Raw genomic sequence first — 52684 nt, 5'->3', positions numbered from 1 at the left:
ACGCGCCGGCGATTGACAACATCAAAAATACAAGTAAGACTTTACGGCGCATTGTCATTTCTCCAGTCGCCAAGCAGTGGCGCATATAGTTGGTGCGTGCAGGCCGGACACAAACCATGCACCTGAATCGGCTTGTCCAAACCGAACCAGTACAAGCGCGGCACGTTTTCGTGCTGCCAGGTTTGCAGATACTCGTACATCTCGACGCCAAAGCCGGCCTCACTGATGATCGTCTTCAGATTGCCGTGCTCGGCGTTCCACGCCTGCCAGAGTGCCCACCGGCGATCAAACACTTCCGGGTTTTCGGCGTAGATGTGAATATGCCATAGATCGGGTACCGGCCCGCCGGCGTCAAGATAAGCATTCAGCCACGTGTCCCAGGGCAACCGCTCATCGATTGACACCCCGCAACAAGCGGTTTCGCCATTCTCGCCAATCGCTTCCATCCAGTATCTGGCGTGAATAGCAGCATCGTTCGGCGTCGTGTCGGCTTGCCCAGGCAGTTCTGGCTCGTTGTAGAGCAGCCAGTAACGCCCTGGATAGGTTTCAGCCAAACGCACCAAATCGGGAATCGAAGGACGGTAGACGTGATTCCAGATCGACGGCGTATGCCGTTCATCTTCCAGGAAAACGTCGGCGGTGTACCAGTTGTGGGTACACGTGTCAAGTTGCTCTGTCACTTCCAAATACAACGGCCAATGCTTGTATGGTTCTGCCAGCGCGTAACAGAAGTCGGTCTGTTGCGCCGGCTGAAACCACCCAAGCAGCATGACAAACAGTATCCACATGGTTACGCCTTCGCAATCCGAAACTCGCCGTACACGACGAAGACGTTTTCTGTGGAATTGCTGACCTTCAACGCTTTGTTTTCACCCACCGAGATATACTGCGGATGTTGCCCGAACCGCTCGAAGATCGGCACCTCACCGAGCGGGACAAACTTCACGGCGTCGTTACCGTAGAAGATGAGTAAATTGTTGATGGATTGTGATGTCCGACAGATCGTCAACTCGCGCAACTGAATCTGACGCGAGGGGCCAGGCGATGGAACAAGCTCCTTGACGCCCACGCCAGCATCGTTGCCAAAGTAGTAGAAGAAGGTTGACCACTCGTCGCCTGATGCCGGGAAGATGTCTGCTGCCGGCTGGATAGTCTCTTGTTCGTCGGCCATTGCGTCACCCCGCTAATCCGCTAATCACAAAAAGCACGTCATCTGCCGTCACCGTGCCAAGATCATATTCTTCGCTGTACGATGGCGCCGGCACCGTGTCAGGCGCTACGTCCGTCACCGTCTCCGTGGCACTCAGCAGCGCCGCCAGTTCATCGAGCGTTTCCTGCGTGATGACCTGTGCAGCAATCCCGATCTGAAGAAGTTTCATCAGGTAGACGCGATCCTGTTTGTCGATGGCGACTGACACCAACTCCTCGAAGGTATTGGCGACGTTCAACGCGTCGTAGAACTTAGTCGCAGTCGCTACCGATACGCCTTTCATCTGCACGACCAGCGACATCAAGGCCGTCATAAAGTCACGGTCTTGCGTCTCGATAACCGTCTTCAAATCCGGCAAGAAGTTACCCAACTGCTGATAGATGCTGACGATTACCTCAGCCGGCAGCAAGGCGACGACATCCTCGAACTGCACTTGCTTTGGCACCGTGCGCTCGCCTGTCGGCTGTCCTGCTTCCGGGTTGGCGACGACGCGCGGCGCGTTCAGCAACGCCGCAATCGCCGGCGCGTTCAGGTTCTTCCAAATCAGGTCAGGACGCTGCGCCTTGACCGCTTCGATTGCCTGCTTGAGCTTTGCGAGATCGGCCATGACTATTCGCCCTCCTCATTCGCCCAATCCGCAACCTGCTGTGCGGTCTGCTGCCCAATCCCCTTGATGGCAACCAGCCCTTCCAGACCCGCCGCCGCCACACTCTGCTGAATCGCCAGTTTGCTCGTGAAGCCGGCCTCGAAAATCAGCTTAGCCTGGCGTTCGGTCAAGCCGGCGGCAAGCAGGAAAGCGTGCCCGCTTGCCGGCGCTTCCGCCTCGAATAGCGGTGAAAGATCACCGGTATTGCTGGTCGCCGTGCCAAAGGTGAGCACCGGCGCAACGGGTTCTTCGTCGGCTTGCCCAGGCAGCCGCAATCGCCCGCTGGCGACCAGCCCTTCCAGGTACGGGCCGCCAGCCACGCGGATCAGATCACCCACCTCGGCGCGTGGCAGCGCCTTGTGGCTCGGCCCGTTGTAGATGCCAGCCGTGAGCACTTCGACCTCGATGCCGGCTGCCGCTGCGTCTGTCGCTTTTTGGAGTTCCACCCGATCCTGAAGCGGCACGCGCGCCCGGTTGCGGTTGTAGTACGATTGCACCAACATAGCTTTCTCCTGTCGATCCCGAAACGGGCAGGCCGCAACTCGCAACCTGCCCGTTCCTTGTTGCTATATCGACGCTTAGCCCGCGACGACGACCTGCTCTGCGTAGGCAGCCGGCTGCGTGGGCGGCGCGTGGCGCGTGCTGCGCAGCACGAAGGCCGCCACATACGCCCCGCTGGTTCCATCGCCCGCCGTCACCAACAGGCGCACGTGGGTGTTGCTGGTGGCCGCCAACTTGCTCGTGTCGAGATCGATGGTTGCGAAGCGATTGTCGCCGGTCGCACCCACCTGCGTGATCGCAGCGTCCGTAATGTCGGCGGCGCCCGTGCCGCTCGAATCGGTGGCAGCCTGCAACTTGGCATCGACGGTCGTGTCGGTGGCGCCAACGGCGATCAACGCCACCACGCGCTGTGCGTCGCCAATCGCCAGCCAGCCACTGTTGACGCTGCCGGCGTCAACCAACTGGGGGGCGATGTAGCCCACCAGGTTGCGCTCGTGAAACGTAGGATTTCCTGCACTCATGGTCTTATTCCTCCAGGAATACTATCCGGTAAAAAAATCCGGTCAGCTAGAAGCGTCAGCTAGAAGCAATCTTCAGGACAGCGAAGCGCCACGGCTCCGTCACTTGCCCACCCAGGCGCCGGCGCATCACGAACATGACCATGTTCTGGCGCGCTGTGGTGCTGTCCAGATAGCGCTCGACCGTCATGCCGATGCGGTCGAAAATCTGGTAGCCGGCCAGGTCGCCAAAGATCATCGGGTAGGCGTTTGCCGCCACGCTCGGCATGATCTCCTGTTCCAGCGGCTCGTACCCCAACAGTTTCGCCGGCGCGCCGTTGGCGCCGCCGCCCGTCTGGTACGGATTCCACAGGTAGTTGCCGCTCGTGCCATCCTGGAACTTGGCGATCTCCTCGTAGGTGAAGCGTTCTGCGATCCACTTGGCGTTGCGCCGGTACTGGCGCGCCACCGCATAGGAGAGGCTGATCAGGCTGTTCCAGGTGATGTCGTCGGTGTCGCCAGAGACGCGCTCGGTCAACCCCAACAGATTCGCACCACCCGGCAGAATCCCCTGCGGGCACCCGACGCCGCTGCCCAGGATGAACTTGTTGTCTTCATCGATGGCGGCCGCTTCCGCAAACTTGCGGGTCAGGAACTCCTCGATGTCGAACGCTGCGTCCTCGATCATGTTGCGGCTCAAGCCGGTCTCGGCCATCACCGTATGCACGGGCACCTGTTCCATGCCAAAGGTCAGGTTCGTAGCCGCCGTGCCCGCCGTGGGCTTCTCATCGACCCAGGTCACGCGCACCGCGCTCGAATACTGATCCGTGCCGCCGGTGCTCACCGGAATTTCGACCGTATCACGGCTGGTGTTGTCCACGCTGGCGCCGCCGCGCACGACCGTCTCGCCCTTCAAGCGTTCGATCACGCGCGACTGAAAATCGACCGGAACGGCGAAACCGCCGAGGGTGTCGATTGCCTCGACCATCGTGGACTTGATGGACGCCACGCTGTCCATGCCCTGCTGGATGGCGCTCTTGACAAAGTTCGGCGTCAGCACGATCTGCTTGAGCAGGGTGAACTGCGACCGATCCAGACCGCTGTCGCCGCGGCGCAGGTAGGTCTTGAAGGCCGCCCGCTGCTGCCAGTACAGCCCTTCGTACTCGGCGCCGTGCAGGTCGGTCAGGATGCCCTTGATCGACCCCTCCAGCGAGCCGAACCGCGCCACGTAGGCCGCTTTGGCCGCGTTGGTGGCGATGTCCTCCTCGACGCCGGTCGTGCCAGGCAGAGGCGGGCGCCGCATAGCGATGCCGCCGCCCAGTTCGCTCAGCGACTTCAACTCGCGCATCGACTCGGTGAGCTTTTCAGCCTCGGCGCGGTAGGTGCGCCCAGACTCCAAGTCGCCGGCCATCAACGCCTTTTGCGCCTTAGAAACGGCTTCATCCCGCTGGCGCTCCAAAACTCCAAAATCTGCACTCATGGTGATTACTCCTCCTGTACTCAGGACAATTCCAATATCCGAAGAAGCTCCAGTTCGACCGCGATCTGATCGTCCAATGACGCCTGGGGCGGTTTGGGGCGTAGAGCTTTGGAAACAACACTGAAGGGCAAGCCGGCCTGCTGATAGAGCGCCTTGATGTTCTGCACGGGCCACTGCGCCGCCATGCGCCATTCCATCGGGCTAGGCGTCATGGAGGCTTCGACAATCGGCCAGCGTGTGATCTCGCCGGTCGCCTTGTTGACTTGCCGTCCGCCCGGCAGCGCGCCGGAAGACCAGCCCAACACATGGTCATCGACCAGCGGCTTGATGAGGTTCTTGTAGGCGGCGTGCTCACGCACCTGCGCTTCGATCCACAGCCCTACATCGTCTTTCTTCATCACATCCACCAGGCCAATCACGGCAGCTTTCACCGTGTTGTCGAGGGCGTGATGATAGATGGCGGGGATCGTGCCGATGGCGTCGAAGATTGCCGTCATCTCTTGCGTGTTGGGCGTGAAGAACTCGCCGGACAGGTCTTTGCGCGCCGGGTTGCCCCACACACACAGATAGCTGCCCACCCGATCCCGCCCCAGGGCTTTGATCGCCAGCGTATCGGCCAACGGCGTGCGCACGTTGGGAAATTTGGTCACGTAGGGCGCTTGTGGGCCGGCGACGGGCTTGGTGGGCGTTGATGGCAAAGAGGGCGCAGAAGGTGTGCCCTTGCGGGCGAACTCAGGCAGCGCCACGTCGTAGGTAAACTTGGTCTCTTTGGGTGGGGCGAATCGCTGCGCAAGGTCGCTCTCCAGGCCGGCGGCCATCTGCATGACGGCATCGACCATCGCACCCAGTTGCTCGTCGCTCACCAGCCCGTTATCGAGCAGATGCGCACCAAGCGTCTGCGCAAAGTTCATGATCTGCCCGGTGTACCAGCCCGTGATATTGCCGTCGCCGGGCGCTTCCGTTTCGTCGCTGTCTTCTGCTTCGGGTTTGTCCTCGTCGGTCTCCGGCACTTCGTCTTCATTGCCGGCTTCTACGTTTTCGTCGGTTGTTGCGTCAACGGTCAGCGTCGCGTCTTCCGTCCCAGGTCGATTCACAAGGTCGGCGCCGTTGAGCGATCCCCACGTCGCCTGATCCCAAGTCATCCCGCCTTCGGGCGCAGCTTCCGGTTCCGGCTGTTCGTCTTCGGGCTTTTCCTCTGGCGCGTCTTCCTTCGGCTCTTTCTTGGCAAAGGGAGCAGGTTCGCCTGGTTTGTCGGCTTTCGGCGCTGGCGCGTTGGGCTTCTCGGCCTTCGGATCGACTTCCCTCTCAGGTTCCTTTGCGGCGGGCTTGGGCGTTTCGGGCTTGTCTTCGGCTTCGTGTTTTGCCGGCTTGTCGGAGCGAGCGAATTTGTCTTGCCCGTTGACGCGATTCCAGGCTTCCGTCGCAAGCGCAATCGCCTGGTCTTCCGGCGTCCCCAAATCGACTAGCGCCGGCACTGCCCGCTTCAACCACACTTGCAGGTCTTCACCCTGGTTGACAACCGGCAGCCCCTGGTCGCTGTTTGTTCCGCTGGCGCTGTTGGCAATCGGCATGAGATGTACTCCGGGTATAAAAAAGCGTGCGCCCCTGGTTTCCCAGAGGCGCACGCGGCGCGAACGATAGAGTTGCGGAAATTGCTATTCCGTTAAGAATATATCACAGTCAGATTATGCCTGTCAAGCATATTTGCGCCGAAAGATCGGCGGATTGCGTCTTGATCGTTGACTTTCGTTCTGTTCCTGCTACAATCAGAGTGGTTGGGAGGGTTGCATCAGGCGATCCGTTGGGAGAAAGTCCCGCCCGGCTCAACAACAAGAAAGGGCTGCTTGTGCGCACAAGCAGCCCTTTCTCATATCCCAAATTATCCCAAGTTGTGAATTACCGCACTCTCGCGGTCGTCACACCACTGCGCACTATGCGGAGCCAAATACGCGCTGCTGGCAGGTGTCGCCATGTGCCCAAGCTCGTTGGGAACACGTGGGTCTCACGCACCCGGCGCCGCAGGTAGACAGACTACCGTACACCCAATGCGGTCATCACCCCCACGCACCCGCATTGTAGCATGTGCGTTCTACCTATGCCAGTTCTAGCTCTGGCTCCACGACTTGCAGCACGGGCGTAATCGCCGGCACAGCGCCCGGCGACGCCAGCGGCCACGAAGGATGCGTGAAGTACACCGCCACTGCCTTGCGCTTCTCGTTGTACGACGCCATCACCATCTGCGCGCCTTCCGGCAGCCCCTCGACGCACTGCACGGCAGGCATCGCCGCGCCCTCGGTCAACATGTTCGTCAGCACGTCTTCCGACATGAAGACGACCTTCACCCGCGCCGGCCACTGAATCATCTTGCGTCACCCTCCATTCAAGCCATACCGCACGCCGAAAAGCAGCTTGATCACGTCCACGTGTACGCTGTTGATGTGCTTCTCTCCATGCCATGATACCACGTGCAGCGACCCGTTCGCAACGACTCCCCAGGGTAGCGAGCAGCGTTTGTCGATGCAGACAAGCTCGAATCCCGGCGTTGTCGCCGGCGCCCCAGGAAGCATCACCTCAGCGCGGCGCACGGTCGATAGCGCAAAATCCGCTGTCGATAATGTCTCGGCGCCCTGCGAGGCGCGCAGCACGCGGTAGAGTTCCGCCAGCCCAATCGCGTTCGTGTGCATCTCGCCAGAGTGCCGGCTTTGCACCATCACTACGCCATTGTAGACAAACGCCCAGGGCATGTAGCAGCCCTCGTGCGCACACTTGAACTCGAACAAATCTAGTCGTCCCCCAGTTCCTCATCGAAGAACGCATCGTCGGTAAACGGACTATCGATCTCGCTTGGCGGCGTGAGCGCCTGTGCGCCACGCGGTGTCGCCAGGATCGCATCGTCGCCATCTTCGGCGTTGATCAGGTCTGCCCAAAACGCCGCGTCGCTTTGCCCTTCTCGCCGCGGCTGAAACCGGTTATTGATGATCAGCACGTTTCGTCACCTCTCTCTTGATTGCCAACACAACCAGCGCATCGTACAGCATTCCCGGCGCGCTGGCAGCCAGATATGCAGGCATCCCACGCATGTCGAGCATGAACGCCTTACCCACCGGCAGCGACGCTTCCCTGCGCACATACGGATTATCGATCAGCATCCCAGGAATGCGCACGCCAGGCGCGTCGAACCCGGCGAACGCACGCGGCGTATGCAGGAAAGCGCGCACCGGCATATCCACGCGTAGCTCCTTCAGCCACCGGTCGAACCGCGCGTTGTACTCGGTCACTTCGCTTTGCCGCTCAAAGTCCACGCCCCACTGCGCCCAGGCATAGCGCCCGATCTGCCCCTCCACGTCGAAGGTGATGCGCGGATAGCCGGCATCGCGCGCCATGCGCGCCAGGCGCAGCAGCCCGCTCAGGTCTTCGGTTTCCGCCCAATGCACGTGCAGGTAATCGAGCGCATGGAACGCAGCCGGATCGCCGGCATTGTGCGGCGCCTGATGCAACGCGCGGTTGCGCATCCAGTACAGCATAGCGTCCTTGCCGGTCTTGCAATCCACAACCAGCGACCCCATACCGTCGTATGCGACCGTCACCTTGCCGCTGTTGGCGCCCGTTACGATCCCAACTGCGTGCGTCAACCCCATCGCCGCCTGCTCGATGTCTTCTTCGCTGATCGCAAAGTGATCTTCCAGATCGACCAGGCCGGCGTCCTCCTGCACGCGCTGCTGCCAATCGAAGGCCGGCACGAGGCGCACCGCCGGCGCAGCCATCTCGATAATCGGCGTCGCCTTCCGTGCGTCCCTGCGCAGCAAGGCTTCCGCTTTTTTGTACTGGATCAACTGGTAGACCAGCGCCGGCGACGCCGTGGCGTCCCACTCGCCAAAGCCTTTCATGTCCAGCATGTACGCTTTGCCAGGATGCAGCAACGCAGAACGATCCACGTGCGGGTTGAAGATCATGCTGCCTGGAATACGCACCGATGGATCGGGGTCATAGGTGGCAATGTCGTAGGGCGTCTTGATGCGATCCAGCCCCACCCATCCCGCCGCCGGCTGATATTCTGGCCCTTTGTTGGCTGCCCACGCTCGAAACTCGTCCGGCACAAACCGCTTGGGCGCGTCAGTCGAAGGGGCGAAGTCGAAGCCATACTTCGCCCACGCGTAGCTGCCCACCGTGATGTCAGCCAGCATCTCCAGCCGGGCGAAATCGTTGTCGAGGGCGTGCTTGACGACGCCTTCCATCAGGCTCAGCGCGGCGTCGTGCCCCTGGAAGCGATCCTCCAGTTCCAAGAAATTCAGGTTGACAATCCTGTCGCCGTCGCCGTCCGAAAAGCTCAGGTCGAAGCGCCCGGCATAGGTGCGCTGATCGTCCGCATAGAGCACGCCGGCCACCTCGACCGTGTGGTACTCGGCGGTGTGGTCGTAGGCTTCATAGCGGATGGCAGCGCGCCAGCCATCCGGCAAGGAGTCGGCCAGCAGCGTGCGGAATCCTTCTGGATCGATATTGAAGTTCTGCTCACCTTCCCCGCGCTGATAGACCTCGGCGTCCACATCGGGCAAGATCGAACCGTTGCGGTCGGTGACGACAACCATCGCCACGCGCTCGCCGGCGTCCAGTTGCGCATTCAAGCGCGGATGGCTGTACGCCTGTCGCATTTGCTCGTCAGTGGGATGCACCGGCTCCCAGAAAGTGTCATTGCTTGCTTCTGTCTGTGCCCTCGACAATCTGGCCGGCATGATGCCCGCCAGATTGTCGAGGGCGTCTCGTGACGGCGGGCCGATCAATTCCTCGATAGCCGTGTATAGATCGTCGCCATCCACGATCTGCGCCTGCACAGCCCGCCACCCTTCAGCGTCGAGCATGGTAAAAAAGTCGTCGCCTTCGATGCCCAGGTCTTCGGCAATCCACAACAGCAGATCATCCGACGTGGGGCGATAGTGCGTGCGGCGCTCGATCTCTTGCAGCAGCGCAGCGAAATCCCCCGGTTGAATCGCAACGGACGGATCGATACCGGCGCTTCGCAACGCGAAGGAGACATCGAAAAGCGAATCCACCTCCACCAACTGCCCGACCACGCGCTGCACGCGCAAGCGCCGCGCCGTCTGGCTGCCACCCACCGGCGCGCCAGAATCCGCCGAATGATCACCGGATTGACCGCCGCCGTTGGAAGGGGCAAATCTTCCGCCGCCCGCGCCTGTCGCTTCGTCCACCGGCGTGCCGGCCGGCCAGCGTGCTTGTTCGTTGCTCACAGGTCGATCCCCTCCGGCGCCAGGTAGCACGCGTGTGGCGCCCACGCCTTCCACGAAGGGCGTTCGGTGCGCGATAGTATCTTCTCGCCCTTCTTCTTGCCAACGACTTTCACTTCCAGTTCACACCGGCAGTTGCTCAGGCACTGATCGTCTTGCCACTCCGGGACGGATTCGCCCGGCGCCGGCAGTGTGCCGTAGGGTTGCCAGCCGAGATCAGACAGGTAGACGCACAGCGGGCAATGCTCGGCGTCTCCCAACGTGCGCCGCTCGATCACGATCTGGTTGATGCGATGCTTGGGCTTGGGCTTGCTGGCGTAAAACTGTCGCCGTGCGGTGCCGGCGTACATGTTGATCCGGTTGAGAATCTGCGCATCGCTCTGGAGTCCCGCCTGTACTTGCGTGCCAAAGCGCAGCATCCGCTCGATTTCCTCACGCAGCATCGTGTCGATGCGCGTGAAGTCCTGACGCGTCAACCGGTCGAACCCGCCGGCGCCCAATGCGGCGTTCTGCACGTGCAGCCGGCGCAGTTGATGCTGCATCGCCATGTACCACCCAGGCGCACTGATCCGCCCTTCCGCCAACGCCAGCGTCAACCGCTGCATCGTCTCGACGCTGGCCGTCTCGTTGACATCGCGCAGATCGTAGATCACGCGCACCGAGACAAAGCGCCCGCGCGCGTCGCGGTAACGATTGCTGCGCGGGTCGAATGTATAAGCTGGAGGTACTGTTACATCAGCTTTGTACGCCTGGTTGTCGAGTATAATCTGCATGTTGTCTCTCGAACAGGTAGAGTCCCCCGTTGTCATCTTCCGCTAACAGAATGCCGGCTTCTTCGAGACCGGGTAGACGCCCCCACACGGTTGTCTTGGGTTTGCCCATCCGTCGCGCCAACTCACTGATCGAGATTCCCGGTTGTGCGCCGATCAGTATTGCCATCCGCGCGTACTCGCTCTTATTGCGTCGCCAGATTGCCATACGCTTTTGTTGCTACTCAACTTTGCCGTCGCTCTTGTCTTCATCTTCGTCGGCATGACGCCGCACTTCGTTACCGTAGTCATCGACCACAATCACGTCGCCGTCGATCTCGCCAAGTTCGATGCCAATGATGAACTCGGCATCGACTTCACCAAGCGCAAACTTATTATCGATCAACACCTGCACGACCTGTTCCCGCGTCGACCCCTGTTCCATCAATTCCTTGATCATTCCATCCACCCCATGACCTTGAAAATCTTGTCTATCGCTGCCGCCACCGGCGCGAAGTCCTCGTCAGACCACTGTTGCGGATAACCATTCAGACCCTGTTCTCTTGCAAGTTCCGCTTTTAGTACAGTGCTAGAGCTACGTGTCGCCACATATTGCGAGTACGCTCGCGCCCATTTTTCTTCCCGACGAAGAAGATACCTGACGTACCCTGCCTCGTGAGGGGTGTCAGCAAGTGATCGAAGCGTCTGAATCAACGACTGGTAGCTCTTTGTCCCTTCCAGCGCAGACCAAAACTCCTTATAGGCATCCCTCAAAGACTTATCTCTGATCTCACCGACATTATGCTCGAACGGAACGTTCAATGCTGCGAAGTCAAGCCAATGCCCAATCTCGTGCAAAGCCGTAAACGCCGGCGTTTCTGCTTTGTCGGATACAACCAATCGAATCGGTTTGCCCTCTGCGGTTTTTTCAAGAGAACCATGACTGTGTGTATCTTGGCTTTCCTCCAGAGGCAATTGCTTTAAGTCGGTAGCGCCATGCACTTCATCCACAGCACCTAGTGCCTCACGAATCGCCTTGCCGACTGCGCCAGTAGCAGTCACATTGGCCGCTGCACTAACCGGCGTCCCTTGCGGCCTGGGCTTGCCGTCCCTATCCGGTGAACCTTCACCGCCTTTCGGCGCAAACCGCCCACCGCCGGCGCCCGTCTCAGGATCGACCGCCGTGCCCTCTGGGTAACGCGGGTGAGCGTCCGCGTCGAAAGACTTCTCGGCGCGTTCACCCATGATCAGCAGCGCCCGTCGCAACATGCCGGCGAAAATCCGATCCAAATCTTCCGACGCCACGCGGCGCGCCTCAATCTCCAACGGCGTCAATCCAGCCATTCGCTCACCTTGTACGTGCCCAGAAGATGATCGTCATCGGCATAACGCACCCACGGCATTTCCGAGTGGTAGCCGTCGATCACATACACGTCTGCCATGCTCAAATCAGGCGAAAAGATCAACCCAATCGTCACCGGCTTGACTGGCTGGCCGTCTGGCGTGCGTTTACCTAGTTGCGCCGCAAATTCCTGTTTGCGGCGCAATATCTCGGCGCGCTTCCAGGCGTTGTGCTGGCGCTTTTCCTCGGCCTGCATCTGCGCCAGCAGCGCTTTTTCTGCCTTGCCCGGCTCACCAATCGTGCTGCGCCACTTCTGCGCCCCGCTTTGGTTGCTGGCGAGGCCGGCTTTTACCTCAACCGCCAAATGGTCGCCAAAGAGATCGAGCGGCGCGTTGCTGCGCCCTTCATTCAACGTGCGGAAGGGCGTCTCCATCAAATGGCTGAAGATGCTCGCCACCATGCGCTCACCCAATGCCCCTACATCCAATTTGGAGGGCACGTTCTCTGCCGCCGGCTGCTGCTTGCCCTGCCACACGCGTTGCGGAGCATCCGGCTTCGGCGCAAAGCGCCCGCCGCCCGCCCCTGTCGCCTCATCGACCGGCGTGCCGGCTGGATGGCGGTTGACCTGGCTCTCGTCCCAGGCTTTCACGCTTTCGATTGCTTCCAGGAAGATGCGCAGCACGTGCGCCGGGTGCCCAGGATCGATCTCGTGTGGGCGCACGCGCGCATAGTAGTCCGTCAGGCTCTTAAGCGAGGAAAAGTCGGGCAATGTCGGCGGGATGTCTGGCTGAACAGCAAAACCCGGCCACGCGCGCCAGGCTTCCGCCCATGCGCGTTTTAGCGTGCCCTGCCAGATGGGGAGCAGGCTCTTGGCGTCCTCGACAAACCGCTCGGCGGCGGCGTCCCACGTCACGACCGGCTTGCGCACCAACTCGACGCCATCTTCCCCCGGCTCGTTTTCGTAGCGAGCATCGAGCAGACGCTTGTACGCCGTCGCAATCGCCGGCGACAACCACCAGCCCAACCGCGCCTCACGCACCGCTTCCACCGGATCGAACGCCCACCGCTGCATCGCCCACCAATGCACACCGTCCAGGCCGGCGTCGAGCAGCCCATTCTCTTTGATCTGGCGCTCGATCTCCTCGGCGGAAACCGCGTCGATGCCAAATTCGATCAACGTCGGCGCAATGTCAGTCCGCGCCACGATCTAGCCTCGCCCCGGAACGGTTACATCTTCGCAAGCCTTCGTCTGTTCGCTGGCCGCCTTCTGTTGCTCGTTGGCTTTCTGCTGCTGAATCCAGGCATACAGACGCTGCATGGTGCCCTTGTAGTCGTTTGCATCGAGCGCCGTAATCGTTTTGCCGCGCCCTGTGCCTGTCGTCATAATCTGCGTCGCTGTACTCACGCGCGCACCTCCGCACCCTGCCGGCGCACAAAGTCTCGATTGACCACCATCGCGCCGACCACCGGCGCACAGCGCACCCACGCCTTGTCCTGGTTGTCCCACACCGCCCACGCGTCCCGTCCCGAACCAGGCGCGCCCACCCGGTAAAGGGACTTGAGCGCATCGCCCTCGAAGACCGCCCGATACGCTCCCAAAACCGCCGAATGATCGGCGGATTGTGCGCCGGCGGCCAACCAGGTCAGTGCGGCTTCGTGCTCAACCGCCGGCACGCCCTCCAGTGCCTTGCTTGCCCCAAAGGTCAGCGCCTGCATCTGCTGTTCCGGCGTCGATGTGGCGGTCGTGTGCGGCCCAGGAATCGCCGTGCGCCCGTTGCCGTTCATGCCCGCCGGCTTGCCATTCATAGGAAGGGCAGGCTTGCCGCCTGTCATCGCGTCGAGGAGTGGGTTGCCGGCTTGCTCAGATGCAGCGCTGGCGGCGCTGGCGGCCTGTTCTTTCGCCATCATGTAAGAGAGGAACAGTTCGACCAAGCGCGTCGGTACTTTGTCGAGCAGCGCCTGCAACTGCGCAAGCTCGCCTTCCAGCTTCAGCGGCTCCAGCTTTTGCTCGGCGCGGTTCTCGTTCACCGTGCGATCCTGTCCGAAGGCTTCGTACTCGGTGACGGCCATCGCGCGGTCTTGCGGCACTTCGGTCAGCACCGTGATGCGCAACCGCTCGCCGTGCGCTTCGTACATCGGTATGATCTTGAGCGTCATCCACTCGGCCATGTTCCACAGCATGGGCAGCACGGCGTCTTGCATCAGCGCCGTGGCCGCCGCAATGCGGCTTTCGCCCGACGACGTGTCACGCAATCCCGCCGGCACGCGCAGCACGGCGCGGATTGCTTCGGCGTTGTAGCTCATGCCGTCGAGGATGCGCATGTCATCGACCGAGTGCTGGATCGTCTCGACGCTCATGTCGCCGGCACGCGTGATCGCGCTGCGTCGCTGTGCGCCAAACTGTTCGGCAATGTCGCGCTTGATGGCGTCGAAGTCCTCGTCGCTGACTTCTGGCGGCACCGAGATGATCGCCGTTGGGACGGCGTTGCCCTCGCCAAAATAGCCGGCCAACCAGTTCGACTCGTTGTAGTCCATCTCCAGCGTGCGCGCCAGCGCCGACAGCGGCGACATCCCGCGCCAGAAGTCGAATAAGTTGGCCGTGCGGATATGCAGGACGTTCTCGCCGGGCAGCATGGTCATCGTGCCCAGGTTGTAGCGATAGTCGATCACCAACTTGCCCGTAACAGGCGACACGCGCAGCGTCATCGGGTCAGGCGTCACACGCAGCGCCGGCAGCGGCCATATCTCGCGCACCGGGCCGACGCCGGGGCGATCCGTCACGAGGAACCAGTAGGAGTTGCCTAGTCCCTGCATGTCCCACGCCGCGCTGTTGAGCAGTAGCCCGCCCGTCATGATCTCGTTGGGATGCTCCAGCACGCGCAGGAATTCGTGGTTGGGCACAACTTCCCACCGATCCCCAACCTCACGTTCGACCGCGAAATCGGCGGATTCCGTCACCTTGTCGGCAACCGTGCTGGCAGCGGCGTAGAAGTGCGGCGCCGTGGCTGCCAGACGCAGGTAGTACTCCAGGTTGGAGGAGTCCTGTGATGTCCCCGTGCGGCTGGCGCCCTGTACGATCTGCAAGAGCACCGGGTTCGTGCCCTTGCGCTGCGCCGGCGCGCCTTTGGCGTATTCCATTGACGATTGAAAATAGCGGAGCACCCTGCCTAACAGGGTGGGCGAAGGTTGTCTAGCCATTGGATATTCCCCCAGGAATACCAGCACCTAAAAAAATTCCTGGAGTTATCATAGCACTTGCTTTTCGTAATGTCTATAGACCGTTCGCATTTTTTTGTGCCGTACAGCAAAAGCGGCGCACCCTATGCGGTGCGCCGCTTTTGCTGTCGCCAGACGAAGACGCTATTTCACCTCGAAGACATTCTCTGAAGGGTGCGCCACCCGCGCACCCGCCTTGCGCGCCGCTTCGTTCGCCTTTTGCTGCGCAGCGACGCGCATTTCTTCCAGCGTGCCGGGGCCGGCCACCTTCATGCCGTTGCGCCACTCGGCGCGCGGCATGACCTGAAACTTGCCGTGGAAGTTCACCACAATCTGATCGTCCACCCAAACACCCCTCTCGCTACCTGGTCACTTTCTGGATAATGTAGCGCACGATGACGGCGCCGGACGCTTCCATCTCGTCGGCGCTCATTTCCTTGATCGGCTTCGACCCCTTCGGGGTCTCGACGACCAGCACTTCCAGCGCCGCCGCCGCCATTGCCATCGAGATTTGGCCGGCGACGTAGAGCGCCTGATAGCGCACCTGATCCGGCGTGGCGGCTTCCAGCACACGCCCTTCGATCCCATTCCGGCGCAGCCACTCGACCACCTGCGGCAGCTTGGTGACGATGACGACGGCACGATCTGCTTGCGCCGCGCCCATACGCGCCTCGGCATCGGCGGCGGCGTCGAACTTTGCGGCTGCTTGCTTCCACTCGGCGCGGATCAATGCCTCGATAGCTCCATCGCGCGCCAGCGGCGCTTGCTGCTTGACCCACATAATCGCATCGCGCCAGTACGCTTGCGGCCAATGCAACCCTTCCTCCCACGACTGCCGCCAACTAACAATGGCGCTGCGATCAGGCGACAAGACAGTGTAGGTGGAATTACTCCACTTGCCGTTCTTCTCGAATTTTTCACCGACGACCTCGGCCACGTTGGGGATCGTGACGCCGGTAAACCTGTGGCACTCCCCGTTCGGAAGTACGACCACGCACGCTGGCTGTCGGCTCCGACTCCCAATCCCGTCATTCCATTCCCATTGCATAGATCGTTCCTTTCGCCGGGATTCGCCGCCCGGCACGGCTGACCGTAGGATTATTATGCAGCCAGGCGCATTGCCATCGCCAGCGCCTGATCAAACGAAGCCACCTCACCCTCGACCTGCGCCTCATGCACCATGCGCAGCACCCGCCCCATCGCCGGCCCCGGACGCATCCCGACCGCGATCAGGTGACGCCCCATCAGGATAGGCTGCACCGCCGTCATCGCCGCGTCCATCTCGGCCACGAATGCGGCGCCGTCCGCCGGCATGATGAACTCGCCCGTCCAGGGGCGGCCGCTGTGATCGGCTTCCATGATCAGCCCCAACATGTAGGGCGTCGTCGCCTTCATCGTCGCGGCCAGCCGGCGCGCCGCACGCCCGCCCGTGAACCCGATGTGGCGCATGTGGAAGGCGACCAGTTCGGCAACCTCCTCGATCATCGCACGCGGCGCACCGATGCTCTCCATGAAGCGGCGTGCCGGCTCGACGCCCGCTTCGGCGTGCCCAGGCGCCACCCACCGACCAGACGTTTCACTGCGCTGCGTCGTGGCCGGCTTGCCCATGTCGTGGCACAGCGCCGCAAAGACCAGCGTCGCACGACGCTCCGCGCTCAGCCCCTCACGCCGTGCGATTGCCATTGCAGCATCTACCACGTGCTTCGTGTGCAGGTAGACGCTGCCCTCCGGGTGCCACTCCTGGTCTTGCGGCACGCGCAGCATGGCGGCGATCTCCGGGTACAGAGCTACCCATCCGGTCGAGACCAGAAATTCCAGCCCCAGGCTCGGCGTCTCGCTCTTGCTGGCCCACTTCTCCCATTCGCCCCACACGCGCTCGCGCGCCAGCGTGGGATACTCCCTGATCAGCGACCGGCACAGCGCCGCCGTGGGGCGCGTCACCGTCAGACGCATCCGCCCGGCGAACTGAAAACCCCGCAGCACGCGCAGCGGGTCTTCCGCAAAGGCTTCGCTCGTGTGGCGCAGCCGGCGCGCCCGCAGATCATCCACCCCACCGTAGGGGTCGATAATGCAACCGGCACGATCCACGCTGATTGCGTTGATCGTGAAGTCGCGACGGCGGGCCGCTTCCGAGACCGTCATCGTGTGGTCAACCTCGACCATAAAGCCGCGGTGCCCCACCCCGACGCGGCTGTCACGGCGCGGCAGGCTGAAGTCGAACTCCTCGCCGCCGGCGCGCAGCTTGATCACGCCGAAGCTGGCGCCGACCGTATTGACCTCGCCAAAGCGCCCCAGGACGCCCACCAGGGCGTCAGCGGACATACCGTACACCTCGGTGTCGATGTCCTTGTAGATATGCCCGCAGAGCATGTCGCGCACGCTGCCGCCAACCATGTAGGCGCGCCCGCCGGCGCTCTCAATTTCTTCTCGGATGGTTTCATAGACGGACATCGTGCGGTCTCCTTTTTGTTCCCTATTGATACAAAAATGATACCGCACAATGTATAAAATGTCAATAATGAATTATGCCTGTGTGCATAGAAAAACACACGGGCGGCATATTGTAGCTATGCCGCCCGTGAAAGAACTATTGGGTTAAAGGGAGTGGTGCCTACACCGCCGGCTCAGACCAAACCAGCACGCGTTGCGCGCCGGTTTCCCTGTCGGTGTCGGCGCGCTTCTCTAGTTCCGCCAACAGAAAAGACAGATCGCGGTCTGCCTGATCGATCACGTCGCTGTCTTCCAACATCCGCTCCCAATGCGGATGATCCTGGGTCTGCCAACGCGCCACGATCTCGGCCAACCGCTCGCCAGCCGGCAGCCGCGCTTCCAATTCGTCGGTCAACTGGCGCACCGTCGCCTGCAAGTGGCGAATATCCTCGCCCATGTCCGTGATGACGTTCGCCAGCGCCAGCACGTCGTCACGCGCAAAGCCCAGGATCACGGCAAGCTCCGGCGTCATGGTCGTCTTGGGTATCTTGTGATCGATGCCGTGCCACTTGTCGGCAATGTCCTTGTAGTTCATTGGTCGATTTCTACTCCTTTACGCTCAAGCACATTCGCCAGCGCCGTGTAGTGGGCGCCCGCCGTCAACCCGGTGCGCATCACGATAGCGTCAGCTTCTTCGCGAAATTCGTCGTACACTCGACGCAGCAGCACCTGTTCGTAGTCGCCGGCCAGCGTAACCTCCGCTGCGACAGCCGGCGGCCACTGCGCCGGGTCAGTCGCAGCAAACGAGGAATGCTCGAAGAAGACATTGACGTTGTTACCCTGCGCATCGTAGTTGATGCCGACGCAGCGCGCATCTGGCGGAATGCCGGCGTCGAGCCGGAGCAGGCTATCCTCACGCAGCACCTGCGCCAGCAACGGCGCGCTCAGCACCACGCGCACCACGCGACGTTCGTTGTCCTTGTTGTCAGCGGTAGAGTTCGACAAGGCGTAGCAACTCCTTTTCAGCTTCCAATGAGAGACTCTTGCCGTCATCGCCGCGTGCCCGAACGTAGACGGTTTCGCCCTTCTCGATGTCGTAATACGCTTCCTGCTTGTGCTTGGCGGATAGCCGTTCCGCTTCGTCCGACTCCGACACGACAATCGACACGTCCAGGTACACTTTGCCGTCCTCAGTGTTGTACCAGGCGCCAAAGTAGTGGTTAGGTCGCGACCAGATGTCTTCGTTGTCGATCAGGTACTGCTCCAGGTCATCCGCCGTCAACGTCTTGACATCCAAAATCCGCTCGCGGTCACGGTACGGCGACAACGCAAAGCCAGTGGTTGGCGACGTGCCGTCGAGGGGATGATAGGTGAATCCGAACTCGGCAATCACCTTGTGCAGCAAGTGCTCGTCGGCGTCATCCCATTGTTGGCGCAGCTTGGGTAACTCGTCTTCGTACTTTGTCTGACGCGGCGCCGACCCGCCGCGTTGCCCAGGCAAGCCATAATGCGGTGCGAAATAGCCCGATCCGCGCCCGCCTTTGACCGGAGTATCCTCGTTGTCTTGTGTGTTGAGCCAGGCGAATAGCCGCTCGGCAACATCCCGCTCGTTGCCCGGCTCAACCCTGGTCAGAATTCGCTTGAGCATGATCGCCTGCTTTCTCTGGCGCCAACACGCCAGCCTTACCCGCTTCCTGCTTGAGAAATGCCGCCAGCCTTTCCGCCAACTCGCGGCGCTTGACTGGATCGACTTCTGGTTTTGCCATCGTTGCGATGACGGGCTGCTCTTGCTTACTCGGCTGCTGCATTCGATACCTCCTCTTTCTCCAATGGATAGTAGGCGCCCGGCCACGCCTGGATCGCATCCCCGTAGTCGGTGCCCAAAGTCACCTTGCCCACCATGTCGTAGGTGCGCCGGCAGGCTCTCACCGCGGCGTCTTCGGTCAGGAAGACGCCCAATAACTCGAACTGACTGCCAGGCGCACCGACGCGCAACGCCACCCACACCTCGTCGCCCTCCGGCTTGCTTGTCAGTTCTTCCGACAGCAAATCGACCAGTCCCTTTGCCACGGTGAGCATATCGGCGCACATCGTCTCGACATGCAAGATGTGCGTTGCAAGTTCACGGTGCTGTTCTTCCAGCCGGCCAAGCGTCTCTTTCAGCGTTGCCAACTCCGATGCTTGCTTGTCCAAGTAGCGGCTCCTTTATCCGGTCGATTCGGTTCGCTTCTTCACAATGCCGGCGATAGCGTCCTTGACGACATCGCCGTGACACGACAGCGGCTTGCACCAGCACGCCAACACCAGGTCTTGCGTTTCAGACAAATCGGCCAACCGTTCCAGTTCTTGGCGCACAGCCCCTCCTTTTCGGTACTCAAAGCGTAACCAGTCCCGATACAACTCCAACGCCTGCTCACGCGTATGTGTACAACCGCAACGAGAACAATACCCTGCCTTATGCGGATTGCCGAGAACCGAAGCAGTAATCCCCGGCATGGAACGCCCTATGTAGATGGCGCCGCTTTGCCGGCCAACCGTCTTGATGTTGACGACCGTGACAGAATGCTCACGCATCTTTCGGAGATCGTGCGGCGTCCGACTGCGATTCAAACACTGCATCGGCGCTGTCGTCGTATCGGTACAGCACCGGCGCCTCACCGTCAAATTTACAGCGATAGCCGGCTTGCCGTGCGACTTTCGCCAGCGTCATGTAGCTGTTGTGCCCCGCCGTGCCATGCGCAAACCACGTCGAGTACAGCAGCGCCAACGCAACTTCCTTTTGCTCGCGTTCGCTCAGTTCGTCAAGCATAATCGTCTCCCTTTCTGTCATGCTTACACAGCGTCTTCTCGTGGCTGCGCGTCAACGCCTGCACTGGGTCGATCTCCAAATGCCGGCACAACTCCAGCAGCCACGCCGCGGCTTCCTGGAGACCGGCTTTCGCCTGCACGCCGCTTCCTACCTGCCACATAATCTGTGCGCCGGCCAGCGCCATACTCACCTTTGCGGCCAGGTACTGCGTGATGTCGGCGTGGTAAGTGGGGCGCTCATTGTCGAGCGTGATCAGCGCCGACGCGATCTGGCTGAACGCGTCGCCAACCTCAAGCTCCAGATCGACGCGCTTGCCGTTGTTGCGCACATACTCAGGATAGCCGCGCATAATGGCGTCGATCACCTCGCCGGCCATCTCCGACATGGCAAAGGCGATATTGTGCCCGGTGATCGGCATCGGACGCGCGTGTACCGTGCGCTCACGCACTGCCTGCTCAGCCGTCACCGCGTCGCGCAAGAACGTTTCCGCCGAAGCCGGCGCCGTTACCTTCGTGAGCACCCCACGCTGCACGGTCATTGCTCGGCGTCCTCCAGCATGTCCGCAAAAAACGGTGAAAGATCGGCTAAATACTCCAGGATCGCCATGCCCACTGCACGGATTTCCCACTGCGCCGCCTTGTCCACCGCACGCAGCTTACAGAAGTGACGCCAACCAATCAGGTTCATCGTCACCAACAAGCGCGTTTCGGTCGCGTTAGGTAGCAGGAAGCGGGCATCCTCTTTGCGTATACCCAGGTCGCGCAACCTGGCGTACTTGTCTTTGGCGACAGACCAAAACTCCGTAAACTCAGCCATTGCCTCTACGTTGTTGGCGATGGCCGGCGGCACGATTGCTTGCCACTGCCCCTTCTCCAGATCGACGTACCGCTGTGACTCCTGCGAGACGCTCGCCAAACGATGACGCACAAGCTGATGCGTCAGGGCACGCGAGACGCCTTCGATGAGGAACGTCGCCACCGTGTGATGCAGCATCGACCAGCCATAGGTCAGGTTCTGCGTCGGCATGTTTGCCATGACAAAGGTCACGGTGGCGTCGCCGGCGCGCTTGCTCGGCATGGACGGCAATGGCGGCACGTTGATCTCGAACTCGACATGCTGCTGGCGCGCACGGAGGCTTTCGACCAGCGGTTGAAAAATCGACGGGGCAATCGACGCCAGCGCGCCCGTAAGCTCCCACGCGTGGCCGTTCTCCATCAGCTCGCGCCAGACGCGCAGGTTGGCGCTTACCAGATGTGCATCTGGATGATCCGAGTGGATTTCCAGGTAGCGGTTGAACTTCGTCCAAAATGCCGGATCGAACTCATCCGCCGGCAGCAGCACTGACGCCCACGCATGTTCCAGCACGTCGAGGTGTCCCTCTTTGATGCGTTGCTGGATGAAGCCTGGCGCCGTGCCCTGACGCGACGTTGAGGCGTAGCACAGCCGGCCCGCATACTCGATCACGCGCTCGCTGTCGGTGCCGGCGCCCTGCCACAGCACGCCCAGGTCGCTCGGCGCGTGCTGGCGATCCTGGAGAACGATCTTGCTTGCCGCCATTACCTTGACCATGTTGCTCCTTTCGATTGTCGATTCTTATGCCGTACAGAATATCACGCCGTCAATTATTCCTCAAGGAATATCCGCGCCTACTTTGGAATGATCATCGGCATGACCACCACCACAGCGCTCATGTGATCCTTCTCGCCTTTCAGCACGAACGGGCGATTGTCGGCGTGATAGTGCATCGTCGGATCGTCAATGCCCAGGTCGAGCAGCCCAGTCACGGCGCTTTCCAGATACGCCATGTTCATCGCCATCGAGACCGGCTCAGTCGTGCCCAACCGCGTAATTGGACACCGCGACTCGAAATCGCCCTTCTCGTCATCCTTGCATCGCAACTGCACAGCGTCCGCGCCAAACTCGAAGTCCACGCGCAGATCGTCGCGCTTGAATGATTTCGCCGTCGCCAGATGCCGGCGAAACTCACGCAGATCGACCTCCATCACCTCGCCGGCCACGTTGGGAATAATGGCGGCGTAGTTCGGATAATTCCCGTCCGATAGGTGCGTCACCAACCGAAACGCGATGTCGCCAGCCAACAGCCCGCTCACCTCGATCTTGTTTTCGAACAGCACAAACTTCAGATCACCAACCCCACGTTGACCGGCCATGTGCGTCATCTCAACGCCAGGCGCCAATAGATTGATCGGTCGCTTGCCGTCACCGGCATAAGGCACGCGCGTCGTGGCCTTGACCAAGCGGTATCCGTCCGTGCAGACAAACGCCAGTCGCGCCGTGTCGTTGTCGTCGTCGGGCATAAGCTCGATGCGCACGCCGGTCAACGTCGGCCGGCTTTCGTCGCCAGAGCGCGCCGTCGTCGCCAGCCCCGCCAGCGCGCCAAACTCCGCTGCGCCGATCAGGAAGTACGGCGCCTCGTCATCTGGCGCCGACTTGAGCAATGCCCGCGTTGCGTTGTCCTGGCGCACCTTGAGCGTCGTGGCGTCGCTGCGTCCATCGATTCCGTACCCCTCGACCGCCATCGTCTTGTCGTTCCACCCGATGCGCACCATCGGGGACGGCAACAAACCAAGAATTTCACTCAGCAACTTGCCGCTGACAAAGACTCCTTCCGGCCATGTATCGGCCAACGGTTCGCAGCCAATCGTCGCGTCGATGCGCCGCTCTCCAGGATTGATGCCGCTCACCGTCACGCCGCGGTCGCCGCCCTCGATCAGCAGCATCCCGTCCAGCGGGCCGAAGCTCTTTTGGTGGAAGCGAATCGCCAGCTTCACCGCCGCCAGCAACTGTTCTCGATTTGCCTTCAGTACACTCTCCATCGTTGATTCCTTTCACGCGCCAAAAATTACCATGACGACAACTACGATCAACCCAACCGCGCCGGCCAGCGCCAACGGCGGCAGGTCAAAGAGCAAGTGCCCCAAGTCCTGCACGATCCAGCCGGCCAGCACGCCCAACCAAAAGCGGTGAAAGATCACCGCTATATCCCACAGTGCGCCGACAGTCACCGGCTGCACATCGCACGCATTCAGCACGCACCAGTCGCCGGCGATGCCCGCCGCCACCCACAGCAGCACCCGCGCAATCACCGCCAGATAGATCGCCCGCGTCAGTGTGCCGATGACGGGCACGTGGGAGATGCCACGGTGAGGCACAACGATCTCGTATCCTGCCCACAGCCATTGCCACAGCACGCCGACCACCTCACCCACCTGGTAGAAGCGCAGTTCTTCGTGCGTCACCACGTGGTGATCGATGTCGGGCGTGATGATAATGCCCACCAGCCCGCCGATGACGAGACCGGCGCCCAACTGCGCATCGTCGTAGTTGATGGCGACGACGATGCCAGCCAGCGTGATAGGCGCCTGAAGTGCGTAGGCGACGCGTGCGTGTGTGTTGCCCGATGCCATCGGCGTTGTCTCTTAGAAAAACTCCACGTCCTCGCCGGCTTCCGCCGCTTTGCGTAGGCCGGCGACAAATTCTTCGGTTCGGCGTCGCCAGATCGCATCCGCCGTATCGGGCGGCAATTTCTCGATCAACTCCGCAAGTCGGTCTGCCAACGGCGCCGCCTGCGCCGATCTGATCCAGCCCTCACAGTCAGAGTGAGCAAGCAGGACGAGCAGCGGATCATCCGGCGTCGCCGGCCATTCGCCCGCCAACACCCCATCGGGCAGGCTGTCCCAGTCCAGAACCGGAATTGGATTTCCGTCTTCGTACAATCCGATCTGGTATCCGGCTGCTGCCGCCAGTGCGTTGCGCCAGCGACGAAACGCACCGTATGACCCACTCCAGCATTCGTGCGATGTTGTCAATCCCACTTTGCACCTCCCCTATCGAATCTGAAGCGTACCCGGCACTTCGGTAACTTTGCGGTACGGTTCCAACGCCAGTCCGATCACCGGGTTGCTCTGCGCCAGTGCGTCGAGACCATTCGTGTCGTAGGCGACGCGGCTGTAGCTAGCGCGTACTGCCGCTTTGCCGCTCGGCGCGTCAAACTTGCTGATCAGAAGCTCAGCAAAGATTTCTTCGACCATGCCCTTGACGCCGGCCTGCACTTCTTCCAGCGCCTTGATGTAGCCGGCGGCTTCGTTGTAGATGCCAAACGCCTGATCGAGCACCGCTTCCGATTTACCACCGCCACTCTCCAAGAACGCCAGGCGGCGTTTGAGTTCCTGCACTCTGTCAATTCCTTCGCACATACTGTCACCCCTTTTATGCCTACAGAAATACTCGACTCAAAAAAAACTACCGGTTCAGCCCCAAGTGGGCAATGATCTCGTCGGCCATTGCCCGCGCTTCCGCCGGCAACTCCAGCGGCTGGATGCGTAGGGCTTCCAGTTGCGGATTGCCGTACCACGTATCCACGCCGGCAATCTTGATGAGCGCGCTCAGGAACGCCATCGCATCCTGAAAGCTCTTGGCGTCGTGAAGATCGACCGGCGCCGTCACCGCCCGCTCGTCCTGCATGATCTGCACTCTGACTTGGTACATCGCGCCTCCCCTAGATCGAAATGCCTTCCGCCCTTGCCCACGCTGCGACCGCTTGCCCGATCTCGCGGTCGCTGTACTGCGATCCGTCCGGCTTGTAGGGGCGAATGTCGGTGTAGCTCCAAGTCGTGCCGTGCGGCTCCAGCGTCACCGTTTTCGGATTCAGCCGGCGCACGACAGTTCTTTGCGGGTTAGGCATGAACTCGACAGTATCGCCCTTCTTCACGTGCGCGCGGATGTACGCCGCGTACACGTCGGTGACGCGCTTACGCACCTGTCGGCTCGGCGCGTCGGCGCGTGGCTGGCCGTCCGCATGGCACTCGCCGGCCTCGAAGTTTGCCAGCCGATTGCGCAGGTAGGCCAGGTCTTTCTGTGCCCGCAACCGATCCCCAATGGCCTTGCGCTGTGCGTCGTGGCTGCGTTGCCGGCGCCCGGCTTGCCCTGCCGTCATGTTGCCGACGCCGTGCGTGAAATGATAGGCAAGCTCGTCTTCCCTGTCGGCTCTGGGCGTCAGGCGTGCGATCTTCTTCTCCAGTCGCTCGATCTCGGCGCGCAGTTGCGCTTCGGTGCGGATCGCTCTCACAACGTGCTCCCCTGCCTGCTGAGTCTCGCCAACGTATGCAGGCGCTCGATCACGGCGTCGATGCCGGCGTCTGTCGGCGTCAGGAAGGTCAGCGACGCCTTGTACATCGGCGCCATCTCCTGAAGATAAAACTCCATGCGCGCTGTCGCGCCTTCACCGAGATCGATTTCCAGCACATCATGGCGCACCTTTGCCGTGTCCATGTGATCCCATGCGTATGCGCGCGTTTTCACCGCCATCGCTTCCCGGCCGGCGCGGTACGCGTCGTTAATCTCCCGCTGGCGCACGCGGTTCTCCGCGACGCCAAACAGGTAATCGACAATTGGCTGAATCACCATCGATGCTTTGCTGCCATAGAAACGCCGGCTCGTCTTTTTGTCTGCCGGGTCGAGCGCCCGCGCCACGACAGTATCCGGCTCTGCCGACTCGTACACTTCCAGATAAAGCTCGGCGCCTTCCTCGCAATCCACAAAGTACAACCGCGCCGCGCCGACGCCTGAGTCAAAAATGTACCGCCGGCTAAGCGGCACGCCCTTGTAGGATGGCGGGCCGCCGCGCCGCTTGATCTCATCTTCGATTTGCGACAGGATAGCGCGCTGCGCCGCCTGTTCCCCTGTTACTTTCCTGATTTCATCCACTTTATTTTCCCTCCAGATACACTCGATACGACCGCTCGACGCTTGCCATCGTCACCGTGAGCGCCGGTTGAAGCCAGTCGAAAATCCGTTCTTCCGGCGTCGCCCATTCCACCAAGCGGAAGTACTTCGCCGAGTATGGCGACATGCACTTTACGAGCACCGACGCTTGCGTGAAGCTCAAGAGAAGCACCTCGTACTTGATGCTACCTACGACCAGTAACACCCTGGGTTGAAACCAATACCAATACAGGTACTCAACAGTAAACGCAGCCGGCGTGCCGGCAATCGAGATGTTGAGCGCGTTAAGCATTTCCACCAACCGCTCAACGGACGCCTTGACCTTTGCCTTCGCGCCAGGTTCATCAGACGGGATTCTCACGGTTCGTTTCCTTTCACTACACAATCGACTTGCGAATCGAGACCGCCTTGCCGGGCGTCTTGACCGCCGGCACCTCCACGACAACGCCATCCTCGCCGGCGCCGCCGTGCTGCCGCGCCAGGAACGCCACCATCAGCGCCGCCGCCTGATCTTTGCCGGTCATGCCGGCTAGGTCGAACAGGTCGGGCTGCGGCATCTCCGACATGGAGATTTCCAGCAACGCTGCCGGGTCATTGTTGGCGACGAGGAAGGCCGTCACGGCCTCCAAGCGCGCATTCATGCGGCGCTTGTCACTCCAGACGCTGCGCACCGTGTAGGCCGCGTCCAGGAACGCCAACTGCGTTTCCCGGCTCAAGTGCAACGCTTCCATCTGCGCGACCAGCGGCGAATCGAGGAACGTAAACGCCACCTCCCGCTGCCAGTCGGCGGAAATCCTGTAGTCAGGCGATGCGTGCGCGCCGCCGTCGGCCATCAATGGGAATTGAAACGCGCCGGACGCAAAGCGCGTCCGCAGCCAGAAGTACAGCGGGGAGACTTCTGGATCGTCCCGGAAGGTCTGCACCGAACCGGGCTGATATTCGATCTGCACGCCGTTGCAGACCGGACACGACGTGGGCGCGCTCTCCTGCACGTTGTGCGTCGCCATGCACTCGTAGCAGGTGACGGCCCAATCCGAGGGCGTCGCCTTCCGCCCGCGCTTGCCATGCACATGCTCGATGTGCTCCAGCGCGCGGATGTCCGACAACGAAGGCTCAAAATTCTTCTCCAGGTCGAGCCGGCCAAAGAGCACCAGCGCCGGGCGGATCGTCTCCTTCGTCACGGCGACGATCCGCCGCTTTCCGTTGACCTCCTCGTACTGGTGCTTCTCGACCTCGATGCCGCGCATCAAGCGCGCCGCGATCAGGCGCGCCAGCGAGTAGCTAAACGTGATGATCGCCCCTTCCTGGACGATCACGGTCGATTTCTTGGCGTCCAGCCGGCTTTCAACCACGTTCTCGGCGGCTTCGTCTTCTGTGCGCACGCGGATGCCGAACTTATGCAGCATCCGGTACCACTTGGTGGGCGGCTGGACGCTCTTGCCGTCCACGCGCCGGCCATCAGACCACTCAATCAACACGACGTAGCGTTCGAGCAAGTCGCTTTCACGCTCAGAGACTTGCTCGTCCTCGACTGCTAGAATGTCTGCCATCGCGATCTATCCTTCCTGGGGCGTCACCCCCAAACGATCCACATTGCCAGAGAAAATAATACCACATAGCCTAAAAAATGTCAATTGTAATTGCAGAATGATCACCGGAATAAAAAAAGGACTACAGGCATAAAAGCAGCCCGGCCCGCTGGTATTCGGGCCGGGCTAGAGGAAAGAGGGTGAGGAAGGAAGGATGTAAGAAGGGATACGCACGCCGTGATTATAGCACAGTTGTGCGATTGAGGCGACTTTCTGCCAGCGCCACATATTCCGGCATGATGTCGTAGCCGACGTAGTGCCGGCCTGTGCGCTTGGCGGCGACCAGGGTCGTGCCGCTGCCGGCAAACGGGTCAAGCACGACATCGCCGCGATAGCTGTAGAGCCGAATCACCCGCTCAGCCAGCGCCAGCGGAAACGGCGCCGGGTGCCCGACGCGCCTGGCCGACTCCGGCGCGATCTCCCAGACTGACAGCGTAGAGTTCATAAACTCGTCGCGCCCGATGTCCGACACGCCTTTGGCGGCGCGCCCGTACTGCTCTTTGGCAAAGACGAGCAGGTATTCATGTACGTCGCGCAAGCGCGGGGCGCGTGCGCTGCGCCAGCTTCCCCACGCACAACTACCGCCGGCGCCCTTCGCCTTCCGCCAGATGATCTCACCCATCGGCAGCCAGCCCGTCGCCTGCATGTCCTGCCAGATCATCGCGTGCAAAGGGATGTAAGGCTTACGTCCCAGGTTGGCGACGTTGACCACATAGCGACCGCCCGGCATCAACACACGGTACACCTCGGCGGCCACATCGCGCAGCAACTGGCGATAGTCGTCAAACGACAGATCGGCGTCGTACTCTTTGCCGACGTTGTACGGCGGCGACGTAAACGCCAACGCTACGCCGCCCTGTGGGGTCGCCGTCATGCGTCGAGCGTCATCGAGGTATACTTTATCGATCCAGCCCTCCAGCGCCGTTTCTGGGGCTTCCACGCCGTTTTGCGGCGTGCTCGGCGCGGCGTCGCCGTAAATGGCGCGCCCGTAGAACGCAGACGCGTCGTGCCGTTCCCGCCGGCTCACGCCAAACGCGCTGGTCTTGGTGCGGGCGTGCTTGCTGTCGAGGACACGCGCACACGCGCCGCACGTGACTTGCGCGGCGTCTTCTGTCGCCGGCACGTAACGCGCGTCTTGCCCACACGCGCAGTGGTGGATAGCGCCGGGGACGCGCGGCGTCGATGGTGCGATGTAGTGCGTCTTGGGGGTCTTCACGGCGTCACCACGTCAGTTTCCGTACCGCCGAACCGATTGGCAAACGACGCCCGCCAATGCGCATCGACCAGCCCGTTTGCCAGCCAGGTCTCCCGGTATTTATCGGGCAGATCGTCAATGACCATCTGCCTTGCCTGCGCTTGCGTTACCAGGCGCAGCACGCAAGCCTTGTCTTCGTGGTTGCTTTTGACGCAGCGGGCATTCCACGCGTCGCGCATAGGCCACACCGCCGCCGCAAAGAAACCGGTCGGCAATCCAGGTATCTGCCGGCCGCACTCGTCGCTGCTGTCGCTGTACTCGTACCGCAGCGGGCGCGGGGCGTTGAAGACGACGCACGAAGCATCGCGCAGATGCTGGCGCAGCCACGCCAAATCGCCTTCCTTGCCGGCAAACCGGCTGTCCAGTTCTTCGTCAATCAGGTAGGCGACAGGAAACGTGTACTCAGGCATTCGCTACCCCTCCCCGATGCGCTCGGCATCGACGCCGTACACCTTCACAAGCTCGCCTGTGCTGTCGAGCTTGACCCACAGGATGTCATCGGCGCCCTGTTCCGTGACCAGGGCGCCATAGGCGATCATCGACAACTTGCCGGTCTGCCCGGTCGATTTGATGCGGATCGGCGCCGGCATCGCCCAGACGTACCGCACGCGCTGTGTTAGCTCACTCATCTTCGTCGTCCTGGTACTCGTCAGGCTCCAGATCGACATCGTTGACGACATCAGCTTCCATCACCGAAAAGCTGTCGCCAATCCGCTCGACAATGTGTGCGCCCTTCTTGCCGCCGTTCGCCTTGCGCGCCGACATCGTTGCCAGCCGTTCGGCCACGCGTAAGCACTCGGCTTTGTCGCCTGGCTTGCCAAACTGCGTGCCGGCCATGTCCTTGCTGGCCGGCACGACGAAATAGATACCGTTACTACGCACGACCTTGTACTGATTCTGCATGTCCCCTCCTTTTGCGGTGAAAGATCACCGAATATAGATCACACCAACAGACTGACTTCCTGCGCCAGCGCGTCGCCGGCTTCCACGCTCAGATCAGACACGTCGATCACCATGTCGGCCAGCCGTTCCAACTGGTCGTAGCTGCGCCGCACGCCGGCCACGGCGACATAGATCAGGCGCGCTCCGGTCTTGGCCTTGAACGCCGCCCACGCATCTTCGGTCGCTGTCGCCACCGTTGCATCGCCATCGCTCACAAAGAGCAAGTCGGCGCGGTGCCCATCGTCGCCCATTGCGTCGAGGTGCGCCAGCGCGTTCGCCAGCGCCATGTCGAAGTCGGTGCCGCCGTGCATCGCAGCATCCGCCCAGGTCAGGTGTTCCGGCCAGCCCTGCGTGCTGTCGCACTCGATCAGGGCATCTTTCCCGCTGCTAAAGCTGAATAAACGGTACGGGCGATTCTCCGCTTGCGCAACCTGCGCGACGCCCAGGGCAACCGCCTTGCCGATCTCCTCGCGCGTGAACGCGCGGCGGTCGCTCGTCGTCATCGAGCCGGACACATCGACCGCGCCCACAAACGGGCCGCGCTCTTTTTCGCGCTCGACCAGCTTCCAGCCGGCCAGACCCGCGTCTGCCCATTGCAGCACGCGTAGGCGATTGAGCGGCGCCGTGTGCTGGCTCAGCAACGCAAGCTCGGCCGGGAACATCCGCCCGAAGTCCTGCGTGTACTCCAGGTCGGCGGGTTCCTCGCCGCGCTTGATCATGTTACGCCGCGCCTCGAAGCCCACACCGCGAAAACGCCCGGCGAGTTTGGCGACGCGGCGCACCTTGTCGGACAGGTGCTGCATGGCAGCCTGTGCCCGTCCGATGTTGCCCATCGTCACCTCGCCTTTGCCGCGCCCGAAGCCGGCGCCAACTGCGACCATCTCCTCGGCTTTGTCCTGCGCTTCGGCAACCGCCGAACTCATCAGCGCCGAAGTCATCTTGGAGCCGGCGGCTTTCTCGGCGCTGGCATTCGCTGCCTGCTGCGCCGCCTGTGCCTGCTGTGCGGCTTCCTGCGCCTGCTGGCGTTGTGCCTGTGCCTGTTGCCGCAGCGCATCGGCGTCAGGCTGGTTGCCGGACTGTTCCAGCGCATCCGCGGCGTGGTCGGCTGCCTGTGCGCTGCTGTTGAGATTGTCGGCTTCCTCGCGGGCGGCGTCCGCTTGCGCTTGCGCGTCCAGCGCGCTCTTGGTTGCCTCGTCGGTGCGCAGGTACTCCCACAGCACCTGGCTGGCGGTCAAGGACGCCATCACATCGCCGCGCGCCGTGTCGATCAACCCGTTCCACTGCCCGGACTGGCGCATCCAGTCGAGCAGAGTCTTGTTGACTTCGCGTCCGTCGGGCGCTGCTTCCAGCGTCGCCGCGTCGCGGTAGACCGTGGCAAACGTGTCGCCGGCCAGGTCGCTTTCGACAACGCTGGCTGGCGCTTGCGCTACGTCCATCTTGGCAAGCCGGCCAAATGCCCGGTCGGTGACGCCGAACTTGGTGGCGGGCTTGGCGGGTAGAAGGGATACCTGAGTCATAGCGGCTCCTATCGCTCGATGCGCTGCTTGCGCACGACATTGGTCGTCCACGCCATCATGATCGCTTTCGCTTCATCGACGCGTGGGTCGTTGACGCCCAGGGCGCGGGCGTCGCGCTCGAACTTCATCACCGCTTGCGAGACTGCGTTGGCTGCCTCGGCAATCTGCTTGCGGCCGGCTTCCAGTTCCTCGATGGCGGCGTTGGCAGCTTTCGCCACTTCCGCCATTGCATTGTCGATCAAGGTCTGGATCGGATCGACCAGCCCGCCGACCAGCGTCTGCCAGGTCGTAGCTTCCGCTTCCGTCTTGGCCGGCCACGCCCACCGCAGCGCGGTGACGGCTTCGTTCGGCAGTGCGCTGAAATCCGCCTGCCCGGTGCCGAAGACGCCCATGCGGTAGAGCAACCGCGACCAGGCCGTGCGCCGGCGGGGATTCGCCATCAACCCCTCGTTGGCGATCTCGGTCTCCAGGCTGGCGATCAGATCGACAATCGCGTCGGCGGCCTTGTCGCCAGGACGCGCCGCCCACACGTCTTGCAGGTCGGTCAGCGCCGGCAGCGCCATCTCGACGTGCAGCCGCCCACCGAGACCCAAAAGCTGCGCACGCACCATCGCGGCGGTGTCCAGGTCGTTCGTAGGCGCCACCCACTTCCAAAGTGCGAAGCGGTCGAGCAGCGCCTCAAACTCGACGCCTTTGGGCATGAAGTTGGAGGTGGCGAGCACTGGCGCCGGATCGGTCACGTCTTTGCGGTTGAGCGCCAGCAAAAGGATGTTGAGGATGACGCCAGACCCGCGCCCGATCTCATCCACGATGTGGGCGTGCAGGTCGGCGTCGAACATGCTGCCCTTCAGCTTGCGCTGGAAGGCAGGGTCTGTGCTTAGGAGCTTCTCGATGTCCACGGCGCCCTTGAGTTCCTCCGGCATCGTGGATGGGTCGATGCGGAAGAAGCCGAACCCGCCGTTTCCGAAGATGTCGAGACACATCGACTCGGCAACGTCGGTCTTGCCGTAGCCGGGTGCACCCACGGCGATGCCGTTGAGCTTGGCGACGATGGCGGCCATGTACATGCCGGCCATGTCTTCGACGTATTTCCCCTGGAAGTATGCTTGCCCGATCATGTTTTTCTCCCTATGCCCGCCAGATGGCGGAAACGGCTGCATCGTGTTCGGTCATCATGGCACGGAAGTTGTTGTACGCTTCCGTGCTGCTGAAAAACTTCGCCGGCTCGTCCTCCCACCCCATTTCGTGGCGGTGGATGACGCCGGCCACTTGATCGACCGTCTTGCCGAAGATCGGCGCATACTTCGCGGCGATCTCGCGCAGCGCCGCTTCGCACGCGGCCAGCTTGCGGTCATTCTCCTCAGCCTCCAGGCGCTCGTCGCGCACGACGATCAGCGCCTCCTCGAAATCGATCTCGCCGCCGCCAGAGCGCACCATCGCCCACGCCTTGTCCTCGTCGGTGATGGTGTCCAGCGCCTGCTGGAACGCGGCGCGCCACGTGGGAGACTGCAAATTGGCAGCCCCCCACGACAGGTAGTCAGGATCGATGCGCTTCAGCGCCCCTGGCGTCATCCCCTTGTGTTTTCCAAAAGTCAACGGAGTATTCATAGCTCGATCCTTTCGGTGTCACCCATTTTTTTTTTTGATACACAAAAATTGTACCGCATAGTGTATCAAATGTCAAATAGGAAAACGAACGATCACGCTCAATTCGGTGATCGTTCGTCGGTTAGCGCGCGGGAACGAAAACGCCGGCTTCGATAAAGCCGACTGCCGCCGAGATCGGCAACTGGGTGGGCACGAGGATTTCGACGCCTTCACGCAGCGCCGCCAATGCCGCATGGCCGGCTTTGCGGTGGCGCCGCTGAAGCGCACCGACGCGCGCCTGGAAAAGCGTCACCGCTTCCTGTGCGCCCGGCTCCGACATATCGCCAATGCGGATCGCCATGTCGATGTCGCTGTCACGGTGTACCGATTGCTGGCGCACGTAAGCCAACATGTCGGGGTCGTCGCCAGCCAGCGCCGCAAAGTCGGCAAGCTCGGCGTCGGAGATCATTTCGAGCGGCGGCAAGGTGGCGGCCACTTCGGCAATGCATCGCTCCAGCAGGCGCTCGTAGCGGTTGAGCATGTCGCCGCCGACGATGGCGCCGTACTCCGTGACCAGTTGCTCGGCGTCGAAGACAAAGCCATAGCACATAGCCGGCGTCCGGTACTCGCGGTAGCGCGCACCGTAGGACAGAAATACATACTGGTTGTCGCCGGCCAGCCTGTCAAGCTCGAACAGGCTGCCATCCTCGCCAAGCTGCTTTTCCTCGACGCGCGGACGCAGCGCGCCGGCGGCGCGAATTGCCTGGTAACGCGAAGAAACAGATGCGACCTGATCGGGGTCATCAGGCCGCACCTGTTCTTTCGCCGTCAAGCCGATGATGTGCTCGGCGTACATAGAAATCCGCTTCCTCCTACAAACTAATTTCAATGTAGCTGTCAGACTCACGATCATAGTTCATCACCACAACCGTGCAGCCAGCAGCCTCCAGACCTTTGACCGCCGCAATCGCCGCAATCGTGAGGCCGGTCGCATATAGACGGACATCGACACCGGCATACCGCGCTGTTCGGCGGATGATTTCATCGTACAACCCCTGATGATAACCGTACCGCTCGGTAGCGTCAGCCTCCATCAAATACTCGCTAACCGGCAAAGGATGCCGGTTAGCAATCAAACCTAACTTGATAACCATTTGTTTTTCCTTTACTAATTCAGTACAGTGCGGTACACCGCGAAAGTGCGCCTACACCGTCATTTCGCGCCTTTCTGTGCGCTTCCGGCTGTACCGTACCGGACTGTACAGCCGGCGTCTCCAGTGTGGCGCCGGCTGTACCCACGTCGCCGCCTACGCACTCGGTACAGCCGGCCAGCACACTGAAATAGCTGTACTGTACATCTATTTCATCGCGAAAGATGCGTTTCTCGCGCCACGTATCGCGCCAGCCATGCATCGAACGCCGTCGAGTCAACCAGCCACGTGTCGCCGCTCTTGCGCGCCGTCAGTGCGTGGCGCTGACACGCCGTGGTGATCACGTTGCGTGCGACGGCGACGCCGTACTGCTCAGCCGCGCGCAACATGCACTCTGACACCGTGATCGGGTGGCGCACCGATCCGGTGAAGCCGGCGACGCGCGCCGCGGCCAGGATGCCGGCTTCGACGTTGCCGCCGTAATCCGCCAGCCAGTTCGCCAGCGCCTCGGATAGATCGATCTGTACTCGCATATTACCTCAGTGTGTAGAGAACTGGCGCGCCGCGCAGGACGCGCTCGAACGCGATGGCTTCCGTCGTCGGCGCACCGCGCTTGCGCCAGTGGCCGTCCTTCCGCTGCACAAGCTGCACGGTGATCGTGTAGCGCCGGCCTTCACGCCGGATGCGCTCCAGGCGGAACACGTCTTCGTGCTCCGGGTCGAACGCCGCGTGCAACGCCGTGTAGACGCTGCCATCGCGCAGCGCGTCGAGGAGCTCTCGCCGGTTTAACCCGAAGCGCGACCAGGCGAAGCACTGCATCCGCTCAGCCGGCGTCATGTCGGGCAACTGGGGCCGATGCTCCCACATCGGCAGGTCGTCGCGCCGATTGAGCCGATCTACCACCGCAACGGCCTGGGGCGCCGACAACCCGCGCTTGCGCATCAAACGCAGCGACTGGGCGATGCCGCGCCGGTCGAAACTACCCGTGTCGAGCGGACGCCGCGCCAGCGCGACCAGTTCCGCGACCACCTCAAATTCTTCCTTCGTCATGGTGTCACCCCTTTGCGTGAGGAAATTGAATTGCCGATACGCGTAGATTATCACTGTATGCATATACAGTCAACATATTTGACTAAAATTCGACCTATAAAAATCAATTGCACGCAATAGCGTATAATTTCGTAGGGTAATCGTATGATTCAGGCGGGCAAACCTGTGCTATACTGAATTTGTACGCAATTGCGTATAAATAAGTAAAAGGAGGATCGGATGGAATCTTTTGTCTGCCCTATCACGGGCAAGCCGATGCGGTGGGAATCTATGAATGGCCGGTACCAGCCGGCGGAACCGTACAGTTCTTCGGAAAACCCCGCCGGGCTGAATGAGCGGATCGAAGCGGCGGGCTACAACCCGCGTGCATTCATGGAGTTCGACGGCGCCATCCCGGTTCTCGCTTACCTGGTACGTGGCGGCGAGCGGGTGGCGGAAGTTTTCCCGGCGCGTGACCGCGGTCGCTTCGGTGGCTGGCAAGTGAAGTTTTACGCCGCCGAGAAGGGGTACTGGTTTTACGAACGACCGGAAACGGCGTTCGACAGCATTGAGTGGTTGGTCTAGGAGGGGGACATGAACGCATCAGAGTTTGAGATCACTGACGGCTACGTTGGCAGTTTCGGCGTGACGTTCAAACCGGCGACAGCCGAGACGCTCGCCGCCGCCATCGAAAAAGCCGCGACGATGAACAACACAACCGTGCCGGCTATCGAATTCATGCTGGCCGGCGGCGCTACGGTTCGGTGGTGCGAGTCACCGAACTACTACTACGACCACGGCTACGGCGTCATCCGTCGCAAGCGGACGCCGCAGCCAGTGAAGCTGGTGCGCTGCTCGTGCGGCCACAGCGTGCCGGCGGCGCAGGTAATGAACGCCAGCCTGGGCACCTCCTGCCCGGACTGCTACGACCGGATGAGCGACTAGACGTTTAACGCCGAGCCGGGCGGCTAAACCCGGCGAAAGGATCACCTATGGAAGCGCAACCAATCATCGTCTTTCAGAAGCACATCGATACTGTCGCCGCCCTGGGGCGGTGGCAGATCGAAGACCTGGAAATTGCCATTTACCTGCGGCGCCTGCACATGGCCGCCGATGAGTTGACCGGACGCGGCTTTGCCGCCCGCGTCGTGCCCATGCCGGGCGAACCGGACAAGGGCACCGTCCACGTCTTCAACATGGTGCTCGTCGGCCCGCCAGCCGGCGCCGAAAGCGAACTGGCTGAGTGGGCAGACCTGGCGCAGTGCCGGCGCCTGATCGACATCGTTGCCAACATGCCGCCGGCGGAAGCGTTCGACCGGTGGGCGCAGGGGCTGCCACTGCCCGAACCCTACACGCAGTGGGACGCCCGCCGCGACGCCGAAGGCTTCATCAAGGATGCGCACCAGGCGTATGCCGGCGGCAAGATCAACGGCCAAACACTCGGCACGGAAATTCGAGCGGCGCGCTCGTTTGCCGATGCCGTGGAGCCGGCAGACCGCAACGCTCATCTGCGCACGATCCCTCAACTCGCGGCTGAGTGGGGCGTCAGCATCCGCCGCGCACAGGCGCACGTCAAGTACCTGCACGCCAAGCACGGCGTCGGGCGCAAGCTCGGCAACGCCTGGGTGTTGACCGATGTCGAGGCCGTCGATCACAAGCCAGCGGACGGGCCGGGACGCCCGCATAACGAGTAACAACAAAGAAGCCCGGTCGCATGACCGGGCTTCTTGCTTTGCTGGCAATCCTCTACGCCAGTTCGCTTCGCACCAACTCGATAATCGGCGTGATGCTGGCGACGATAGCGCGCTTGTGCAGCATGTCGGTCGTAAAGCGAAAGACACGCCAGCCGGCCAGCACCGCGGCGTTTTGCTTCACGGCGTCGCGCGTCGCGCCAGCGCCATAGCCGTGCCCCTTGACGCCTTTCTCCCACGTGCCGCCATCCACCTCGATCATGATGCGCAGCGCCGGAATCGCAAAGTCGGCGCGCCATCTGGCAACATCGGGCACGGGCATATACTCGCGCACCAACTCGACCTCCGGGCACAACGCGCGCCACGTATCGAGGAACTTCGCTTCCAGCGGGCTGCCCGCCGCCGGCGTGGTGCGCCTGGCGCGCTGGCGCTTATCCGGTGATCTTTCACCGCTTTGGGGCGCGCCGTCCCGATAGGGCACGCCGTCGATGGCGACGATCTGTCCTCCGTTTGCGCGGATGCGTTCTTTCAGTTGGCGGATTTGCTCGGCGGTAGTTGGCATCAGGTCATCTCAGTCCAATCAGGTGCTCGACCTGGTAGCGCGTGACGGGGTGAAGGCGAATGCGGTCGCCTTGCTTGCTGTACCAAACACGCACCTCTGCATAGCGATCCGCGCCTTTGGGTGCGCCGTTGCGCGCACAGCCGGCGCCGTACCAATCGGCCACCATCTCGCGCACGTAGCGCTTCGGCATTGCCGCGCACTCGGAAAAGTCGCCGGCTTTGATAATCCAGTGCTCCCAGTGATGCGGCCCGTGGAGTAGGTGATGACGCCAGGCGCGCTCGAAGTCCGTCACCAGCCAGGCCGGGCGATCCTTACGCTCATACCCGCCGTAGAAGGTCAGCGCATACGGGCGCCACTCGGCGCGCGTAAACTTCTGCCAGTCGTGCGTGACGCCGGCCCACGGGATGCCCAGGCGCACGCACTCCGTGAAAACGTACCACTTGTGGCGCAGCACATACCAGAGATAGCGTAGGTGCATCTTCATGCCGGCGACTCCTTTGTGATGGCACGCATCATTGCATCGACGCCGCCAGCGGCGAGAATCCACGTGCGTAACATGTCCCCAGGATCGAGCGAATCGACAGACGCATCCAGTTCTGCTGTGTGCTCGTCGCACAAATTCGCCCACTGTTCGCCCGTGCTTTCTATTTGCGGATGCGAGGCGGGGCGATTGCAGTTTTCCCAGGTGCATTTAGTGCCGGCAGGTGTGTTTGTCGTCATGCCGGCCTCGCCGCTTTCGTCCGGTAGAGCTTGAGCAGGATCGCAATGCCGTCGCGCTGCTCGTCCAGGTCGATGCGCTCTTGCAGGCAGAATGCGGCGATGCGCTCAAGCTCCGTGCGCTTGGCGCTGGCCGTCCACGCGCGGCGCTTTGCGTAGAACGCGCCCACCTTCTTCTTGTAGGTCTTCAGCGCGCTGGCGGCCTTGCCTTTAGCCGGCGCTTTGGGCTTCTTGCTTGTCCGGCTGAGTGCAACCGGCTCGAACTCCTCGACATCAAAGATCGCTGCCATCTTCGGTTTCCTTTTCTGTTTGGATGAATGCTTTTGCCCGTCCTGCCGCCCACTCCGTAATCATCGGCAGGTCGAACATCTCGTTGAGACGCGTGCCCATGAACCGGTTCCACACCGCCGGCTTGCCGCTGATCTCTGGCAGGTAAATGCCATCCACCTTGTCGTGATCGACGTACTTGGCAAGGAAATCGACCTTGCCGTCATACTCAACGCGATAGACGATACCCTCGATATTGTCGGACGCACCGTGCAGGCGCGCACTCAGACGCATCATGGCATCATCCACATGCACCGCCGGCCCGTAGCTGATCAGTTGCGGCATAGTGAATGGACGCCCCACGCCGCCGCCCCACGCACAGCGCGCCATCACTTCCAGGAAGGGCGCACGCTCACTGCCGCGCATGATGTCGAAGACCACGAACGGTTCGTGCGGCAAGTCGTATCGCGTGCCGTGCGCCAACGCCAGCCACTCACCGACCACGCGCTCGCCATCCGCCAGAAACTCACGAAAGCGCCGCGCCCGCTGATCCACCCACCAGGCGAAGACCCAGTGCTGGATATAGGGCGAGGTCTCGGCACGATAGCCGGCGCGCGACAAGGCGACGATCTCGTCACCGATGCGCGCCACGGCGCAGCACGACCCGTCAAGTTTCTGCTGCACAACGATCACGTCTCTGGCGTCGCGACGCGTGACGGTGCAGATGCGCGCCTGTCCTTCGTGGCACGACCAATCGGCAGGCCCGGTGCGGCTGCCAGGTAGATGCGGAATGCTTCCGTAGGCTTTGCGCCCCAACGGTTTGATCGACATGCTTGATTCCTTTCCCGATGATCAAGGCAAGCACACGTTCGCTGCTTGCCGCTACACACTGCTCGCATAACGCCAGCGCCGGCCACGCTGCCCGCTCAGGCGTCACAAACGCGCCCATCCCGGTCTCGACGCCGCACACAACCGCGCCAGCCTCATACACGTGCCAGACGCCGGCGCTGTCGGCAACGATGGCCGGCGGCGCCGCTTCCACCAGACACGCGCACGGCTCGCCGCGCGTCACCGCGCCGCATACGGGGCACACCGCGTCCCAAACCGGTTCCGGCTTGCTGGCGCCCCAGGGTTCCTCCAGCCCGTACCGGTACCATGTCACGCCGCTGCTGTCGAGGATGTCGGCGGCGGTCAGGCAAACGCTAAACGAAAATCCCCGGTCGGGATTGTCCTTTGCAAACGCATCGCGCAGCGCCACCGCCGCGCGTTCCGAGTCCTTCGGATCGTCGCCAACCGGGATCACCGGCACCCACTCATGCGGGAAAGACGCCGGTCGCAGTAGGTTGCGACCGTGCTCGTGCCAGCGCATCGGCAGGCGAATCTCGACATACCAGTAGAGCGTATGCATCGTGCCGTCGCGCTGCGCTTCGGCCAGGATGCGCTTCTGCATCGAGCGCGACTGCTGTTCCGGTATCGGCTGAAAGACGCGCTTACTCACAGGCAATCTCCTCGTCACTTTCCGCCGGCGCGTCTTTATCCGCCGAATGATCGGCGGATTGCGTCCCGGCTTCGCTTGTCGTGAAGGGCGGATTGAGCACGACGGCGCCAAACTCGACCGGCGCGACGATCTCCAAAATGTGGGGTGGGGTGAACCAAATCACGGTGTTTCTCCTGCGAATAGATCGATCTGCGTCGCGCCGATGCGTTCCTCGGCCAACGCGTGATAACCTGGGTTGATGTCGATGCCGATGTAGTCGCGCCCAAGCTGCGTCGCCACCGCGCCGGTTGTACCGGAACCGGAGAACACGTCGAGCACCACCGCCGGCGCAACCGGTAGATTGCCAAGCGCCGCAATGCGGTCAAGCACCAATTGCCGGTTCGCTTGCGCTTCGTCGGCTTCCGCTCTCCAGCGTCGCCACGCATCGTTGCCGCCGGTTACGGGCTGGCCGCCGCACGCCGGGCACGGCAGCGCGTCGCCAAACATCGGCAACGCATCCACGCCGCTGCCATCACACCGCGCGCACACCGCCGGCGCAATGGCGTCTTCCGGCAGTTCGGGATCATCCAGCAACGCCGGCACATGAAAAGGAACCTCGACACGCGTCAGCCAACCGGCGTCGATCCAACGATCCAAAAGCGCAACCGGCACAGGGCGGGCGCCAGCACGGTCGGTGCGCAAATAGTGAGCGAACGCGGCTGCGCCGGCTTCGGTTTTCATCTCGGCGCGGTGGGGCGATCTGCGCAACTGGTCAGCGTAGTGGCGCTGCTCGTAACGCGTCATCGGGTGCCGGCCTTCGTTGCCGGCACGCGTGCGGTTCCAGCCGGCGCGCCCGGTCTCCAGAGAAGGATCGTCTTCGCTCTGCTCGCCGGTGGGCGACCACACGACCTCGAAATCGTCGGGACGATAATCGCCGCCAAAATAGCAGTTGCAGGTGGGAATCCAGCCGAACGTGCTGTACTCCAGCGGATCATCGACGCGGCTGGAGCCGATGAAGCCGTGCTCGCCGTGCGGCCCGCTGCCGTTGACGGTGCGTGAGGATGCCGGCTGCTTCTGGACGACGCGTTTCCACGGCGCGCCGCACGTCGGACACACGCCTTTGGCGGAAGTGCCCACGCGCACTAACTTCTCGACCAATTCTTCCGGCCACACGGCAAAATGCGCACCGCGATAGCCGGTGGGGTTGATCGTCCAGACCGTGCGCGGCGTGCGCCCGGCGACGCTCATCTGATGCAGGCTTTTGGAGCCGACGCCGTTGGTTGTGCTGCCGTTGGCCGTGTAGGGCGCGGCGCCGCCTTTACGCGTGTAGCTGGCCGGCGCTTCCTTGACGGCGTACAGGTCGAAGAAATAGCGTTCCTGCTTGGCAAGCAACCACACGTACTCGTGCGACTGGGTGAAGGCATCCGTGCGCGACATAGGGAGCGTCGAGCCGGAGTAAACCGGGTTGAAACTGACGCCTTTCGCCCAAATGATGTCGTTGCGGATATACCAGCCCTCCGCCTGCATCGCCAACGCAAAGCGCGCCGGCACAAGCGTCAAGTCTTTGGGTTTCAATCCGGTATGTCGGCGGACTCTCCCTACAGGCTCACCGTGTAAAGCCAATGTGTGTTTTCCGCTTGTTGTTCCGCCCCACTTATCGTCGTTGGCGTAGCTGTCCCCCAAATTCACAAAGCATACACCGTCATCGCGCAGCACGCGCCACACTTCGCGCTGCACCAGCACAAGATGACCGATGTATGCTTCGATGGTTGCTTCGTTGCCAAGCGGACAGGTCATCGCCGGCACGGTGACGGCGGGCGTATTGACCATCGGTGCGTATGTCACCGCCGGCCACGCAACGCCCTGATCGCCGTGGTACTTGCGCAGCCCTAGATAGGGCGGCGAAAACGCAGCAAGATGGATCGAACCATCCGGCAGTGCGCTCAGGTCGTGCGCACTGCCGGCAATGAGGCGCACGGTCATCAGCCGCCGGCCTTGCCGCGCTCGATGCGCGCAATCTCGAACTCGATATAGGTGATCGCCTTGCGCAAGTCCTGCACGTGGTCGGCGCCTGGCTTCAGGCCGGCGCGCCACAAGTGTTTAATCGCCGTGCCGACATTGAAGCTCATCGGCTCGATGACCGTAATGCACTCAATGCCGGCCGGGTGGCTGTTGTAGTGCGCCGGGTGCTGTACGAACTCGTAGGTAGGTTGAGCGTCGCCAAACACAATGTCCGACGCCAACACCGAGACGGCGCCAGGCTGCGGAGCTTGCGCCTGCAACTGCGCGCGCAATCGCTCGATCTCGGCCACCGCGCACGCGTAATGCCCCTCGCCGCCTTCCGTTGCACAGTTTTCCCAATGTGTTCCCAATTGTTCGCTCACCGAGTCCTCCTTCTCGATAATCCGTACTCAGCCGCCAAGCACCCACGCAGCGGCAAAAACAAACAACATCCACACCACGAACCCCGTACCGGCCAACACCAATACCCAGTCTGTGATTGTTCTTGGCACGTGACACCTCACGCAAACAAACCCAACTGCGCTGCGTTCGCCCAGTTGACCTCGACATCGATGCGCGCCGGCGTCCCGCCGTTTGTGTGCGCCGCCGGCAATATCGGTGAATGTTCGGCGGATTGTATTGGCGCCAGTACGGGCAGCGTTTCCAGCGCGTCCGGGTCGATCCCTTGCTTGCGCAAGTTGCCGCGCAACAGGGCGCGGTCACACTTGAGCGCATATCCGTTCAACCCGTGCAGCATCATGTTGATGCGCGCCATCTGCACGCACTGTGCGTCGATGTCCTGCCCGTAGTAGCGCACCAAGCCCCACTGATTCGCCCATGTTGGCTGTTGGCTGGCGCTTGCCATCAGCATGACGCCGCTGCCGCACGCGCAGTCGTACACCATCACCGGCTCGACGTGGGGCGCCACGCGCGGCAAAAACCAGCGGTTGAACCAATCGCCCTGTTTGGCTTGAAGACTCTCCCCAGGCGCACCCAGGCTCAGCAGCGCCATGCTGTCGAGCAGCGCGCCGTCCACGCCGCCGGCTTTCGAGACGCGCCGCGCCGCTTCGAGCAGGCGCGTGTGCAGCAGGCTGTCGTCGTGGGTTATCTGCGCGGTCATCTTGGCGACTACCCACGGCGTGAAGAACTGGCCGTGCCAGGCGCTCGGCGCCCCAAAGTCCATGAAAACTTCGCCCAATACGTCCCACGAAGAATCGATCTTCTGCGCGTTGTCGGCGGCGTCCACAAGCAGGATGTAGCACTCCGTGAAGTTCTGCCAGTCATTTTCCCTGTGCTTCGGGTACCACTGAAAGAGCTTCTCCCAGACGGCGACCGTCTCGTCGTTCTCCGTAACGGGCAAACCGGCAGCAGCGTTCTCGATGTGTGCTGGCTGGTCGATCAGACATCGCTCTGCAATCTCGCAAAAGTCAGCGAAGACCTGCCACGCGCGGCGGTTGCCGTTGACGTTGCGTTCCAGCCGCTTGATAATCTCGGCGCCGTGCTGCCCAGGGCGCGGCGGCGGCATGGCGACTTTGCGCTTGGTGATCACGCGGTTAGCCTCGTTTCAGCGCGTCGCGCCGGTAGTAGTGGTTGCCGTTGGCGCTGTAAAGCCAGGCACTCGCCGCCGGCTTCACACGCGTCACGTCGGAGGTTGACCACTGGAAGTAGGCGTCCGGGTCGCAGCCGGCGCCATCGCGCAGCACGGCGCGCACACGCGCCAGTTCGTCGGCGCTAACTGTGTGCGGCGCAGCGTAGAAGTGATTGAGCACTTTCCACGGCGACCAGCCGGCCACGATGCGATTGCGCATCACGCACGCCGGTTGCGCCGGGTCGATGCCGTCCTCGCCTTTGGCAACCTGCGCCATGCGCAGCGTCAGGGCGTCCGGTAAATCGAGTAGATGGCCTTGAGCCTGGGCGCGAGTGAGCGTGCCCAGGCTCAAGGCAAAGACGAGCAGTACGGCAACCAGCGTCCAGTCAGTGCAGCCCAACCTGGAACTCAGAAAACTGAATCGGGGACGGTCTCCCGCATTCCGCCCCCACGCGCCCAACGAAGGACTTTCGGCCGGTTCTATGGACGACAGGTCAATGCGCCCCGCCGCCACGACGTATGAGTCGTTCGACCGCTGCAACTTTTTTTCACGGTGGGCTATCGCCGTACTGCTTCGGCGTTGTCTACACATCAAGATTGCTCTCCAGCATCACCGGCACAGCCACGCCACGCCGCCGCAACGCCTGACGCGTCTTGGCTATCTGGCGCCGGATCGCCTTTGCATCGGCATCGACCGCCGGCGTCAGCGCCGCTACGTTGTGCCCCGCGTCCACGCACCACGCCAGCAACGCGTCCCACTGGCGCCGTGCGTGCAGGCGTGCAAACTCCTTGCGTGCGGTAGGATGCCCATGCGGGCGTAGATGACTGCGAATCACTTTCGCACCCCTTTCGTGGCGATGATCTCCATCGCCGCCGTGCGCCGGCTGCCCTTGCAAGAAATCGAGCGGCGCACAGAGACCGTTTCGACCTGGAAGCCGCGCTCGCGGTACAGGTCGATAATCCGGTCGGTGGCAGCGTTGCTGGCAACGACCGGCCCGTCGTGCTTTGCCAGAAAATCCGCCAGGCGCACCTGGTCGTACCAGGCAAAGCTGCCCGCCGCGTAGCCGGTAAAGCCGCCGCCGGCCTGGTTGTCGTAGGGAGGATCGGCGTAGAGAAAATCGCCGGGCTTGACGGGCACCAGCGTGAAGTCCCGGCTCAACAGGCGCCAGGTTTGCATCGCCCGCCCAATCTGGTGAAACTTCACCGCATAGCCGGCGTAGTCCAGCTTGGCGTAGCGGCCAAAGGGCGTATTGAAATGCCCGCCGCGATTGAACCGCACCAGCCCGTTGTAGCCCGTGCGATTCATGTACCAGAACAGCAGCGCCGCTTCCTGTGAGTTGGCTTGGCCGGCGTCGATCAGCGCGTTGAAGCGTTCTCGGTGCGCGTAGTAGATGTCCTGGTCATTGACCAACGGCACCACCAGCCCATCGACGCCACGCGCCATGTCGTGGTCGATGCACAGCCCCATGCGCACCCACTTGTGAAAGTTCATCACGTGCGGGTTGGCGTCGTTGAGGATGGCGCGGTCTGGATGCACGCCGAGCACCGCCGCGCCTGACCCTGTGAACAAATCCACGAACCACCGCTTGCGGTAGGGCACGTAGAGTTCGCTCAGTTGATCCACCAACCATCGTTTGGAGCCGGGCCACTTTAGCGCCGGCGTGATTGCATCAGACATGTTTCGCTCGCACCTCGCAAAATGTCTTGAGGGTAAAAATCGGATGTAGACGATTGGGCTGCATACAGGGGCGCACGCCGTACCCGAAGTCGTCTTGAAAATGGCACGCCGCAAAAGTCTCCCGGTCGATCCAGCCCTGGATCGTCACCTGGTCGAAGACGCCGGCCTTGTACGTCACCAGCACGGCGACATCGGCCACGAAGTCTTCGAGCACCCGAAAAGCCAGATAACCCTGGAGCGTCTTGATCTCGACGCCCACGCCGAAGATCACCATGTCCTTTTCCAAGTCGCCGGCGACGTAGGCTTCCTGGTCGAAAGGCACGCCAAGCGTCTTCGAGACGGCGTACTCGCCCATCAGTCCGATCAGGTGCGTCGCCACGTTGTCGCGGTACATGATTCGCTTGTCGCGCGCCGAAGCGTGGTTCTCTTTGGGCGCTTGCCGCTCCTCAGCCAGCCGCGCGATCAGAGCCTGTTCGGGCTTGGTGAAGGGTACTGTCACCGCAAAGGGGCTGCGATGAATATCTCGGCGCTTTTGTATTCCTGTAGGCATATTACGCCCCAAAAAAAACGGCAGGCAACTCGGCAATGTTGCGGGCATAGACCGCATCTGCCGGCTGCTTGCCGAGCTTACGCATCAGTTGCACCCACTCCGGCCCGTACACGGCAGAGCGCGTGCCGATGCTTTTGCTACGCAGGTTGTACTGGTTGACCAGCTTGCCAACCTGGGTCTTGGTCAATCCCCACGGCTGGCCGGCGTTGATGTAGAACCACCACATGGCGTCACTCCCTTCCAACATTGCCGAACTAATCAAAATAATACCATGTAGCGCATAATTCGTCAAATCCGCACGGGCAGTGACGGCGCCCACGTGCGCCCTTCTTCGGGCAGCGCATCGACAAACGCCATTGCCTGTTCCAGCGCCTGTTCGGAGTTGGTAGCATTGATAGCCGGCGTGTGCATGTGTGTTCTAGCATCGAGCACGTGGGCGCACAACGCGCCCAGTCCGTCACAGGATCGACTGACGGTGATAACACAGTTGGCATAGGTTCGGACGATAACGCTGTGTTGTGGCATGTGAAACCTCCAAGAAAACTCTAAGAAAGCTCTACACGATCTCCAATTTCGATCCCGCCGGCCATCCGCTGTGGCCGGGGGCGTACACCCACGCCTTGTGCGGCTCGATGGCGGCTTGCTCGTGGTCGCTCGGTTTGCGCTTGGCGGCGACGAAGCGAGCTTCTAAATCGCTAAACCGATCCCAGGCGACTTGGATCAACCCGCCGGCCTCGACAGCCAGCACGACACCGAGACGCGTGTCGCCGTTGCTGCCGACGAAGCGCACGCTGGCGCCGACAAGCTCACTCACCGCCGGCCAGCGTCCATTGGCCGCCCACTACTTCCAGATGCCGTGCAATCGGATCAGGTGGCATTCGCACCAATTGCGCCGTGCGTAGCTCGACCACAGCGGCGCGTGTGACCGATTTGCTAGAAAACCGACAGCGCACCATCAGGTCGTGTATCGTCGGCGCGTTGCCGTCGTGCGCTTGCTTGTACTCGACAATGCGTGTCCACGCCATCGATGCGTATGGCGTTAGTTCGGCATCATGCGCGCCGCCGTGCGTCCATGCACCGCCGGCCACGCAGATATGACGCGATATGTTGTAGCCGCGCGTGATCAGCCCTTCCGCTTCCAGCGCCTCCAACGCGTGCATCACCGCCGCCGTGCTGTTGTAGTTGCAGATCGCCATCAGGTTGCGCACGGAGGGTGAATTTCCGTCATGCGCGCGTTTGTAGGCGACAATTGCGTCGTACATCTCGCCAAAGCGCACAAAACAGCGCGTTTTGAGCCGGAAAAAGTACGTCCCATCGCGCATGATCGGCGCTCCACCTTCACCATGTGCGTATCCTGTAGCACCCGATTTTTCTACGTTCCAAATTCCGCTCATGGTATTACCTTTGGCTTATCAAACTAAACTGACGAGAAGTGCTTGACAGCAGCCGCACAGGTGTGCTACTATCAAGGCGTCACCCAAACATCACATTGCCGATGTTGGCGAGCGCCGGTCTTTATGGCCGGCGCTTTGCTTTTCAGTACTCCAATGTGGTGCGTGAGACTTCCAGATCACGGAAGACGGTCAACTCTTTGCGGAAGTAGAGCGGCGCGGACCCGGTGCCGTCGTTGCGGTTTTTGGCGACGATGACATCGGCAATGTTCTGGCGTTCGCTATCCTCGTTGTAGTAGTCATCGCGATAGATGAACATCACGGAATCCGCCGCCTGCTCTATTTCACCCGACTCGCGCAGGTCGCTCAGCATCGGGCGCTTGTCGGCGCGCGATTCGACCGCACGCGACAACTGCGCCAGCGCCAGCACTGGCACGCCCAACTCACGCGCCAGGATTTTGAGACTGCGTGCAATGTAGGAGACTTCCTGTTGCCGGTTCTCGTCGCTGCCTTGCTTCTTGCCCGTGCTAAGCAGTTGCAGGTAGTCGATCACGACCATATCGAGGCCGTAGGTGCGCTGGAGTCCGCGACAGACGCCGCGCAACTGGCTCACGGACACCGACGGCTTGTCGAGCAAGAACAAGCCGAACTCGCTGATCACCGACGCCGCCGCCAGCAGCGCCACCCACTCGTCTTCGGCCACGTACTCGCCGCCGCGCCGGATCGTGGTCAACGGCACGCCGCTCTCTTGCGACAGAATGCGATTGGTGGTCTCCTGGCTGCTCATCTCCAGGTTGACGAGCGCAACGTTCCGCCCGCGCTTGCAGATGTTGTTGACGATGCATTGCGCCAGGCCGCTCTTGCCCATCGCCGGCCGCCCGGCCAGGATGCTCAATTCGCCCGGTCGCAACCCGCCGAGGATGCGATCCAACATGCCGTACCCGGTCATGATCCCGGTCGTGTTGCCCTGCTCGATCTGGTTGAGCGCGTCCGGCAAGACTTTGCTGACCGGCGTAAAACCCGCCGAACTTTCGGCGGTTATATCGATAAACTTCTGCATAGCGGCATCCAGCAGCAGCGCCGGGTCGCCGTCGTTGGTCGCTTCGTATGCCAACTTCACAATGTCGCTGCCGGCGCCGATGATGCGCCGGCGCAGCGAAGCCGCCAGCACGATCTTGGCATAGTGGTCGATGTACAGCGCGCTGGGCGTGTCGGCGGCGCACTCCGTCAGGTACGCCACGCTCCCCAACGTGTCGAGGTCGCCGGCTTGCTCGATCTCGTTTGTCACCAGCACGAAATCGTTGACCGGCTCGCCGCGCGCCGCCAGGTACTCCATCGCTTGCCAGATTACGGTGTTGGCTTCCTGGTAGAAGTCCTTCGCCGTCAACCCCAAGCCGGCGGCGCGGTCGTAGGCGTCCGGGTCGATCAGCGCCGAGCCGATGACGGCTTTTTCGGCGCGCAGGTCGTAGGGCTGTGAAAGCATTGCCGATGCGTCGTTTGTCATCACCCAATCTCCCTGAGCGTTTCCCCGCCCATCTCCACAATTGCCGCCATCTCCCCGATACGCTGCCAATGTTCCTCGCCAAACATCGTCGCCAATTCGTCAGGCGACTTGTTGCTGGTGAAGATCGTCGGCATATCGTAGGCGTGCCGGTAAAACAGCACGCTGTGCAGCACCTCGACCGTGTGCGCGGTGGCGTCGTCGCGCCAGTTGTGGCCCAATTCGTCCATCATCAGCACGTCGATGTCACGCGCTTGCGCCAGCAGCTTGTAGGCGTCGCCGTCGCTGTTGTAGCCGGCGCGCACCGACTCGACCAGCCGATGAAACCAAATCCACAAGCCGGGCCGGTTCTTGATCCCCTGCTTGAAGACCGCTGTCGCCAGGTACGTCTTGCCTGTGCCGCGCCGCTTCGACCACAGCAAGAGCGATTTCTTCTTGACGCCGCCGCGCTCGATGTAGCCGTCCTGGATCAGCCGGTAGGTGAGCGTCAACGCCTCTTGCTTCTCCGGGTCTTTCCCGCATCGGTTGCGCATCGCCGCCCAGGTCGCGTTGCGGAAGCGATCTGGAATGCCGGCCAGCCCGAACGCGCCGGCGGCCACGCGTGCGGCAGCTTCCCGCTGTGCGGTTTCGGTGGTCTTCAGCCACTGCATGAAGTCGGCGTTGCGGCGCGTGATCATCGCCAGCAGCGCGCTTCCGGCGTCGCACTGACAAAAGAGCGAGTCGGCGTTGCGCAGCAAATCGCCATCCGGCAGCGCCATCGCTTCGCGCAGAGTCATGCCGCTAGAAATCAACATCCCCGCTCGGCAATGCGGGCAACTGTGCAGCAGTGGCGCGCTGCTTGGCGCGGGCGGCTTGAGTTCGCGCCCCTTCGGCAGCGACAGCACGCGTGCCACTGGCGTCAATGACATGTCCATCTTTCAATCTCCCCTGTTGCGCTAACGAACTAGCGTAGTTCTTGAGCGAGTTGGCGTAGGGCGCCACGTCGCCTTTCCCGTACTGCTTCTTCCAAGCCGCGTACAGCTTGTCGATCTTCTCAACGGTGTCGATCTGGAAGGACGCGCCAGCCAGCATCACGGCAAGCTCCTGCATCCGGCGCAACTCATTGTCATCGCCGGCATCGACAATCGCGACCAGGTGATGGATTTCCACCAGCCGCGTGACCAGCGCCGTGAACGCCGGTGCGTCCAGCCCAATCCTGACGGCCGCGTCGGTGTTCTGCATGGCGCGTTTACGCTGCCCGCCAAAGCCGTACCAGGACGCGCGCGATTGCCCAAAGAATGGGTCGGCGTTGGCGTTGCCTGATGCTGGTAGCGGCGCTTGCGGTGCATTGCCCCCCTCAACATTTCTCTCTAAGTTTCTATCTGATGATCTATCTAAGTATCTATCTCTGTACGATGGGTGATTTTCACCCCCCCCCTGGGTGATTTTCACCCCCCCTGGGTGATTTTCACCCTCCCCCCCGGTGATTTTCACTCCCCCCTGGGTGATTTTCACCCCCGGTTTCGGCCTCAAAAAGCTGCTCGACGCCGGGTGGGAGACGGTCAAGATCGTGGCGCGCCAGCATGTAATACTTGACCTGCCGGCCCGGATCGGATGCATCCAGCCACACGCGCACGAAGCCATGTTCGATGGCGCGCTTGATGCCATCGCGCGCCGCCTGGGGCTGCAAGCCCGTGCCGGAATCGATGCGCGTGCCATCCTTGCGCTTGCGGCCGGCGCAGATTTCATCGACGCTCATCGCCTTGTAGTCGTCGCCGTAACCCCACGTGTGGCGCAGCACATAGAGCACAACCTTCAACTCAGCCTCGCTCGAAAAACGCGCCAGGTTCTCGTATATCGCTTTGGGCAGCTTGACCCAGTTTTCTTCAGGGTCATCGAAGCCGCCGAACTTCCAATCGTCACTCATGATCGACCGCCTTTACGTCGCCGGCGTCGATCTCGCACTGGAAGCCGATTACACGCGAGTCGAACGCGTCTTGCAGCGTGGCGATATTTGCCAGCCCCGCCAGCGCCTTGTCGTTGGCCGGCGCCATGCTCAGGATGTGCGCCGCTTCCGCCAGCGCATTCATGGCGCGCGCATAGAGCCGGCCGCGATACTCCTCCATGTCGAGATCGCCCACCGCCCGTCCGCACGCATGGCACAGGCGGCGTAGGCCGTAATCGCCGTATTTGGTTTTGATATGCCGAACGATGAGGTTTGGGTGCGCCGAAGACCCGCAGATGGCGCACGGGGCGTGGACAGGGAGGTTTGCGTCAGTTGCCGATGGCGGCACTGTCGGCACTGGATCGCCGGTGACGCCGTGAATCGCCCGCCCAATCTGGCGAAGCACAACGCGTTCTGCGTCCGCCAATGCGGGCCGAGCCACGCGTCCCGTCAGTTCGTCCCAGGTCGCATCGCGTTCGCCGGGCGCCGCCGGCTGCAACACCTGAAACTGGTACTCGAAATCGAGCGGACGCGCCTGATTGTTGCGCTCCCCAATCTTCTTGTACGTGTACCGGATCGCGCCGCTGCGCTGGAGCCGGCCCAACGAGCCGACGATGATCGCTTGCGGCAACTTGAGTTCCGCCGCGATTGCCGTCAAACGCGTATCTGGATGTTGGCGGATAAACGCCAACACCATTTCATCTTCCTTGAGCATAGTGTCACCCTTTCAGCCGAATATACCGCTCCCCAAACACAAGCTCCGCAGAGCGTTCTTCTTGTTTGTGCAGGCTGCCGAGCATTAACCACGTCACCATCGCCAGCGGCAACACCAGCACCACATCGACGCCGGCAACCACCGCCAATACCGCGCCGCGCCATAACCAACTAGGCGCCATTCGTCTCCTCCCTTCCTGCTTCTTTATGCAAAGCGCATAAACTATTCCGCCCGGCATATTTGTATCGGTCTTGACATTCCTTACAACCTGCGCGATTATTAGGAAGAACGCACGTGCAATCTCGCAGAATGTTCGGCGCAATACGCACCGCCGACAGCAGCACCTGAGTTGCAGTTTCACCAGCCTGACCGCTGGAAAAAACTGGTATGGAACATCCGTTCTGGCGCACAGTAAACAAAAAGTTCATCGGGACGCCTCATCGATGGCGGCGTTCACAATGTCGTCGTATGACGCACGACGATCTGTTGCTGTGCGCGATAACTGGCGCAGGGTCGCCATTGCTTCAGGGGAGATGTTGATGCGCCGGAATTCATCCCGTTCCGTCTCGACGGCGAGACGCGGGTGAAGAATCTGGTCGCATAACTCGCGGTACGTCCGGGCGCCGCGTCGCTGTTTGAGTTGGGCAAGCCGTGCCACCGTGCTTGCCTTGACAAATAGGGGTGCGACGCCCGATTTTGATTCAGACATGCTATCTCCTCTCATAAAATATAGCGTGTATGAATAATATCATTCACTCAGGAATAGTGCAAGTGGCAAGTTGCACGATCATCGAGGCTTTAGTTGCAAGGAGGGCGATGTGAAATTAACGGTCAGTCCATCTATGATCAGTACGTTTGGCGGCAGGGTGGCGACGTTGCGTCAGTTGAACAACATGACGCAACTGGAGTTAGCCGAACAGTGCGCCAAGCGCGGGATCGCTTTGTCGCAGGGGTACCTATCGCGTCTGGAAAACGATAAACGCAAGCACATGACGCTACCCAATGCGGGTATCGTGTTGGTGTTGGCCGACATCCTCGATACAACAACAGATTTCCTTCTGGCGCGCACCAACGATCCAACGTCCTTACCGCGTAGTCCGTTGCTCACCGACGAAGCGCGCGAAGCGGCGCGCATTGTCGATGGACTATCCGCGCTGCGTCGTCAGGAAGCAATGAATATGCTTCGTCTAATTGATAAGGCCAGCGTCGATCTGCAAGAGTACCATGCCAAAGAGCGCCGGCTGCTCGAATCAATTGAGCGACTGGCCGGCAAGGAAGTCCGCGATCAAATTGCGGCTACCTTGCACGATGATATGCCGTGACCGTTTAAGCCGTTGCGTGATTGCATATTGCAGCAACAACTCAAGCGCAGCTACGCGACGCGCAACGGCGTCTTTCTCCTCAGCGATCAGGTCTTTTTCTGAGTCGTATTCGAATTCAGGCATACGTCGCGATCTGGTTATCTTGTCACCATTGACAAAAAGGGGAAAAATCGCGAATCTCCTCGATCCCCGGTAGGCGATAGGTTGAAGGCTATCGGCAAGCATAGCATATTCTAGTAAGCCGGTTCAACGTGCAAAACTTACAAAATTCACACGAATCATTGCGTTTTGTGTCGTGGGCTGCCGTTAGTAGCCGCCCACAAGCCGAAAAAGAATCTCTGCCGGATCAACGCCGGCTCAATCAC

The 52684-nt window shown here is 61.5% G+C and carries 80 protein-coding genes (2 of these 80 only partly in view); 5 read left to right on the top strand and 75 right to left on the bottom strand.

The genetic code is table 11. The annotated features are described in order from the left end of the window. From IPK79_00760 to IPK79_00510, 51 genes are all read right to left on the bottom strand, one after another. Nucleotides 1-52 carry the beginning of a hypothetical protein gene (locus IPK79_00760; protein MBK8188965.1) on the bottom strand. The gene continues 458 nt to the left of window position 1, outside the view, so 52 of the gene's 510 nt are visible here — the first part of the coding sequence; its start codon is at nt 50-52; the stop codon falls past the left edge of the window. After that, the gene (locus tag IPK79_00755) at nt 42-788 is read right to left on the bottom strand and encodes a hypothetical protein (GenBank protein ID MBK8188964.1); all 747 of its coding nucleotides are present in this window, start codon (nt 786-788) and stop codon (nt 42-44) included. Before IPK79_00755 ends, IPK79_00760 begins: the two co-directional genes overlap by 11 nt. A gap of 2 nt (nt 789-790) precedes the next feature. Then, the gene (locus tag IPK79_00750; GenBank protein ID MBK8188963.1) at nt 791-1171 is read right to left on the bottom strand and encodes a hypothetical protein; all 381 of its coding nucleotides are present in this window, start codon (nt 1169-1171) and stop codon (nt 791-793) included. A 4-nt stretch (nt 1172-1175) separates the two neighbouring features. Next, the gene (locus IPK79_00745) at nt 1176-1817 is read right to left on the bottom strand and encodes a hypothetical protein (protein MBK8188962.1); all 642 of its coding nucleotides are present in this window, start codon (nt 1815-1817) and stop codon (nt 1176-1178) included. A gap of 2 nt (nt 1818-1819) precedes the next feature. Continuing rightward, nucleotides 1820-2359 (bottom strand): hypothetical protein, encoded by a 540-nt coding sequence (locus tag IPK79_00740; GenBank protein MBK8188961.1) that lies wholly within the window; start codon nt 2357-2359, stop codon nt 1820-1822. Nucleotides 2360-2434: 75 nt separating this feature from the next. Further along, on the bottom strand, nt 2435-2878 hold the full coding sequence (locus IPK79_00735; protein ID MBK8188960.1) for a hypothetical protein: 444 nt from the start codon (nt 2876-2878) through the stop codon (nt 2435-2437). Between the two features lie 55 nt (nt 2879-2933). After that, nucleotides 2934-4334, bottom strand: coding sequence for a phage major capsid protein (locus IPK79_00730; GenBank protein ID MBK8188959.1), 1401 nt, complete (start codon nt 4332-4334; stop codon nt 2934-2936). A gap of 20 nt (nt 4335-4354) precedes the next feature. After that, nucleotides 4355-5905, bottom strand: coding sequence for a hypothetical protein (locus tag IPK79_00725; GenBank protein MBK8188958.1), 1551 nt, complete (start codon nt 5903-5905; stop codon nt 4355-4357). Between the two features lie 522 nt (nt 5906-6427). Then, nucleotides 6428-6697 (bottom strand): hypothetical protein, encoded by a 270-nt coding sequence (locus IPK79_00720; GenBank protein MBK8188957.1) that lies wholly within the window; start codon nt 6695-6697, stop codon nt 6428-6430. A 6-nt stretch (nt 6698-6703) separates the two neighbouring features. Continuing rightward, nucleotides 6704-7078 (bottom strand): hypothetical protein, encoded by a 375-nt coding sequence (locus IPK79_00715; GenBank protein MBK8188956.1) that lies wholly within the window; start codon nt 7076-7078, stop codon nt 6704-6706. Between the two features lie 38 nt (nt 7079-7116). Then, nucleotides 7117-7320 carry a hypothetical protein gene (locus IPK79_00710; protein MBK8188955.1) on the bottom strand — a complete coding sequence of 68 codons (204 nt, stop codon included), beginning with the start codon at nt 7318-7320 and terminating at the stop codon, nt 7117-7119. Then, nucleotides 7304-9577, bottom strand: a complete 2274-nt coding sequence (locus IPK79_00705) for a hypothetical protein (protein MBK8188954.1) — start codon at nt 9575-9577, stop codon at nt 7304-7306. The genes IPK79_00710 and IPK79_00705 overlap by 17 nt, the downstream gene beginning before the upstream one ends. Further along, complete coding sequence (locus IPK79_00700) at nt 9574-10383, bottom strand: hypothetical protein (protein MBK8188953.1); 810 nt, start codon at nt 10381-10383, stop codon at nt 9574-9576. The genes IPK79_00705 and IPK79_00700 overlap by 4 nt, the downstream gene beginning before the upstream one ends. After that, on the bottom strand, nt 10310-10513 hold the full coding sequence (locus IPK79_00695) for a winged helix-turn-helix domain-containing protein (GenBank protein ID MBK8188952.1): 204 nt from the start codon (nt 10511-10513) through the stop codon (nt 10310-10312). Before IPK79_00695 ends, IPK79_00700 begins: the two co-directional genes overlap by 74 nt. A gap of 51 nt (nt 10514-10564) precedes the next feature. Further along, the gene (locus tag IPK79_00690) at nt 10565-10783 is read right to left on the bottom strand and encodes a hypothetical protein (GenBank protein ID MBK8188951.1); all 219 of its coding nucleotides are present in this window, start codon (nt 10781-10783) and stop codon (nt 10565-10567) included. Next, nucleotides 10780-11667 carry a hypothetical protein gene (locus IPK79_00685; protein ID MBK8188950.1) on the bottom strand — a complete coding sequence of 296 codons (888 nt, stop codon included), beginning with the start codon at nt 11665-11667 and terminating at the stop codon, nt 10780-10782. The genes IPK79_00690 and IPK79_00685 overlap by 4 nt, the downstream gene beginning before the upstream one ends. Beyond that, entirely contained in the window at nt 11655-12869 is a 1215-nt protein-coding gene (locus IPK79_00680; GenBank protein ID MBK8188949.1) for a hypothetical protein, read from the bottom strand. Before IPK79_00680 ends, IPK79_00685 begins: the two co-directional genes overlap by 13 nt. 3 nt (nt 12870-12872) lie before the next feature. Then, the gene (locus IPK79_00675; GenBank protein MBK8188948.1) at nt 12873-13070 is read right to left on the bottom strand and encodes a hypothetical protein; all 198 of its coding nucleotides are present in this window, start codon (nt 13068-13070) and stop codon (nt 12873-12875) included. Continuing rightward, on the bottom strand, nt 13067-14803 hold the full coding sequence (locus IPK79_00670; protein MBK8188947.1) for a phage portal protein: 1737 nt from the start codon (nt 14801-14803) through the stop codon (nt 13067-13069). The genes IPK79_00675 and IPK79_00670 overlap by 4 nt, the downstream gene beginning before the upstream one ends. Before the next feature lie 222 nt (nt 14804-15025). Beyond that, nucleotides 15026-15226: a hypothetical protein gene (locus IPK79_00665; GenBank protein ID MBK8188946.1), complete on the bottom strand. Its 201-nt coding sequence runs from the start codon at nt 15224-15226 to the stop codon at nt 15026-15028. Nucleotides 15227-15242: 16 nt separating this feature from the next. Next, complete coding sequence (locus IPK79_00660) at nt 15243-15818, bottom strand: hypothetical protein (GenBank protein ID MBK8188945.1); 576 nt, start codon at nt 15816-15818, stop codon at nt 15243-15245. 164 nt (nt 15819-15982) lie between these two features. Beyond that, entirely contained in the window at nt 15983-17332 is a 1350-nt protein-coding gene (locus IPK79_00655) for an HD domain-containing protein (GenBank protein MBK8188944.1), read from the bottom strand. A gap of 160 nt (nt 17333-17492) precedes the next feature. Beyond that, a complete protein-coding gene (locus tag IPK79_00650; GenBank protein MBK8188943.1) occupies nt 17493-17906 on the bottom strand; it encodes a hypothetical protein in 414 nt (137 codons plus the stop codon). Further along, nucleotides 17903-18316, bottom strand: coding sequence for a hypothetical protein (locus IPK79_00645; GenBank protein MBK8188942.1), 414 nt, complete (start codon nt 18314-18316; stop codon nt 17903-17905). The genes IPK79_00650 and IPK79_00645 overlap by 4 nt, the downstream gene beginning before the upstream one ends. Beyond that, nucleotides 18297-18959 (bottom strand): hypothetical protein, encoded by a 663-nt coding sequence (locus tag IPK79_00640; GenBank protein MBK8188941.1) that lies wholly within the window; start codon nt 18957-18959, stop codon nt 18297-18299. Before IPK79_00640 ends, IPK79_00645 begins: the two co-directional genes overlap by 20 nt. Then, nucleotides 18931-19119 (bottom strand): hypothetical protein, encoded by a 189-nt coding sequence (locus tag IPK79_00635; GenBank protein MBK8188940.1) that lies wholly within the window; start codon nt 19117-19119, stop codon nt 18931-18933. The genes IPK79_00640 and IPK79_00635 overlap by 29 nt, the downstream gene beginning before the upstream one ends. Continuing rightward, nucleotides 19103-19504, bottom strand: a complete 402-nt coding sequence (locus IPK79_00630; GenBank protein MBK8188939.1) for a hypothetical protein — start codon at nt 19502-19504, stop codon at nt 19103-19105. Before IPK79_00630 ends, IPK79_00635 begins: the two co-directional genes overlap by 17 nt. Before the next feature lie 12 nt (nt 19505-19516). Further along, nucleotides 19517-19885, bottom strand: coding sequence for a DUF4326 domain-containing protein (locus tag IPK79_00625; protein MBK8188938.1), 369 nt, complete (start codon nt 19883-19885; stop codon nt 19517-19519). Beyond that, a complete protein-coding gene (locus IPK79_00620; GenBank protein MBK8188937.1) occupies nt 19878-20120 on the bottom strand; it encodes a hypothetical protein in 243 nt (80 codons plus the stop codon). The genes IPK79_00625 and IPK79_00620 overlap by 8 nt, the downstream gene beginning before the upstream one ends. Then, complete coding sequence (locus IPK79_00615; protein MBK8188936.1) at nt 20113-20658, bottom strand: hypothetical protein; 546 nt, start codon at nt 20656-20658, stop codon at nt 20113-20115. Before IPK79_00615 ends, IPK79_00620 begins: the two co-directional genes overlap by 8 nt. After that, nucleotides 20655-21689 (bottom strand): FAD-dependent thymidylate synthase, encoded by a 1035-nt coding sequence (gene thyX, locus IPK79_00610; GenBank protein MBK8188935.1) that lies wholly within the window; start codon nt 21687-21689, stop codon nt 20655-20657. Before thyX ends, IPK79_00615 begins: the two co-directional genes overlap by 4 nt. A gap of 77 nt (nt 21690-21766) precedes the next feature. Continuing rightward, on the bottom strand, nt 21767-22957 hold the full coding sequence (locus IPK79_00605; GenBank protein MBK8188934.1) for a hypothetical protein: 1191 nt from the start codon (nt 22955-22957) through the stop codon (nt 21767-21769). A 12-nt stretch (nt 22958-22969) separates the two neighbouring features. Next, nucleotides 22970-23548, bottom strand: a complete 579-nt coding sequence (locus tag IPK79_00600) for a DUF2227 family putative metal-binding protein (GenBank protein MBK8188933.1) — start codon at nt 23546-23548, stop codon at nt 22970-22972. Between the two features lie 12 nt (nt 23549-23560). Further along, nucleotides 23561-23950, bottom strand: coding sequence for a hypothetical protein (locus IPK79_00595; GenBank protein ID MBK8188932.1), 390 nt, complete (start codon nt 23948-23950; stop codon nt 23561-23563). Between the two features lie 18 nt (nt 23951-23968). Beyond that, the gene (locus IPK79_00590; protein MBK8188931.1) at nt 23969-24337 is read right to left on the bottom strand and encodes a hypothetical protein; all 369 of its coding nucleotides are present in this window, start codon (nt 24335-24337) and stop codon (nt 23969-23971) included. Between the two features lie 46 nt (nt 24338-24383). After that, complete coding sequence (locus tag IPK79_00585; protein ID MBK8188930.1) at nt 24384-24629, bottom strand: hypothetical protein; 246 nt, start codon at nt 24627-24629, stop codon at nt 24384-24386. Between the two features lie 10 nt (nt 24630-24639). Then, the gene (locus tag IPK79_00580) at nt 24640-25209 is read right to left on the bottom strand and encodes a hypothetical protein (GenBank protein MBK8188929.1); all 570 of its coding nucleotides are present in this window, start codon (nt 25207-25209) and stop codon (nt 24640-24642) included. Continuing rightward, on the bottom strand, nt 25206-25847 hold the full coding sequence (locus IPK79_00575; protein ID MBK8188928.1) for a hypothetical protein: 642 nt from the start codon (nt 25845-25847) through the stop codon (nt 25206-25208). Before IPK79_00575 ends, IPK79_00580 begins: the two co-directional genes overlap by 4 nt. Nucleotide 25848: 1 nt before the next feature. Further along, entirely contained in the window at nt 25849-26226 is a 378-nt protein-coding gene (locus IPK79_00570) for a hypothetical protein (protein ID MBK8188927.1), read from the bottom strand. 16 nt (nt 26227-26242) lie between these two features. Next, on the bottom strand, nt 26243-27415 hold the full coding sequence (locus tag IPK79_00565) for a hypothetical protein (protein ID MBK8188926.1): 1173 nt from the start codon (nt 27413-27415) through the stop codon (nt 26243-26245). A 220-nt stretch (nt 27416-27635) separates the two neighbouring features. Further along, a complete protein-coding gene (locus tag IPK79_00560; GenBank protein MBK8188925.1) occupies nt 27636-28328 on the bottom strand; it encodes a site-specific DNA-methyltransferase in 693 nt (230 codons plus the stop codon). Between the two features lie 338 nt (nt 28329-28666). Beyond that, nucleotides 28667-29119, bottom strand: a complete 453-nt coding sequence (locus IPK79_00555; protein MBK8188924.1) for a hypothetical protein — start codon at nt 29117-29119, stop codon at nt 28667-28669. Between the two features lie 3 nt (nt 29120-29122). Beyond that, a complete protein-coding gene (locus IPK79_00550) occupies nt 29123-29338 on the bottom strand; it encodes a hypothetical protein (protein MBK8188923.1) in 216 nt (71 codons plus the stop codon). After that, on the bottom strand, nt 29331-29612 hold the full coding sequence (locus tag IPK79_00545) for a hypothetical protein (GenBank protein ID MBK8188922.1): 282 nt from the start codon (nt 29610-29612) through the stop codon (nt 29331-29333). The genes IPK79_00550 and IPK79_00545 overlap by 8 nt, the downstream gene beginning before the upstream one ends. A gap of 38 nt (nt 29613-29650) precedes the next feature. Beyond that, the gene (locus IPK79_00540) at nt 29651-31168 is read right to left on the bottom strand and encodes a hypothetical protein (protein ID MBK8188921.1); all 1518 of its coding nucleotides are present in this window, start codon (nt 31166-31168) and stop codon (nt 29651-29653) included. 8 nt (nt 31169-31176) lie between these two features. Next, complete coding sequence (locus IPK79_00535) at nt 31177-32286, bottom strand: hypothetical protein (GenBank protein MBK8188920.1); 1110 nt, start codon at nt 32284-32286, stop codon at nt 31177-31179. A 10-nt stretch (nt 32287-32296) separates the two neighbouring features. Beyond that, a complete protein-coding gene (locus tag IPK79_00530; GenBank protein MBK8188919.1) occupies nt 32297-32776 on the bottom strand; it encodes a hypothetical protein in 480 nt (159 codons plus the stop codon). 121 nt (nt 32777-32897) lie between these two features. Further along, nucleotides 32898-33611 carry a hypothetical protein gene (locus IPK79_00525; GenBank protein ID MBK8188918.1) on the bottom strand — a complete coding sequence of 238 codons (714 nt, stop codon included), beginning with the start codon at nt 33609-33611 and terminating at the stop codon, nt 32898-32900. Between the two features lie 16 nt (nt 33612-33627). Then, entirely contained in the window at nt 33628-33909 is a 282-nt protein-coding gene (locus IPK79_00520; GenBank protein MBK8188917.1) for a hypothetical protein, read from the bottom strand. Nucleotides 33910-34118: 209 nt separating this feature from the next. Then, nucleotides 34119-34439, bottom strand: coding sequence for a hypothetical protein (locus IPK79_00515; protein MBK8188916.1), 321 nt, complete (start codon nt 34437-34439; stop codon nt 34119-34121). Nucleotide 34440: 1 nt separating this feature from the next. Further along, entirely contained in the window at nt 34441-34956 is a 516-nt protein-coding gene (locus IPK79_00510; GenBank protein MBK8188915.1) for a hypothetical protein, read from the bottom strand. A gap of 219 nt (nt 34957-35175) precedes the next feature. On the opposite strand from IPK79_00510, the gene IPK79_00505 reads away from it, so the two are divergent. The 3 genes from IPK79_00505 to IPK79_00495 are packed head-to-tail and all read left to right on the top strand — an operon-like array spanning nt 35176 to nt 36629. Beyond that, nucleotides 35176-35520, top strand: a complete 345-nt coding sequence (locus tag IPK79_00505) for a hypothetical protein (GenBank protein ID MBK8188914.1) — start codon at nt 35176-35178, stop codon at nt 35518-35520. Between the two features lie 9 nt (nt 35521-35529). Continuing rightward, a complete protein-coding gene (locus IPK79_00500) occupies nt 35530-35880 on the top strand; it encodes a hypothetical protein (protein ID MBK8188913.1) in 351 nt (116 codons plus the stop codon). Nucleotides 35881-35927: 47 nt separating this feature from the next. Then, the gene (locus tag IPK79_00495; protein MBK8188912.1) at nt 35928-36629 is read left to right on the top strand and encodes a hypothetical protein; all 702 of its coding nucleotides are present in this window, start codon (nt 35928-35930) and stop codon (nt 36627-36629) included. Nucleotides 36630-36681: 52 nt separating this feature from the next. Here the strand turns inward: IPK79_00495 and IPK79_00490 are convergent, their stop codons facing one another. The 24 genes from IPK79_00490 to IPK79_00375 form a co-directional block, all read right to left on the bottom strand. Further along, complete coding sequence (locus tag IPK79_00490) at nt 36682-37188, bottom strand: hypothetical protein (protein MBK8188911.1); 507 nt, start codon at nt 37186-37188, stop codon at nt 36682-36684. A 4-nt stretch (nt 37189-37192) separates the two neighbouring features. After that, nucleotides 37193-37672 (bottom strand): hypothetical protein, encoded by a 480-nt coding sequence (locus IPK79_00485; GenBank protein MBK8188910.1) that lies wholly within the window; start codon nt 37670-37672, stop codon nt 37193-37195. Next, the gene (locus IPK79_00480) at nt 37669-37908 is read right to left on the bottom strand and encodes a hypothetical protein (GenBank protein MBK8188909.1); all 240 of its coding nucleotides are present in this window, start codon (nt 37906-37908) and stop codon (nt 37669-37671) included. Before IPK79_00480 ends, IPK79_00485 begins: the two co-directional genes overlap by 4 nt. Continuing rightward, entirely contained in the window at nt 37905-38195 is a 291-nt protein-coding gene (locus IPK79_00475) for a hypothetical protein (GenBank protein MBK8188908.1), read from the bottom strand. Before IPK79_00475 ends, IPK79_00480 begins: the two co-directional genes overlap by 4 nt. Beyond that, nucleotides 38179-39003, bottom strand: a complete 825-nt coding sequence (locus IPK79_00470) for an RNA ligase family protein (GenBank protein ID MBK8188907.1) — start codon at nt 39001-39003, stop codon at nt 38179-38181. The genes IPK79_00475 and IPK79_00470 overlap by 17 nt, the downstream gene beginning before the upstream one ends. 659 nt (nt 39004-39662) lie before the next feature. Then, a complete protein-coding gene (locus IPK79_00465) occupies nt 39663-39833 on the bottom strand; it encodes a hypothetical protein (protein ID MBK8188906.1) in 171 nt (56 codons plus the stop codon). After that, entirely contained in the window at nt 39830-41632 is a 1803-nt protein-coding gene (locus tag IPK79_00460; protein ID MBK8188905.1) for a hypothetical protein, read from the bottom strand. The genes IPK79_00465 and IPK79_00460 overlap by 4 nt, the downstream gene beginning before the upstream one ends. Next, a complete protein-coding gene (locus tag IPK79_00455) occupies nt 41632-41877 on the bottom strand; it encodes a DUF3310 domain-containing protein (GenBank protein MBK8188904.1) in 246 nt (81 codons plus the stop codon). The genes IPK79_00460 and IPK79_00455 overlap by 1 nt, the downstream gene beginning before the upstream one ends. 293 nt (nt 41878-42170) lie before the next feature. Beyond that, a complete protein-coding gene (locus IPK79_00450) occupies nt 42171-43199 on the bottom strand; it encodes an N-6 DNA methylase (protein MBK8188903.1) in 1029 nt (342 codons plus the stop codon). A gap of 4 nt (nt 43200-43203) precedes the next feature. After that, nucleotides 43204-43830, bottom strand: coding sequence for a hypothetical protein (locus tag IPK79_00445; protein ID MBK8188902.1), 627 nt, complete (start codon nt 43828-43830; stop codon nt 43204-43206). Further along, nucleotides 43823-44074 carry a hypothetical protein gene (locus tag IPK79_00440; GenBank protein ID MBK8188901.1) on the bottom strand — a complete coding sequence of 84 codons (252 nt, stop codon included), beginning with the start codon at nt 44072-44074 and terminating at the stop codon, nt 43823-43825. Before IPK79_00440 ends, IPK79_00445 begins: the two co-directional genes overlap by 8 nt. After that, a complete protein-coding gene (locus IPK79_00435) occupies nt 44071-44916 on the bottom strand; it encodes a Dam family site-specific DNA-(adenine-N6)-methyltransferase (protein MBK8188900.1) in 846 nt (281 codons plus the stop codon). Before IPK79_00435 ends, IPK79_00440 begins: the two co-directional genes overlap by 4 nt. Next, nucleotides 44909-45466, bottom strand: coding sequence for a hypothetical protein (locus IPK79_00430; protein ID MBK8188899.1), 558 nt, complete (start codon nt 45464-45466; stop codon nt 44909-44911). The genes IPK79_00435 and IPK79_00430 overlap by 8 nt, the downstream gene beginning before the upstream one ends. 1 nt (nt 45467) lies before the next feature. Continuing rightward, nucleotides 45468-45785 (bottom strand): hypothetical protein, encoded by a 318-nt coding sequence (locus IPK79_00425; protein ID MBK8188898.1) that lies wholly within the window; start codon nt 45783-45785, stop codon nt 45468-45470. Beyond that, nucleotides 45755-45991, bottom strand: a complete 237-nt coding sequence (locus IPK79_00420; protein ID MBK8188897.1) for a hypothetical protein — start codon at nt 45989-45991, stop codon at nt 45755-45757. Before IPK79_00420 ends, IPK79_00425 begins: the two co-directional genes overlap by 31 nt. 31 nt (nt 45992-46022) lie before the next feature. Then, nucleotides 46023-46280 carry a hypothetical protein gene (locus tag IPK79_00415; GenBank protein ID MBK8188896.1) on the bottom strand — a complete coding sequence of 86 codons (258 nt, stop codon included), beginning with the start codon at nt 46278-46280 and terminating at the stop codon, nt 46023-46025. Next, a complete protein-coding gene (locus IPK79_00410) occupies nt 46273-46788 on the bottom strand; it encodes a hypothetical protein (GenBank protein ID MBK8188895.1) in 516 nt (171 codons plus the stop codon). Before IPK79_00410 ends, IPK79_00415 begins: the two co-directional genes overlap by 8 nt. Nucleotides 46789-47002: 214 nt before the next feature. Beyond that, entirely contained in the window at nt 47003-48361 is a 1359-nt protein-coding gene (gene dnaB, locus IPK79_00405) for a replicative DNA helicase (GenBank protein MBK8188894.1), read from the bottom strand. Beyond that, nucleotides 48361-49152, bottom strand: coding sequence for an ATP-binding protein (locus IPK79_00400; GenBank protein MBK8188893.1), 792 nt, complete (start codon nt 49150-49152; stop codon nt 48361-48363). The genes dnaB and IPK79_00400 overlap by 1 nt, the downstream gene beginning before the upstream one ends. Then, complete coding sequence (locus IPK79_00395) at nt 49139-49579, bottom strand: hypothetical protein (protein ID MBK8188892.1); 441 nt, start codon at nt 49577-49579, stop codon at nt 49139-49141. The genes IPK79_00400 and IPK79_00395 overlap by 14 nt, the downstream gene beginning before the upstream one ends. 226 nt (nt 49580-49805) lie before the next feature. After that, nucleotides 49806-50264: a hypothetical protein gene (locus IPK79_00390; protein MBK8188891.1), complete on the bottom strand. Its 459-nt coding sequence runs from the start codon at nt 50262-50264 to the stop codon at nt 49806-49808. After that, nucleotides 50257-50997: a hypothetical protein gene (locus IPK79_00385; protein ID MBK8188890.1), complete on the bottom strand. Its 741-nt coding sequence runs from the start codon at nt 50995-50997 to the stop codon at nt 50257-50259. The genes IPK79_00390 and IPK79_00385 overlap by 8 nt, the downstream gene beginning before the upstream one ends. 4 nt (nt 50998-51001) lie before the next feature. Further along, nucleotides 51002-51178 carry a hypothetical protein gene (locus IPK79_00380; GenBank protein MBK8188889.1) on the bottom strand — a complete coding sequence of 59 codons (177 nt, stop codon included), beginning with the start codon at nt 51176-51178 and terminating at the stop codon, nt 51002-51004. A gap of 243 nt (nt 51179-51421) precedes the next feature. After that, on the bottom strand, nt 51422-51706 hold the full coding sequence (locus IPK79_00375; protein ID MBK8188888.1) for a hypothetical protein: 285 nt from the start codon (nt 51704-51706) through the stop codon (nt 51422-51424). 109 nt (nt 51707-51815) lie between these two features. On the opposite strand from IPK79_00375, the gene IPK79_00370 reads away from it, so the two are divergent. Further along, nucleotides 51816-52319, top strand: a complete 504-nt coding sequence (locus tag IPK79_00370; GenBank protein ID MBK8188887.1) for a helix-turn-helix domain-containing protein — start codon at nt 51816-51818, stop codon at nt 52317-52319. A 281-nt stretch (nt 52320-52600) separates the two neighbouring features. Then, nucleotides 52601-52684, top strand: partial view of a recombinase family protein gene (locus tag IPK79_00365; protein MBK8188886.1) — the 5' portion only. 1446 nt of this gene lie beyond the right edge of the window; the window shows 84 of its 1530 coding nt (coding positions 1-84); its start codon is at nt 52601-52603; its stop codon lies off the right edge, out of view.

This window comes from Vampirovibrionales bacterium (assembly GCA_016712355.1).
Taxonomy (GTDB): Bacteria; Cyanobacteriota; Vampirovibrionia; order Vampirovibrionales; family Vampirovibrionaceae; genus JADJRF01.
This window is presented reverse-complemented; position numbering and strand designations above follow the sequence as displayed.

Excerpts from the sequence above, each read along its gene's own strand:
- IPK79_00755 (MBK8188964.1), bottom strand. The coding sequence starts at position 788 with ATGTGGATACTGTTTGTCATGCTGCTTGGGTGGTTTCAGCCGGCGCAA.
- IPK79_00750 (MBK8188963.1), bottom strand. The coding sequence starts at position 1,171 with ATGGCCGACGAACAAGAGACTATCCAGCCGGCAGCAGACATCTTCCCG.
- IPK79_00745 (MBK8188962.1), bottom strand. The coding sequence starts at position 1,817 with ATGGCCGATCTCGCAAAGCTCAAGCAGGCAATCGAAGCGGTCAAGGCG.
- IPK79_00740 (MBK8188961.1), bottom strand. The coding sequence starts at position 2,359 with ATGTTGGTGCAATCGTACTACAACCGCAACCGGGCGCGCGTGCCGCTT.
- IPK79_00735 (MBK8188960.1), bottom strand. The coding sequence starts at position 2,878 with ATGAGTGCAGGAAATCCTACGTTTCACGAGCGCAACCTGGTGGGCTAC.
- IPK79_00730 (MBK8188959.1), bottom strand. The coding sequence starts at position 4,334 with ATGAGTGCAGATTTTGGAGTTTTGGAGCGCCAGCGGGATGAAGCCGTT.
- IPK79_00725 (MBK8188958.1), bottom strand. The coding sequence starts at position 5,905 with ATGCCGATTGCCAACAGCGCCAGCGGAACAAACAGCGACCAGGGGCTG.
- IPK79_00720 (MBK8188957.1), bottom strand. The coding sequence starts at position 6,697 with ATGATTCAGTGGCCGGCGCGGGTGAAGGTCGTCTTCATGTCGGAAGAC.
- IPK79_00715 (MBK8188956.1), bottom strand. The coding sequence starts at position 7,078 with ATGCCCTGGGCGTTTGTCTACAATGGCGTAGTGATGGTGCAAAGCCGG.
- IPK79_00700 (MBK8188953.1), bottom strand. The coding sequence starts at position 10,383 with ATGACAACGGGGGACTCTACCTGTTCGAGAGACAACATGCAGATTATA.
- IPK79_00695 (MBK8188952.1), bottom strand. The coding sequence starts at position 10,513 with ATGGCAATACTGATCGGCGCACAACCGGGAATCTCGATCAGTGAGTTG.
- IPK79_00690 (MBK8188951.1), bottom strand. The coding sequence starts at position 10,783 with ATGATCAAGGAATTGATGGAACAGGGGTCGACGCGGGAACAGGTCGTG.
- IPK79_00685 (MBK8188950.1), bottom strand. The coding sequence starts at position 11,667 with ATGGCTGGATTGACGCCGTTGGAGATTGAGGCGCGCCGCGTGGCGTCG.
- IPK79_00670 (MBK8188947.1), bottom strand. The coding sequence starts at position 14,803 with ATGGAATACGCCAAAGGCGCGCCGGCGCAGCGCAAGGGCACGAACCCG.
- IPK79_00655 (MBK8188944.1), bottom strand. The coding sequence starts at position 17,332 with ATGTCCGTCTATGAAACCATCCGAGAAGAAATTGAGAGCGCCGGCGGG.
- IPK79_00650 (MBK8188943.1), bottom strand. The coding sequence starts at position 17,906 with ATGAACTACAAGGACATTGCCGACAAGTGGCACGGCATCGATCACAAG.
- IPK79_00640 (MBK8188941.1), bottom strand. The coding sequence starts at position 18,959 with ATGCTCAAGCGAATTCTGACCAGGGTTGAGCCGGGCAACGAGCGGGAT.
- IPK79_00635 (MBK8188940.1), bottom strand. The coding sequence starts at position 19,119 with ATGCAGCAGCCGAGTAAGCAAGAGCAGCCCGTCATCGCAACGATGGCA.
- IPK79_00625 (MBK8188938.1), bottom strand. The coding sequence starts at position 19,885 with ATGCGTGAGCATTCTGTCACGGTCGTCAACATCAAGACGGTTGGCCGG.
- IPK79_00620 (MBK8188937.1), bottom strand. The coding sequence starts at position 20,120 with ATGCTTGACGAACTGAGCGAACGCGAGCAAAAGGAAGTTGCGTTGGCG.
- IPK79_00615 (MBK8188936.1), bottom strand. The coding sequence starts at position 20,658 with ATGACCGTGCAGCGTGGGGTGCTCACGAAGGTAACGGCGCCGGCTTCG.
- thyX (MBK8188935.1), bottom strand. The coding sequence starts at position 21,689 with ATGGTCAAGGTAATGGCGGCAAGCAAGATCGTTCTCCAGGATCGCCAG.
- IPK79_00605 (MBK8188934.1), bottom strand. The coding sequence starts at position 22,957 with ATGGAGAGTGTACTGAAGGCAAATCGAGAACAGTTGCTGGCGGCGGTG.
- IPK79_00600 (MBK8188933.1), bottom strand. The coding sequence starts at position 23,548 with ATGGCATCGGGCAACACACACGCACGCGTCGCCTACGCACTTCAGGCG.
- IPK79_00590 (MBK8188931.1), bottom strand. The coding sequence starts at position 24,337 with ATGTGCGAAGGAATTGACAGAGTGCAGGAACTCAAACGCCGCCTGGCG.
- IPK79_00585 (MBK8188930.1), bottom strand. The coding sequence starts at position 24,629 with ATGTACCAAGTCAGAGTGCAGATCATGCAGGACGAGCGGGCGGTGACG.
- IPK79_00565 (MBK8188926.1), bottom strand. The coding sequence starts at position 27,415 with ATGGCAGACATTCTAGCAGTCGAGGACGAGCAAGTCTCTGAGCGTGAA.
- IPK79_00560 (MBK8188925.1), bottom strand. The coding sequence starts at position 28,328 with ATGACGGCGACCCCACAGGGCGGCGTAGCGTTGGCGTTTACGTCGCCG.
- IPK79_00555 (MBK8188924.1), bottom strand. The coding sequence starts at position 29,119 with ATGCCTGAGTACACGTTTCCTGTCGCCTACCTGATTGACGAAGAACTG.
- IPK79_00550 (MBK8188923.1), bottom strand. The coding sequence starts at position 29,338 with ATGAGTGAGCTAACACAGCGCGTGCGGTACGTCTGGGCGATGCCGGCG.
- IPK79_00545 (MBK8188922.1), bottom strand. The coding sequence starts at position 29,612 with ATGCAGAATCAGTACAAGGTCGTGCGTAGTAACGGTATCTATTTCGTC.
- IPK79_00540 (MBK8188921.1), bottom strand. The coding sequence starts at position 31,168 with ATGACTCAGGTATCCCTTCTACCCGCCAAGCCCGCCACCAAGTTCGGC.
- IPK79_00535 (MBK8188920.1), bottom strand. The coding sequence starts at position 32,286 with ATGATCGGGCAAGCATACTTCCAGGGGAAATACGTCGAAGACATGGCC.
- IPK79_00530 (MBK8188919.1), bottom strand. The coding sequence starts at position 32,776 with ATGAATACTCCGTTGACTTTTGGAAAACACAAGGGGATGACGCCAGGG.
- IPK79_00525 (MBK8188918.1), bottom strand. The coding sequence starts at position 33,611 with ATGTACGCCGAGCACATCATCGGCTTGACGGCGAAAGAACAGGTGCGG.
- IPK79_00520 (MBK8188917.1), bottom strand. The coding sequence starts at position 33,909 with ATGGTTATCAAGTTAGGTTTGATTGCTAACCGGCATCCTTTGCCGGTT.
- IPK79_00515 (MBK8188916.1), bottom strand. The coding sequence starts at position 34,439 with ATGCGAGTACAGATCGATCTATCCGAGGCGCTGGCGAACTGGCTGGCG.
- IPK79_00510 (MBK8188915.1), bottom strand. The coding sequence starts at position 34,956 with ATGACGAAGGAAGAATTTGAGGTGGTCGCGGAACTGGTCGCGCTGGCG.
- IPK79_00505 (MBK8188914.1), top strand. The coding sequence starts at position 35,176 with ATGGAATCTTTTGTCTGCCCTATCACGGGCAAGCCGATGCGGTGGGAA.
- IPK79_00500 (MBK8188913.1), top strand. The coding sequence starts at position 35,530 with ATGAACGCATCAGAGTTTGAGATCACTGACGGCTACGTTGGCAGTTTC.
- IPK79_00495 (MBK8188912.1), top strand. The coding sequence starts at position 35,928 with ATGGAAGCGCAACCAATCATCGTCTTTCAGAAGCACATCGATACTGTC.
- IPK79_00490 (MBK8188911.1), bottom strand. The coding sequence starts at position 37,188 with ATGCCAACTACCGCCGAGCAAATCCGCCAACTGAAAGAACGCATCCGC.
- IPK79_00485 (MBK8188910.1), bottom strand. The coding sequence starts at position 37,672 with ATGAAGATGCACCTACGCTATCTCTGGTATGTGCTGCGCCACAAGTGG.
- IPK79_00480 (MBK8188909.1), bottom strand. The coding sequence starts at position 37,908 with ATGACGACAAACACACCTGCCGGCACTAAATGCACCTGGGAAAACTGC.
- IPK79_00475 (MBK8188908.1), bottom strand. The coding sequence starts at position 38,195 with ATGGCAGCGATCTTTGATGTCGAGGAGTTCGAGCCGGTTGCACTCAGC.
- IPK79_00470 (MBK8188907.1), bottom strand. The coding sequence starts at position 39,003 with ATGTCGATCAAACCGTTGGGGCGCAAAGCCTACGGAAGCATTCCGCAT.
- IPK79_00460 (MBK8188905.1), bottom strand. The coding sequence starts at position 41,632 with ATGACCGTGCGCCTCATTGCCGGCAGTGCGCACGACCTGAGCGCACTG.
- IPK79_00445 (MBK8188902.1), bottom strand. The coding sequence starts at position 43,830 with ATGTGTAGACAACGCCGAAGCAGTACGGCGATAGCCCACCGTGAAAAA.
- IPK79_00435 (MBK8188900.1), bottom strand. The coding sequence starts at position 44,916 with ATGTCTGATGCAATCACGCCGGCGCTAAAGTGGCCCGGCTCCAAACGA.
- IPK79_00430 (MBK8188899.1), bottom strand. The coding sequence starts at position 45,466 with ATGCCTACAGGAATACAAAAGCGCCGAGATATTCATCGCAGCCCCTTT.
- IPK79_00420 (MBK8188897.1), bottom strand. The coding sequence starts at position 45,991 with ATGCCACAACACAGCGTTATCGTCCGAACCTATGCCAACTGTGTTATC.
- IPK79_00410 (MBK8188895.1), bottom strand. The coding sequence starts at position 46,788 with ATGCGCGATGGGACGTACTTTTTCCGGCTCAAAACGCGCTGTTTTGTG.
- dnaB (MBK8188894.1), bottom strand. The coding sequence starts at position 48,361 with ATGACAAACGACGCATCGGCAATGCTTTCACAGCCCTACGACCTGCGC.
- IPK79_00400 (MBK8188893.1), bottom strand. The coding sequence starts at position 49,152 with ATGTTGATTTCTAGCGGCATGACTCTGCGCGAAGCGATGGCGCTGCCG.
- IPK79_00395 (MBK8188892.1), bottom strand. The coding sequence starts at position 49,579 with ATGCAGAACACCGACGCGGCCGTCAGGATTGGGCTGGACGCACCGGCG.
- IPK79_00390 (MBK8188891.1), bottom strand. The coding sequence starts at position 50,264 with ATGAGTGACGATTGGAAGTTCGGCGGCTTCGATGACCCTGAAGAAAAC.
- IPK79_00385 (MBK8188890.1), bottom strand. The coding sequence starts at position 50,997 with ATGCTCAAGGAAGATGAAATGGTGTTGGCGTTTATCCGCCAACATCCA.
- IPK79_00380 (MBK8188889.1), bottom strand. The coding sequence starts at position 51,178 with ATGGCGCCTAGTTGGTTATGGCGCGGCGCGGTATTGGCGGTGGTTGCC.
- IPK79_00375 (MBK8188888.1), bottom strand. The coding sequence starts at position 51,706 with ATGTCTGAATCAAAATCGGGCGTCGCACCCCTATTTGTCAAGGCAAGC.